Raw genomic sequence first — 55991 nt, forward strand, 5'->3', positions numbered from 1 at the left:
CCCGCACAACCAGGAGGCCATCGGATGGCTGTCGACCGGCTGCTGCCCACCCGGGACGCCGAAGACCTGATCGCGTTGACCCGCGACGTCGCCGACAAGGTGCTCGACCCGATCGTCGACGACCACGAGAAGGCGGAGCGCTATCCCGAAGGGGTGATGGCGCGACTGGGTGCGACCGGATTGTTGAGCCTGCCTCAACCCGAGGAGTGGGGCGGCGGCGGACAGCCGTACGAGGTCTATCTGCAGGTGCTCGAGGAGTTGGCCGCGCGGTGGGCGGCCGTCGCGGTGGCCGTCAGCGTGCACAGCCTGTCGTCGCATCCGCTGCTGACGTTCGGCACCGACGAGCAGAAGCATCGCTGGCTGCCGGGGATGTTGTCGGGTGAGCAGATCGGTGCTTACAGCCTGTCGGAGCCACAGGCCGGTTCGGACGCCGCGGCGCTGCGCTGCGCGGCTGCCAAGACCGACGGCGGGTACGTCCTCAACGGATCCAAGTCGTGGATCACCCACGGCGGCCGGGCCGACTTCTACACGCTGTTCGCGCGCACGGGCGACGGGTCGCGCGCGATCTCGTGCTTTCTGGTGCCCGGCGACCTGCCCGGGCTGAGCTTCGGCAAGCCCGAGGAGAAGATGGGCCTGCACGCGATCCCGACGACGTCGGCGTTCTACGAGGACGCCGCCATCGATGCGGACCGGTTGATCGGCGCCGAGGGCCAGGGCCTGCAGATCGCCTTCTCCGCACTGGATTCCGGGCGGTTGGGCATCGCCGCGGTGGCCACCGGCTTGGCCCAGGCCGCGCTCGACGAGGCCGTAGCGTACGCCAACGAACGAACCACGTTCGGGCGCAAGATCATCGACCATCAAGGCCTCGGGTTCCTGCTGGCCGACATGGCGGCCGCGGTGGCTACGGCCCGGGCGACATATCTGGACGCGGCCCGCCGTCGCGATCAGGGCCGCCCGTACGCACAGCAGGCCAGCGTCGCCAAGCTGATCGCAACCGACGCCGCGATGCGGGTGACGACCGACGCGGTGCAGGTGTTCGGTGGCGCCGGCTACACCCGCGACTACCGCGTCGAGCGCTACATGCGCGAAGCCAAGATCATGCAGATCTTCGAGGGCACCAACCAGATTCAGCGACTGGTCATCGCCCGCGGGCTGGTCACCTAACCGGGTGACGGTTCCGGTGGCGAGGTGACGGTGACCCGCGTGCCGTAGCCTTCCACGGAGTTCACCGTCATCGAGCCGCCCATGGCTCCGAACCGCGCCAGCAGCGAGCCGAGCCCGATATGGCCGTCGGCGACGTACTTTTCGACGATCGCCGGGTCGAACCCCTTGCCGTCGTCGGAGACCGTCAACACGACCCGGTCTCCGTGTCGCGTGAGCCTGACCCGCACGGTCGTCGCGTCGGCGTGCTTGTGGATGTTGGCGAGCAGTTCCCGGGCCGCGCGATAGAGCAACTGCTGCGATTCGGGCTTTCCGACATCGTCGAGATCGGCTTGCACTTCATATGTGCCGCGGGATTCGAACTGCCGCACCAACTCTCGCACCGCCGGTGTGAGGCCGAGCTGGGCGAGCACCTGCGGGTGCAGTTCGGTCACCGTCGACCGCAGCGCGGCAGCGGTCTGCTGCAGCGCGGCGCGGACCGACTCCAGCGCGGAATCGTCGTCGGTCTCCTGCAACTCGTCGAGGTCGAGGCGCGCCGCGAGCAGCGTCTGCAGCGGTCCGTCGTGCAGCGTCTCGGCGACCTCGCGGTTGTGCCGTTCGTCGGCCTGCATGGCCTCGGACACCAGTTGGCGCCGCACCGCCTGCAGCTTCGCGACGCGGGCCTGGCGGCGGACCAGCACGACGCACAGCGCGGTCATCGCCAGCGCACCCCACAGCAGAAAGCCGAAGTGGGTGTAGACGACGTTCGGCAACCCCACCGAGTCGTCCCGTTTCGAGTAGCCGATCCACGCCCCGAGATAGGCGCTCGCCGTACCGATTCCGAGCAGCGCCGTCAGCATCGGCCGGTCCTGGAAAGCGACCGCGATGGGCAACAGGAAGAAGACCGGGAGCAGCGCCGCGGTGGCGCCGCCCGACACCAGGCACAGCACCAGGATCATCACGACGTCGACGCCGGTCGACGCCCAGCCTCCCCACTGGGGCACCGGACCGCGCAACACCGCGACGAGCCAGACCACGGCCGCCACCGCCCATGTCCCGAGCACCACCGCGTAGAGAACCGGCAACCAGTGGTCGACGTCCCAGATCAGCACGAGCACCGCGATCAGCACGAGCAACGGCACCCGCAGCACCGCGCTCACGCGCACGGGCTCCGTGGCGAAGAAGTTCGCGAGCCGGTCTATCACGGCGACGTCAGTCCAGCAGCTTGCGGCGCATCGCCTCGGCAACCGCGGCCCCGCGGTCGTTGACCCCGAGTTTCTCGTAAAGCCTCTGCACGTGGGTCTTCACGGTCGAGGGCGCGAGGTAGAGCTGTTTGGCCATCGCCGGGATGCTGGTGCCGGACGCGATGAGCTTGAGCACCTCGCGCTCCCGCGGGCTGAGGGTCGGGCCGTCGGGCTCGGCGCGCTTACGGATCTCTCCGGCCAACCCGGCGGCCAGGCTCGGGGCGACGATGTCTCGCCCTCTGGCGCAGTCGAGCACGGCGTTGACGAGTTCGGAGCGGGTGGATTCCTTGGGCAGAAAGCCCGCCGCCCCGTTCTGCAGCGCCTGGTAGACGATCGCGGATTCGTCGTGCGCCGAGATCAGCAACACCCTGGTGGACAGCTCGTCGCGCACCACCGCGGCGGCCACTTCGGAGCCGTCCATACCCGGCATCCGGTAGTCCAGCAGCGCCACCTGCGGAGTGTGCTCGCGGATGGCTGCGAGCGCGGTGACCCCGTCGTCGGCCTCGGCAACCACGTCGATCTGCCCGCTGGAAACCAACGCTCGGACCACCCCGTCGCGAAACATCGGGTGGTCGTCGCCCACCACCACGCGGACCTTCTCACCGGTTGTGCTGCTCGCCACCCGATCAGCCTGGCACAGCGGCGCGTTCGCTTCCCCCATTTGGCGGACACGCGATTCACCCGGTTCGACCGCCATTCGCCCGACATACACCGGGCTTGCGTTGCAGCACTCTTGAGTCATCGCCGGAACAACCCAGCGGACAAACCAAAAAGCAAAGACCAACGGAGGATTCGACATGAACACCAACACCACTCACCGCTTCGCCCGCTTCGTCGCGCTCCCGGTCCTCGCGGCCGGAATCCTCGGCGGGGCACTGGGTTTCGCCGGGGCCGCCAGCGCCGGCACCTACTCCCCCGACAACACGCCGCGCCCGGGCATCGTCGCGACGCCCAACGTCCACGCTCCGGGAGTCCAGTCAGGAACGCACGGACACCGCATCGATCACATCGAGTACGAACAGCCGACCTGGCACCGCTGAGGCGCGACACGAAGAGCGGGGGCACCGATCCGGTGCCCCCGCTTTCACGTGTTCCGTCAGACCGCGGTCAATACTTCGGCGGTCTGGAGAGCCTGGGCTACGCCCGAGACGATCGAGGCCAACCGGATCACCTCGAAGACGACCGTCCGCGACACCGGGTTCTCGCTGCCGTCGCGCAGTGTCTTCTCGTGCGCCGCGACGCAGTGGCCGCATCCGTTGATCGCCGACACCGCCAGCGACCACAGCTCGAAATCCTCCTTGGCCACACCGGGATTGCCGATGATGTTCATCCGCAGCCCCGCCCGCAGGTCGTCATAGGCGCCGTCGAGCTGGCCCCTGGTGCGATAGAAGACGTTGTTCATCCCCATGATCGCGGCCGCGCCGAGGGCGGCGTTGTATGCCTCCTGGCTGAGGATGTCCAGAGCGTCCTCGGCGATCTCGCGCAGCAGCCGCTCGTTCTTGGTCGCCGCGGCGGTCGCCACCAGTGCGCCCCAGAGCTGCTCCTCGGACAGCTCGGTGGTCTTGACGATGCTGCCGAAGTTCAGCTTCAGATCCTTGGCGTATTCGGGAAGCGCTTCCTTGATGTTGTCGATGCTCATGGTCACACCGCCTCTGCCAGCAGCTCGGCCGGCTTGATCGTCGGATCGCCCTTCTTCCAGTTGCAGGCGCACAGCTCGTCGGACTGCAGCGCGTCGAGCACCCGCAGCACCTCGTCGACGTTGCGGCCCACCGAGCCCGCGGTGACCGACACGAACTGGATCTCGTTGTTCGGGTCGACGATGAACGTCGCCCGGTCGGCCACGCCGTCGGCGTTGAGGACGCCGGTGGCCAGCGACAGCTCGCGCTTGAGGTCCGAAGCCATCGGGAACGGCAGCGTCTTGAGGTCCTCGTGCTGGGCGCGCCACTGGAAGTGGACGAACTCGTTGTCGACGGACACGCCGATGACCTTGGCGTCGCGGTCCTCGAAGTCCTCGTTGAGCTTGCCGAAGGCGGCGATCTCCGTCGGGCACACGAAGGTGAAATCCTTCGGCCAGAAGAAGACGATCCGCCACTTGCCCTCGTGGTCCTCGCTGGTCACGCGGGTGAAGTAGTCGTCGGGCTGCTTGGCATCGACCTCGGTGAGGTCACCGCCGACCACCGCCGCCATGTCGTACCGGGGGAACTGGTCACCGATTGTCAACAATGCCATCGCAAGCACCATCCTTATCGCTCTAGTTTGGATTCAGTCCAGATTACGTATTCGATCATCGGCCTTCGGCGGTGCGAAGGCAAGCTAAACGAGCGTGATTGTGGACACATCGGCGTGGTGAAATGGGTTCGCTGTCAGCATATTTCGGCAGCCAGCACAGCGCCCCGCCGCATCGGCCGGCGGACGGCACCGTGATTCCAGCGGCGTTGCTACCGTCGAAGGAATGTCGAACATCTCCGAAAACGACCGCATCGAGGACGTCACCCCCGGCGACATCGTCCTCGTCGACCGGGGCGCCGAACCCGTCCCGTGCAAGGTGGTGCACAAGGACGTCAACGACGGCACGTCCGTCATCACCTACGAAATCGACGACGGTACGACGTTCCAGGTCGAATACGCGGCGGGCACCAGGGTGACCCGCAGCCTCGAGGCCAAGTGGGAGTCCGGGCAAAGCCCGACGCAGCACAAGCCCGTCTGACCGGGTGACTATCGTGGCGGGCATGGATTTCGCGATGTCGGCCAAGGCTCAGGACTACCACCAACGCCTGACCGAGTTCATGACGGAGTTCGTCTTCCCCGCCGAAGCCGAATACCACCGCTACCGCGAAGAGGCGGGCCCCAAGGACCACACGGTCCCGCCGATCATCGAGGACCTCAAAAAGCTCGCCAAGGAGCGCGGGCTATGGAATCTGTTCCTGCCGGCCGAATCCGGCCTGACCAACCTCGAATACGCGCAGCTCGCCGAGTTGACCGGCTGGAGCATGGAGATCGCGCCGGAGGTCACCAACTGCGCGGCCCCGGACACCGGCAACATGGAGACGCTGCACCTCTTCGCCAACGAGCAGCAGCGCAAGCAGTGGCTCGAACCCCTGCTCGCCGGCGAGATCCGCAGCGCCTTCGCGATGACCGAACCGGCGGTCGCCTCCAGCGATGCGCGCAACATCGAGACCACGATGCTGCGCGACGGCGACGACTACGTCATCAACGGTCGCAAATGGTGGATCACCGGCGCGGCCGACCCGCGCTGCAAGATCCTGATCGTGATGGGCCGCACCAATCCGGATGCCGCCAGCCACCAGCAGCAGTCGATGATCCTGGTGCCCGTCGACACGCCGGGCGTCGACATCCAGCGGTCGCTTCCGGTGTTCGGCTGGCAGGATCAGCACGGGCACTGCGAGATCGTGTTCGACAACGCACGGGTGCCCGCCGAGAACCTGCTTCACGAAGAGGGCAGCGGGTTCGCGATCGCCCAGGCCCGCCTCGGTCCCGGCCGTATCCACCACTGCATGCGCGCGATCGGCGCCGCCGAGCGGGCGCTGGCGCTGATGATCGACCGGGTGCAGAAGCGCGTGGCGTTCGGCAAGCCGCTGTCCGAGCAGGGCGTCGTGCGTGAGTCGATCGCCAAGTCGCGCAACCAGATCGACCAGGCTCGCCTGCTGTGTCACAAGGCGGCATGGACCATCGACCAGCAGGGAAACAAGAGCAAGGACGCACAGGTGCTGGTCGCTCAGATCAAGGCCGTGGCCCCGCAGATGGCCTGCGACGTCATCGACCGCGCCATCCAGGTGCACGGCGGTATGGGCGTCAGCGACGACGTGCCCCTGGCCCGGTTGTATGCCTGGCACCGCGCGATGCGGCTGTTCGACGGACCCGACGAGGTGCACATGCGGACCATCGCCCGCGCCGAACTCGGCAGGGAGAAAAGCGCTTTCGCGACGGCGGCGAGCCGCCAATCAGCTGCAGCGGCGAGCCGCCAATCGAGTGACGCGGCGGTGACTGGCGGGAATCGATAGGTGGCGGGCGACCACGAAGCCCTGTCAGGGGCGTGGAACTTCCGCGACATCGCCGAGCAGACCGGTATCCGACCCGGGCAGTTCTTCCGGTCCAGCGAGCTGAGCGGGCTGGACGATTCGGGCCGGGACCTGTTGCGCCGCTTGCACATCACCGATGTCGCCGACTTGCGCTCCGAACGAGAAGTCGAGCGGCGCGGGCCGGGTCGGGTACCGGACGGCGTCGCGATACACCGACTGCCGTTTCACGAGCTGGCCAAGCCCGGCGCGGAGGCCCCGCATGAGCAGAGCTTCCAGCGCATGATGACCGAGAAGCCCGACGACGAGGACGTCACGGTGGCGGCGGCCCGGTTCATGACCGACGAGTACCAGAAGTTCCCGACGCTGCCTGGCGCGCACCTCGCTGTGCGGCAGGTCATTTCGATGCTCGCCGAGCAGCGACCGGTCATCGCGCACTGCTTTGCGGGCAAGGACCGCACGGGCTTCACGGTAGCGACGGTGCTCGAAGCTGTGGGCGTGAATCGCGACGCCATCGTGGCCGACTTCCTGCGGAGCAATGAGGCGGTGCCGCAGTTGCGCGAAAGCATCCTGGAGTCGATCCGCAACCGGTCAGAGGAGAGCACCGACGAGATCGTCACCTTCGCCGAGGCGCGGCTCACCGAGGAGGTGCTCGGAGTGCGCGAGGACTACCTCGATACCGCGCGACGTTCGATCGTCGACAACTACGGCTCGGTGCGGGGCTACCTCGAGGCCGCCGGCGTCACCGACGACGAGGTCGTGCGCCTGCGCGCGGTCCTGCTCGGCTGAATCCGCCTCAGCCGCCGCCCTTTTCGGCCTCGTACTTCTGATTCATGTGCTCGATCGCGGACAGCTGCGTCTGGGCCAGGTCCGCGCGCACATCGCGGGCGCGCGCCGCGGCGTCGAGTGTCGGCTGGGCCTGGCCCTGGAAGTGCGGCATGACCTCGGCGGCGAACAGTTCCGCCGAGCGCCTGGTCGCGGCGGGATTGGCCCATTCGTGGCCCATCTGGAGCATGCACCCGAAGCCGCCGGACTGATCCCACAACCGCTGCACCTGCGCGCGAGCCTGGTCGGGCGTACCGATCACACCCGCACCGGCGTTGTTGATGATGTCGACGACCTCGTCGATGTTCTCGCCGGGCACCTCCATCTGCGGGAACGCCGCGACCTTCTGGAAGTAGCGGTACCAGTGTTCGATACCGAAGCGGACGTCGGCGCGAGCCTGCTCCTCGGTTTCGGCGATGTGCATGGGGCACACCAACGACCAGTTGCGGCGGTCGACCGTGGTGCCGAACGCGGCCGCACGTTCCTCGGCGATCCCCCAGTGGTGGGCCAGCGCATCGAATCCCTCGACCACGAGCGTCGCACCGATCGACAGCAGGCCGATTCCGTGCTTGCCGGCCAGCCGCGCGCCGGTCGGCGACGCCACCGCGGCGACCGCGAGCGGAATGCCGTCCTCGGTATAGGGCGCCAATTGCAGTCTGGCGTCGTGAAGTTCATGGGTGGCGGTCTTCGCTGACACCGTCTCGCCCTTGAGTAACCGCACGACGATGTCGAGGTTGGTCTCCAGCAGTTCGCGGGTGTCGGTGGGCGTCAGGCCGATCATCGCCGAATCGGTGGGCAGCGAGCCGGGCCCCATGCCGCCGATGATCCGGCCGTGGGTCAGGTGGTCCAGCAGCATCAGCCGGTCGGCCACCCACAGCGGGTTGTGATACGCCAGGGAGATGACGCCGGTGCCGAACCGTATCCGCTTGGCACGCTGTGATGCCGCCGCGATGAACACCTCCGGTGAGCTGATGATCTCGCTTCCGGCAGAATGGTGTTCGCCGATCCAGGCCTCGTCGAAGCCCAGCGCGTCGAGGTGCTCGACGAGCTCCAGATCGCGCTGCAGTGCGAGCGTCGGGTTGGTGCCGGCACGGTGGAACGGTGCGATGAAGTATCCGAAACGCAGCTTGGCCATCTGTGCAAGCTACTGCGTCAGGTACACCCCGATGACCCAAACGACCGTAGCGAGCAGCGCACCGGTCATTTCCACGCCGACCGACAGGGCGACACCCTTGAGCGCGTGCTTCGTCGAAGTCCACGCCGCGCGCCGATCGTGCCGGTTGGTCAGTTCGGTGAGGTAGACACCCAATACGAAGCCGATAGCCAGCCCGAGAACGGGGATCACGAAGAAGCCGATCACGCCGAGCGCCCCGCCCGCGACAAGGCTCGAGGTGCGCACGTCGGCCTCACGCATCCGCCGGACGGGCCACGTGTACTTGATCAGCGCCGCGGCGCCGAGCAGCACCGTCACCACGGCCAGCGTCACCCACGCGGTCGGGTTCCCCTCCACGACGGCCCACACCGCGATCGCCCCGAAGACCAACAAGGTGCCCGGAAGGACCGGCACCACGATGCCGACGACGCCGACCGCGATCACCAACGCGACAAGCACGATCCCGCCGGTGCTCATGTCGTCGAATCTACGGGTGCTGGGCCCGCACCCACTGAATGTTGCCGATGGACTTGGTGCGCACGCTGACGAATCCGCGTTGCTCGAACATGTCGCCCAGTTCGTCGTCGGCGAAGAACCGCGCCCCGCCGCTGGACAACCATCGCAGCGGCGGCGGCATCTTGCCGACCGTGGGCACCATGATCGCGATCCGCCCGCCGGGACGCAGCACGCGGTGCATCTCGGCCACCGCCGAGGACGGCTCCGGGATCAGCTGCAGCACAGCCAGCGACGTCACCACGTCGAAGGCCGCGTCCCGGAACGGCAACCGCTGGGCGTCCGCTCGCAGGAACCCGACGTTGGGACCGGCCTGAGCGCTGACCGCCCGCGCCAGCATCGGTCGGGAGACGTCGATGCCCAGCGCAAGCCCTTCCGGTCCGGCCGCACGGGCCAGCGAAGCGGTGACGTTGCCCGGCCCGCTTCCGACGTCGAGCGCGACACCGCCCTTCGGGATGTCGAGCCAGTCGATCGGCAATTGCCACGCGCCCACGAATCTGCGGGCCAAGCCCTGCGCGTAGTCGTAGAACGTCGAACCAGGCCCGGATGCCCACACCGCCTGGATCAGACCCCGGTTGGCCGGCGGAGCCTGGTTGCGCGACGCCGCGTCGTCGAGCAGGTCCAGGTAGCCCTGGCTGACGTCGAGGCGCGTCGGCGGATCGGCGAACAACTCGACCGCCCGACGCAACGCCGGCGGAAGTGAAGACGTATCGGTCACTCCTCGACGCTACCCGTGCGATTTGTGAGTGATTTCGTTCGCTCTCACCGAACGTTTTCACGCACGAATCACCATGCCGGGAGAGCTCAGCCCAGGCTGAACGTGGCCCGCTGCGCCGCCGACAGGTCGGTGATCTCGCCCCACTTCGCGGCGATGTCGTCGACAGAGGGCACCTCGGTGAAGGTGATGCCCTCGTTCTGGAACAGCGCGGTGCGCTGGACTTTGCCGCCGCCGACGATGAACACCGAAGCGGTGTCGGGCAGTTCCTCGGTCATCAGGTAGGCCACCACCGGCGCAACGTATTCCGGCGTCAGCTTCTCGAAGACCTCCGGCGGCAGGATGTCCTGTGTCATTCGGGTCGCCGCGATCGGGGCGACCGCGTTGGCCTTGATGTTGTACTTCGCGCCTTCCTGGGCCAGCGTGTTGATCAGGCCGACGAGGCCGAGTTTGGCCGCGCCGTAGTTGGCCTGGCCGAAGTTGCCGAACAGGCCGCTGGTCGAGGTGGCCACGACGACGCGTCCGAAGCTGTTCTCACGGAAGTGCGGCCAGGCGGCGCGGATCACGTTGTAGCCGCCGTACAGGTGCACCTTGAGCACGGCGTCCCAGTTGGCGAACTCCATCTTGTGGAAGGTGCCGTCGCGCAGGATGCCCGCGTTGGAGACCACGCCGTCGACCTTGCCGAACTCGTCGAGCGCGGTCTTGATGATGTTCTCGGCGCCTTCCGGTTCGGCGACGGAGTCGTAGTTGGCTACCGCCCGGCCACCGGCGTCCTTGATCTCCTGGACGACCTGGTCGGCCATCGCCGAACCGGCGCCGGTGCCGTCACGCGCACCACCGAGGTCGTTGACGACGACGCTGGCGCCCTCCTTGGCGAGCGTCAGCGCGTATTCGCGCCCGAGTCCACCTCCGGCCCCGGTGACGACGATGACGCGATCCTGCACTCCTGGCATGGGGTTCCTTTCTAGAAGAGCCTCTTGGCGAGCTTCAGCGCCTTCTCTGTATACGGGGGATAGATGAATGCGCCGACGTCGGGTCGGGTCGGCTTGGTCATCACGGACTTCTTGTGGCTGAACTGCTCGAAGCCATACCTGCCGTGGTAGGCGCCCATGCCCGACGGGCCGACGCCGCCGAACGGCAGCTTGTTCGTGGCGAAGTGGAACAGCAGGTGGTTGACCACCATGCCGCCGGCGGGCACCTCCTTGATCACCCGCTCGCGGATGCTCTTGGTCTTGGTGAACAGGTAGGCCGCCAGCGGCTTGGGCCGCGAGTTGACGAAACTGATTGCGTCGTCGAGTGATTGGACCGTCACGACGGGCAGGATCGGACCGAAGATCTCGTCGGTCATCAACGGCTCCGCCGGGTCGGGGTCGACGACGACGGTGGGCTGGATGCTGATCTTCGACGCGTCGGAACCGCCGCCGATAACCACCTGACCCTTGGTGGCGGCCAGCGCGTCGGTCAGCCGGCCGAAGTGGCGTTCGTTGACGATGCGCTTGCCGTCGGGGTTCTCCGACTCGAAGGTCTCGACCGCGGCCTTGATCTTGTCGACGAGCTGGTCGCGGATCTTCGCGTCGGCCAGCACATAGTCGGGTGCGATGCAGATCTGGCCCGAGTTGATCAGCTTGGTCCACGCGATGCGCTTGGCGGCGACGTCGACGTCGGCATCGGCCGATACGATCACCGGGCTCTTGCCGCCGAGCTCGAGCGTCACCGGCGTCAGGTGCGGCGCCGCCCCTTCGTACACCTTGCGGCCGATCTCGGTGCCGCCGGTGAAGCAGATGTGGTCGAAGCCTTGGGCGATGAGCTCCTGGCTGACCGAGCCGTCGCCCTCGATCACCGCGATCGCGTCGGTGTCGAGGTAGCGCGGCACCAGCTCGGCCATCAACGCCGACGACGCCGGGCAGACCTCCGACGGCTTGAGGACCACGGTGTTACCGGCCGCGATCGCCCCGATCGCCGGGCCCAGCGTCAGCACGAACGGGAAGTTCCACGCGCCGATGACCAGCACCGTGCCGAAGGGCTCGTACTCGACCCAACCCCGGCCGGGCAGCTGCGACATCTCCAGCAGCCGATAGCGGCGCCGGGTCCACTTGCGGAGGTTCTTCGCGGCATCCTTGGCCTCGCCGGCGGTGCTCGCGATGTCGGCCAGCCACGCCTCGAAGCGGTTGCGGCCCAGATCCTGTTCGAGCGCGGCCGCGATGGCCTCCTCGTTCTCGACGGCGAGGCGCTCGATCGCCTTGAGCTGCTTTCTGCGCCACTCGATGTCCCTGGTTCGTCCGGTCTTGAACGTCTCGCGCAGACGGCGGACGACGCTGGGAATGTCTTCGGTGGCTTGTGCCGGCGTGGCGATATCAGTGGTCATGGGGAGTCCTTCCTGACCCGAGGAATGCCCCGATCCTAACCAACCGGTTGGGCCGCCCAGAAGGGCGCTCTTCAGTCCCTGTACGCGACGACGAAATTGGAAAACCCGTCGTCAGGACTGCAGGCGCCAGAGGTTGTTGGACATCAGCAGCTCGAACTGGCGCACCACCGCTTTGAGCTCGTCGTGGCTTCCGACGAAGCCGGCGTAGAAGCCCATGCCCCACATGACGGCGACCAGCATCTCGACGAGCGAGTCGACCTCGGTGTCGGTGGTGAGCTCGCCGCGTGCGATCGCATCGTTGACCGCCCATGCCACGAACTCGCGGGAGTGCTTGAGCGAGTCGTGTTCGTCGTCGCTGAGCTCCGGATGGCGCTGGGCCTCGAGCACCGATGTCACCAGAAATGCTGCCGCCGAACGATCTTCGGAGTCGGCCTGCATCGCTGCCGTGAAGTACGCCGACAACCTGGCGAGCAGATTGGTTTCGTCTTGCGCGCGCGCCTTTCCGGCGCTAACTATCGCGGCGTTGGTCTGCTGCACGACTTCGCGCCATAGAACCTGCTTGTTGGCGAAATAGTGGTTGATCGCGGGACGCGTCAGATCCGAGCGAACGGCGATCGCCTGGAAGGTCGCGGCATCGTATCCGAGTTCGCTAAAAACCTCGCGCGCGGCTCCTATGATGCGCTCACGCGTCTCGGCAGCCTTCGCTGCGGGGGGACGACCCGGACCTCTACTCGCCGTATACGGCACGGTCAAATTGTGCCACACGTCACTTCCGTGGTGAGACATCAGCTTCGTCAGACGCCCCCACCTGCCCATTGTCAGCAAATTGCAAGTGCTCGCGGCCGGGAAATTCGACGTAGGAATCGGCCGGACTTGGAACTAATGTCCAGGCAATGGGCAGCGTCGTATCGCGGACCGGTTACTTCGACGTGGGTATCGAGATTCTGTCCGATCTGGGATACGGCGGTCTGAAGCTGGCGGAGGTCTGTCAACGGCTCGGCGTGACGACCGGGTCGTTCTATCACTACTTCCCGAACTGGCCCGCCTACACCAGGGAGCTGCTCGCGCACTGGACGCAGGAGCGCACCGTGCGGGTGATCGAAGCGGTGCGCAACGAGCCAGACCCGCGCCGCCGCATCGAGGCCCTCTTCCAGACCGGTCTGGATCTCCCTCATAGTGCCGAGGCCGCCATCCGGGTGTGGAGCAGGCTGGACCCGCACGTGCACGAGGTGCAGGTGGCGGTCGATCAGCAGCGCTTCGACATCTTGTACGAGTCGGCGTTCGAGATCCTGCACCACAAGCGGCAGGCGCAGCTGTTCGCCGAATGCGCGGTCTATGTCTTCGTCGGTTATGAACAGACGACGTTGCCCCGCGACCCCGAGGGGTTGCGCTGGATCTCCGGGCAATTGCGTGAAGCCCTCCACGACGGTCGGTTCGCGTCGGTCCTCGACGGTGAATAGCGCGGGCGCCGGGGTTGTCGCTCACTGAAGTCGTCACCCCGGTGTGGCGCCGAGCGGAGAACCGCCTGCGCCGGCGCGATCCGGAACTCGACGCGCTGCGCCGCGCGATCCGGGCGGCCATCGTGCTGCCGATCGCGGCCGCGGTGAGCTTTGCGGTCGGCGGTGGAACCCAGACGCCGATGATCACGATCTTCGGTTCGGTCGCGCTGCTGATCCTGGTCGACTTTCCGGGAAACCGGCCGGCTCGCGCGCTGGCGTATTTGGGGCTCGCCTTCAACGGCGCCGTCTTGATCACGCTCGGCACGCTGGTGGCTCCACATCCGTGGCTCAGCGTCGCGGCGATGTTCGTCCTCGGGGTGGTGGTCACGTTCGCCGGGGTGCTCAGCGAGATCATCGCCGCCGGACAGCGCGCCACGCTGATGACGTTCGTGTTGCCCGCGTGTACTCCGGTGGGCCCGATACCCGATCGGCTGCTCGGCTGGTTGATAGCGCTCGCATGCTGTGTGCCCGCCGCCCTGTTCCTCCTGCCGCCGCGCCACCACGACGAGTTGCGCGGCGGTGCCGCTCGCGTGTGCGACCGACTGGCCGACTGTCTACAGGGCACTACCCCGGCCAAGAACGTCAACCGGGCGATGAACCAGCTGTGGGAAACGTTCTTGGGCGCCGACTACCGTCCGGTCGCACTGACCGCCGGCAGCCGCGCCCTGGTCCGGGTGGTCGACGATCTCGGTTGGCTCTCGGACCGGATCACCGACGGCACTGGGCGGCTCCTCGGGGATATGAAGTACCCGCTGATTCGGGTGCTGCGGGATTCGGCGGCCGTCCTGCAGATCTCCGACGTCTCGACCCGCGCCGCCCGCACCGCCGACCTCGAGGAGGCGCTCACCGAACTTCGCGAGATCGCCCAAGGCCGCTACCGCGAGGACATCGTCGAGATCCTCGCCTCGTCGGACGACGCGGACGCGATTGCCGTCGGCCGGAAATTACTTGGGCGACGGACCTTTTCGGCGACGGTCGGGGTCACCGGCCGCATCATCCGCAACGCCGCGGCCGCCGATGCCCGCCCGGTCTGGGCGCGGGTACTGGGCCGTGGTCTTCCCAAGACCGGGACCGCGGACTGGGTGATGCCCGAGACGACGGCCGTCGCCGCCATCACACGCGGATTCCTCGCCACCCGGGCGGTGGTCCTGCGCAACAGCATTCGGACCGGTCTCGGCTTGGCGCTGGCGGTCGCCGTCACCCACCTGTTTCCCCTCGAGCACGGATTCTGGGTCGTGCTGGGAGCGATGTCGGTGCTGCGCAGCAGCGCGCTGACCACGGGCACGCGGATGTTGCGCGCCGTCGCCGGTACCGCGATCGGATTCCTGTTGGGCGTCGGGCTCATCGAACTGGTCGGCGTCGATCCCGTCGTCATGTGGATGCTTCTGCCGGTGGTGGCCTTCGGATCCGCCTTCGTGCCCGAGGTCGCCTCCTTTATCGCCGGGCAGGCCGCGTTCACGATGATGGTGCTGATCATCTTCAACCTGATCGCGCCGACCGGGTGGAGCGTCGGGCTGATCCGCGTGGAGGACGTTGTGGTCGGCGCGCTCGTCGGGGTGGTGGTGTCGGTCCTGTTGTGGCCACGGGGTGTCGGTAATCGGTTGGGTCGGGCCATCGACGACGCCTTCGCCGTAGGCGCGACGTTCCTTCGGGCGGCGGTGTTGAAGGTGACCCGCGGTGCGTCGGAGGAGGCCGCCGACCGGGTGATGACGCTGAGCCAGCAGGCGCTGCGCGCGTCGCGGACCGCGGATGACGCCGTGCGGCAATTCCTTTCGGAGAGCAGCGGACCGACCGATATCCGCGCGCCCGCCGTGCGATCGGCAAACCGGGCCGTCAGGCTGCGCGCCGCCGCCGAACTGATCGCCGACGTCGTTCCTCCGCCGCACGGGATCTATCCGAGGACCCGAGAGGTGCTCGAAACGCACGCCGAAGCGATCTGCGCGAGGGTGACCGGCGGCGCGGTCGATCCGCCGCCGCCGCTCAGCGACGACTTCGTGACGGCGCTGCGCGCCGAGGCCACCGACGACGAGCTCGCCGTACCCGCGGCGCTGCCGTTGGTGACCGTCGCCGCCCATCTCGGGGCGCTGAACCTGCTGTATCCCAAGCCCGCACCCGCACGGTCGACTAAAGGCGGTGAGGCATGAGGGCGTTCGGAGGGATTCGGCCGAACTTGCCGGCCTGATAATCCTCGAGCGCCTGGATCAGTTCGGATTTGCTGTTCATCACGAACGGGCCGTACTGGAACACGGGTTCGCGAATCGGAAGGCCGCCGAGAACCAGCACCTCGAGGGCGGGACGGTGAGCGTCTTGGCTCTGCTGTGCTTGCACCCTGATCCGATCGCCGGGCCCGAGTACCGCGAGCTGCCCCTGCTGGACCGGATGTGCGACGGGGCCGACCGTCCCGCGTCCGGACAACACGTAGACCAGCGCGTTGAAGTCACGTCTCCACGGCAGGTCCAGTCGCGCACCCGGCTGAATCGTCGCATGGGCCAACGTGATCGGAGTATGTGTCGCGCCGGGGCCGACGTGACCGTCGATGTCGCCGGCGATGATCCGAACCAAAGCGCCACCGTCGTCGGACGACAACAGCTTGACCTGGTCGCCCTCGATCGCCTGGTATTTCGGCGTCGCGAACTTGTCCTTGCGGGGCAGGTTGACCCACAACTGGATTCCGTGGAACGCGCCGCCGCTCTCGACGAGTTCGGCCGGTGGCGTCTCGATGTGCAGGATGCCCGAGCCGGCGGTCATCCACTGAGTGGCGCCGTCGGTGATCAACCCGCCGCCCCCGTGAGAGTCCTGATGCGCGAACCGGCCGTCGATCATGTAGGTGACGGTTTCGAACCCGCGGTGCGGATGCCAGTCGGTGCCCCGTGGTTCTCCCGGTTCGTACTCCACCTCGCCCATCTGATCCATGTGGACGAACGGATCGAGTTCGGCCGCGGGGACACCGGCGAAGGCGCGGACTACGGGAAAGCCCTCGCCCTCGAACCCGCGGGGTCCCGTGGTGATCGACCGGACGGGCCGGTCGGTGTCCGACGGTCCGGCTGCGGCGAGGCGGGGAAGGGTGAGCGTATCGACGGTAACAGCAGGCATACTCCATTTAACCGGACCGTGGTCCAATTCATTCCGGCCCGGGTGCCGGGCCTGTGGATGACTTCGCGCGGCTGCCGGACCCTGGCGCTAGTCTTTCGTACATGCGTTCGAATCGAATCTCCGATGTGCTCACCGAATTGGAGGCGCTCTATCGAGAGCTCGCGACAATGCGGCTTGACGGGCTGACACGTACCGAGCTCTACGCGCTGATCGAACAGCTCGACAGGCTCGACAATCAGGCGGCAGCTCTCGAGCAACGGCTCTTCGGTCGTCTGCTTCTCGACCACGGCGCGGCGCCCCGGGATGTGGCCCGGCGTCTACGGATCTCACCGGGAGAGGCGCGGCGGCGTCTCGGGCAGGCCGCTTCGTAGCCATGAGCGGGCGCGGAGTCATCGATCGCGCGACGGTCGTGAAGGCCCTTGATGCGTTGGATGCCGCCCTCGATGAGGTGTTGTCGCGTCGAATGGCTACCCCCGGCCGACCTCGTAATCGGCCGGCGCCGTGATCGCCGGTGCGTTGCATGCGCTACTCCGCCTTGGGCTTGAGCGTCCAGGCGGGGATCCAATGCGTGACGGGTTTGCGGCGCGCGCCGTAGGCGATGTCGTAGGTCACCAGGCCCCACCAGTAGCCCTGCTCGCACAACCCCCAGCACGTCAGCCGCCCGTCGACCACCGCGTGCATCTGCAGACCCGCGGGGTTGTAACCGCCGACCGCATGCGGCTCACGGGGAAAGACGGCGGCCAGGTCGACGAGCACAGTGATCGGCGGATCGACGCGACGGAAGGCTTGCTGCACGGGCTGGCCGTTGTACCCGATGCCCTTCAGCTCGCCCATTGCTCGATCATACGTTCGAATGGGCGAGGCCGAAACGAACGGTCGTCGGGCCTTCGAGACGCGGCCAGGCGCGCAGCTCCATGGCCCCGACAGTTGGGGCGAGCTCGGACTTCGAACGTAAGCGATCGGCTGCCGCGGAGCATGATTCCTGCCATCCGCCAACCAATTTCTGCCAACGGAATTAAACCGTTGACCACGCGGTTTCCAAGATCAGCTGCAGCTACGAACCGCGACACATGCCACGGCTCGGATACGAAACGGGACAACAGAAGAAGGCTCCGAAATGAAGAAGTTTGGTATCTCTACCGTCGCCGCCAGCGCCTTGGCCGCCGCACTGATCGGACTGGCCGCACCCGTGCAGGCCGCACCGTCGGGACCCGGAAATGCGCAGCAGACCATCAGCGAGCTGGAATCGCAAGGCTTCCGCGTGATCGTGAACCGCATCGGAAATGCCCCACTGGACAAGGCGTCGGTGGTGGCGATACGCCCCGGTCAGACCTACACCCAGACCGACAGCCTGGGCGTCGGCGGTGACCTCAACACCCGGGTGATCAACAAGACCGTCTATGTAGACGTCAAGTAACTCACCGACCGACAAGCCCCTGGATGAACCCCTAGCCATCCGGGGGTTTGTCCTTTTCAGCGAACAAGTGTTTCGGAACGCCGCCGCGCGGCTAACTCCCTTTTGTGGCCTTCGACTTGACGCCCACCGAGGCACAACATGACCTGGCGCGACGGACCCATGAATTCGCCGAGCAGTGCGTCCGTCCAGTGGCGCTCGAGTACGACCAGCGCCAGGAGTTCCCTTGGCCGGTCCTCGAGGAAGCCGCCGCCCGGGGCTTCTACAGTCCGCTGTTCTACCGCGACCTCATCGGCGACCCGACCGGGCTTTCCCTGCCGATGTTCATGGAGGAGCTGTTCTGGGGGTGCGCAGGCATCGGTCTCGCCGTCGTGATGCCGGCGCTCGCGCTGTCGGCGATCGGTCAGGCCGCCTCACCCGAACAGATGCTCCAGTGGGCACCCGAATGCTTCGGCACCCCAGGCGATCTCAAGCTTGCGGCGCTGGCGATCTCGGAGCCCGAAGGCGGCAGCGACGTCCGCAACCTGCGCACCCGCGCCCACCGCGACGGCGACGACTGGATCATCCACGGCCACAAGATGTGGATCGGCAACGGCGGCATCGCCAACGTGCACGTGGTCAACGCCGTCGTCGACGAGGAACTCGGCCACAAGGGGCAGGCACTGTTCATCGTGCCCGGCGGCACACCGGGCCTGGAAATGGTCCGCAAGCTCGATAAGCTCGGCTGCCGCGCATCGCACACCGCCGAGCTGAAGTTCAACGGCGTCCGCGTCCCCGCAGAGAACCTGCTCGGCGGACAAGAGAAGCTCGAGTACAAACTGGCCAAGGCCCGTGAGGCGATCGAGGGCGGTAAGCACTCCGGCTCGGCGACGCTCGGGACCTTCGAGCAGACGCGCCCGATGGTCGCCGCTCAGGCGCTTGGAATAGCCAGGGCCGCCCTGGAATACGCGACGGAGTACGCCAACCGGCGCGAGGCGTTCGGCGCGCCGATCATCGACAACCAGGGCATCGCGTTCCCGCTCGCCGAACTCGCGACCTCGCTCGACGGTGCCCGTCTGCTCACCTGGCGCGCGTCCTGGATGGCCGCCAACGGCATTTCGTTCGAACGCGGCGAGGGCTCGATGTCGAAGTTCGCCGCCAGCGAGGTCGCGGTCCGCGCCACCGAACGCGCCATCCAGACGATGGGCGGCTGGGGTTACATCAAGGACCATCCCGTCGAGAAGTGGTATCGGGATGCCAAGCTGTACACCATCTTCGAGGGCACCAGCGAGATCCAGCGGGTCGTCATCGCCAATGCACTCGGCGCCGCCGACGGTAAGCCTCCGCTGCACTTCGACCTCGAACCCTCGGGCGGTCCGTTCAACAAGATGTTCGGCCGCGGCACTCCGCTACGGGGTCGCGCCGCCGATGCCGCGCTCTCGGCCAAGGACCGGGTGCCCGCACCGGTGATGCGGATGGCGATGAAGGTCTTGCGCCCGCCACGCAAATGACTCACCGATGACTCGCCGATAGGGGGTGCCCGATGGCCCTTCGGATGGCCGACCTCCTGCGCGGAAGCCTCGATGCCCTCCGGTACGAACCGACACCCAAACGGATCCGCGTGGCCCTGGCCGGTGAACCGCTCGTCGACACCTGTGACGCCGTGCTGGTGTGGGAACCCCGCCGGATCCTGCCGACGTATGCGGTTCCGGTCGCCGACCTCGTCGGGCAGTTGGTGCCGGCGGGCGCCGAGTCCGGCGACGACGACATGGACCGTCCCGGTGCCGACCGTTCGGTGCTGGATCCGACGGTCTCGTTCGGCACCCATTCGTGTCCCGGCGCCGAATTCGACGTCGTCGCGGGCGAGGAAACGGCACCCGCAGCCGCCTTCCAACCCGAGGACCCCGACCTGGCCGGCTACGCGGTCCTGGACTTCGGCGCGTTCGAATGGCGCGAAGAGGACGAACCGATCGTCAGCCATCCGCACGACCCGTATCACCGCATCGACATACTGGCCGGCAGCCGCCATGTCCGCATCGAATCGGACGGCCGCCTGCTCGCGGAGTCGACGCGCCCGCTGTTGCTGTTCGAGACTCATCTGCCGGTGCGGTACTACCTGCCGCGCGACGACGTCGTCGCCGATCTCGTCGACAGCGACACCGTCTCCTACTGCGCGTACAAGGGGCGGGCGTCGTACTTCTCGGTGCCCGACGGGAAGCGCGACGTTGCATGGACCTATCACGATCCCCTGCCCGACGGTGAACGCGTCCGCGACCGCATCTGCTTCTTCGACGAGCGAGTGGACGTCACCGTCGACGGGGTGCGCCGGGACCGCCCGTTGACGCAGTGGAGTTAGAACCGCAAGTTGCGCAGCAGGTCGTAGACGCCGGCGATCCACAGCAGCATCGGGATCACCGCGGCGATCGCGGCGCCGTCAAGCAATTCGAGGATCCGTTTCGTCACCGGCGAGATCCGGCGCACGTTCGCGGTGGCGCCGACGACGGTCAATGCAACGATCCCCGTGAGCACGTAGATCGCCAGGACAAGCCAGGACCTGTCCGGATACCACAGGCACAGCCGAACCATCACACCCGTCGCGATAGCGACGGTCGCCGTCAACAACGCCCAGGCACACCATCTTTCGGCATACAGCCGGGACCGAAAGCCGCAGATCATCGCCGTCAGACCCGCGACGATCATGCTGTGGACGAAGAAATGGCCCTGCTTCACAACGGCGATCGCGCCGACCGACAGCACCAGTGCTCCCGCGGTGACGAACCCGATCAGCAGCCGCCTGGCCAACTGGCTGCGCTCGTGCAGGCGCGCCGCCGACTCCGGTACGGAATCGATGATGGCCTGCCAGGTCGGCGACTCCTCATCGCTTCCCGATGTCGCGACGGGATCGAGCAGTTCGTCGTTGGACACCGTCTCGCCCGGTGCGGGGATCGGCGGCAACGCGATGCGGGCGACGGCGACCGTCAGTTTGGCCGCGTTGGTGACCACGATCAGGCCGAAAGCGATTGCCCCCGCGGGAACCCAGTGCTGCCATCCGTAGCCGAACGCGATCGCCGCCCCGAATGCCGCGATCGACGTGACGGCTAGGAACGACGCCAACTCCGCTCTTCGGCGGGGTCCGCCGCGGGTCGCCAACGTCAGCAACAACACCACGGCGGCGGCACCCGCGATCTGCGGTGCGCCCAGCGATTCGACGCCCCGAGGAAGGGGGACCGCCAGGGCCACCGCACCGGCGATCGCCGGCAGCGCCGCCGTCAGCAGGCTCTCGGCGAGGTCGATGTTCTGGTAGCGGTTCTTCGCCAACGCGCTGCCCCCGAGCAGACCGAACCCCAGCACCCCGAGAGCCGCCGCCCACCACCAATCGTGCCCGGCCCGCGACCAGGCCAGCACCGCCATCGCCGTCACCACCATCGACACCAGCGGAATCGCTACTCCGACAAAGCGGTTGAGCGCCGAGCGGTCGAACTCGGGCGACTCGTCCAGCACGGCGATCGCGTCGATGACGTCCTCGACGAGCGGCCGATAGCGTTCGGTGCGGCTGACCGTCACCAATGTCAGAAGCGCTCCGTCGACGATCCCCGCGTCGTCCAGCGACTCGTTGAACCTCAGCGGCGGTGCACCGGGTCTGGCGAACGCCCACACGCCTTGCGCCTTGAAGTCGAACCCCGCCAGTACATCCTTGGGTGTGTCTTCGAGAAGCTCGGCCAACACCGAAACGGTCTCGTCGATGTAGGTCTCGATCGGCGCGGCCGCCGGCAACACCAGATCGGTCATGCGGCGGCCGGTGAGGATCGTGACCCGGGTGGTCGACGGCCGCCCGGGCGTGACGCTCGAGGCGGATGTCGCTGCGGCGGTTGCTGTCACCGACGTTCGAGCCTGTCGAAGTCATCGGACAGGGCGGCGGCCAACTCCACGATCCGGCGACGGAACGTCTTGCCGAGCAGTTCCAACTGGATCTCGGTGCCCCCCGCGATGTGCTTGTCGTAGGGCAGCACGATGACCCGGCCCGGCGGTACGTGACGCTCGAACTGCGCGACCAGATCGTCGACATCGATGTTCGGCCTGCCGGACACGATATGGTTGATCACCACGCACGAGCGGCTCAGCAGATCCTGGTATCCGTTCTGCCGCAACCAGTCCATGGTCATCGCGGCTTGCCGGGCGCCGTCGATCGACGCGCTCGCCACGATCACCAGACCCGAGACCGTCGACAGCACGCCGCGGGCAGCCGGCTGGAACAACCCTGCACCGCAGTCCGCGAGTACGAGGTTGTAGTAGCGCGACACGATGTTCGTCACGCCCTTCCAGTCCCCGTCGTTGAACTCGCGTCGCGCTCCGCTGTACTCCTCGCTCGAGAGCACCTCGAGGTTCGCGCCGTTCATGCTTGTGTACGCGCGAATGTCGTTGTAGCGCTGCAGTTCCTTGTCGGCGAGTAGATCGGCGATGGTGCTCGCGGACTGGCGGCCCGCGCGGTCGGCGAGGTTGCCCCCGTCAGGGTCCGCGTCGACGGCCAGGATTCGGTCACCGCGCACTTTGCTCATGGCGGACCCGAGCGCCACGGTGACAGCGGTCTTGCCGGCACCGCCCTTGAGCCCGAACACACCGATCTGGTACGAATCCCGGGCATTTCGGCGGATCCGGGTGTGCAGTTCCATCTCGTAGAGCTCGTCCGGCGACAAGCCCAGGTTGATTCGCGTCAGCACGTAGAGCACGTGGCGCCAACCCCGCTGAGGCGGCATCTTCACCGCCGACTTCACCCCGACATGCGCTAGCGCGTCGATCGCGCGGTGATTACCGATGGTGGCCGCCGACGTCTGCGCGGGCGCGGCGTCGGCGAAGGCACCGGTCTGGTCCGGTTCGGCGAAGTGCCGGCTCGGCGCGGGGGCGGGAGCCTGCCGCGGCGCCGGTGTGGGAACGGGCCGAGCCTGCTCGAACCGTGCGCCCGCCGCCGTACCGCCCATCGGCACGCGCATCATCGAATTCGGCTGCGGCGGAGGCGTTGTCGACCGCGCGGGCGGCATCTGCGTGGTGATCTCGTTCTGCTGCGGCGGCGGCGCCTGACCCACCCTGGTCTGCCCGGCTGGAACCGTCTGCCCCGTCATCTCCTCGGGAACGTACCCACTGGGCATCGGTGCGGGCGGACGGGAGGCCGTACCGGTGGCGTCGCGGTCCACTGCGTCGTCGGCTGTTTGGACAGCGTCTCCCGCGGAGTGGAAAAGCTGCCGTAGAGTTCACCGCCGACCCTCCGGGGTATCGACACGATCCGTCCGTGCTTCGAGTCCAGCACGCCCGCGGCGACGCCGGCCTGAGTGAACGTGCCGCCCGGATGCCGCTCGATCGCGGTGATCTCCGCCCAGCTCTGCGGGTCGGCGATGATGTCGGCGTAGGCGCGCGCCGAGGAGGGCCCGATTCCGTAGGCGGCGATCTGGTTTGCCTCGCGGCATGCGGCGAGTTTGCTCGCCACGCCCGTCAGCGGTTCGACGTCGGCGGGTGTCGCGGTGCCCAGCACCGTCGTCACCATGCCCGCCAGACCAACCTGGGGGGCGACCCGCTGCAACACGAGCATGTCGCCATCGCGAGCCGCGACGACGTGGCGGTCACCCTTGCGGCAGACCACGAACCGGATCAGCTTTCCGCCGACGTCGCGTCGCCACCAGCGGGCTTCCAATGTGCGGTCCGCCCGGCTCAACGTGTCGACCATCGCCGCCACCTCGGGGTGCGGATGCCCGAACGCGTCGAGTACGCCCTGTGCGGTCAGATCGCGGGCCACTTGGTCCCATACGCGGTCACGCAGATCGGGCTGGGGGATGTTCAGCCGGATGCCTAGGGCGGTGGGGAATTCCATCGATCCGAGCCGATCGGCGATGACCAACATTCCGTCGATGGTGACCTCGGCGCCCACCACGTCGTCGATGGGCGTGGCGTCGGTGCTCACGGCCGACCCGTCTGCATCTGGGTGTTCAATGCCGAGGCCGCCGCCTCATCGGTCCTGTCGTAACGCGCGGCGGCCTCGATCAGCATGTCAGACAGCGCGGCCGACGAGTCCGACGCCGCGACGCCCGCGTGGTCTCGCGACGTGAGGACGGCATCGAGCGCATCGGAAGTCGACGCCGCGATCGTGCCGTGGGTGTTGGTGACCGCTGCCTGGATTCCGTCGGCAGCACGACTCATCGCCCGCGTATCGGCGGCCGTGCGGGCATGCCGGGCGGCCAGATCGCCGAGGTGAGCGGCGGAGGCGCGCACGTCGTCGCCGGACATGCCCGTTCACCCCTTCCCTTCGTCGTGCGCGGTGACAAGCCGATGTGGGCACCTCCGGTTTGCGCACAGACCTCTGGTCTTTTGCCGCGGATGACCTCAACACTGGCGGAACCGACTACCCAGGCCCCGTCGCCGCGAGCTAGCGTACCAGCGGTTGGACACCCCTGATCACACCGATATTCGGCGCCCCGGTTCCGCTCGTCGTCGCGCACGAACGACTTTCAGTTAATGCTTCGTGGTCTATCCCAGCGGCATAAGCGCGCCTATGTCTGTTTCAGCAAACCCCGTTGATGAGCTTGGCCACCGCGGCCGCGTGCTGAAGCCGCGCGCTGTCGCCTGCACCGGCAAGCATCCGCGCCGACAGTTGCCGCGCGCCGAGCGTCGGCTCAATGCCGCCCCCAACGTCCCCGAAAATCGGCGGCCTGTGTTAGCTGGCGGTGCGGTCGACGGGCAGCCGCAAGCGTGGTTGATACTGATGCCTGGGGGCCGACAGACAAAGATCCGGAGGAAATCGCATTGACCGACCGCGATGACGCGTTGCGGAGAGAACTCGGCTGGGCGAGCCCCGAAGAATCCGGCCAAGACCCCCCACCACCCTCCGACCCCGAGCCGGCGCAATCGCCGCCACCGGGGTTCCCGGATGCGGAGGCGCCGCGCACCAGTTTCCGCGAGCAGCCCTCCCGCTTCGGCCCGCCACCTGACCCTCTTCGCGACACCGGACCGGTACCGGCCGCGCCCCGTCCCGACCCGCGGATGTGGGGCCGCCCGACCAGGCAGCAGCCGCCTTCGCGTTCTCCGCAGCAGTCCAGTCAGCCGACGAGCGGACCCTGGCCGGTTTCCGGCCCGCAGGGTGGGCTAGGTCCGGGCCCGCAGGGTGGGCTGGTTCCGAACCCGCAGGGCCAGGGCGCACCCCCGCAACCGACGGGCTCCTACGCCGAACGGATCAGGCCCGACGAGTTGGTGCCCCCGCGCAAGGCGGCCCCGACCCGGGGTTGGCGGTTCGCCCTCTACCGGGCCACCTTCGGATATGTGAACCTCGGACCGGGACCGGACGAGGTCCGGCAGACCGAGTTGGAAGCCAAGATCCGCGGCGCGCTGCGTGGTCACTACAAGATCGGGGTGATGGGCAAGGGCGGGGTCGGTAAGACGACCGTCTCGGCGAGCATCGGCTCCGTGTTCGCCGAACTACGCCAGGACGACCGGGTCGTCGCGGTCGACGCGGACACCGCGTTCGGGAAGCTGGGCAGCCGGGTCGATCCGAAGGCCCCGGGCTCGTACTGGGAACTGGCCTCCGACCAGCACCTGGAAACCTTCGCAGACATCCGCGGCCGGGTCGGAAACAACGCCGCCGGGCTCTTCGTGCTCGCCGGTGAAGGCACTCCAGCGCGCCGGCGCGTGCTCGACCCGGCGATCTACCGTGAGGCCACATCTCGGCTGGACCGCTACTTCACGATCTCGATCGTCGACTGCAGTTCGACGATGGACTCCCCCGTCACCCAGGAAGTGCTTCGGGACCTGGACGCACTGATCGTGGTGTCCTCACCGTGGGTCGATGGCGCGGCCGTGGCCGGCCAGACACTGGACTGGTTGGCTGCGCGGGGGCTGACCGGGCTGCTGCAACGCACGGTCATCGTGCTCAACGACTCCGACGGGCACGCCGATAAGCGCACGCGTTCGGTTCTGGCTCAACAGTTTTCGGGTCACGGTCAGAGGGTCATCGAGGTGCCGTTCGACGGGCATCTGCGGCCCGGCGGGGTGATCAACGGGACATCGGAGATGTCCGCGAAGACCCGCCGGCGGTTCCTCGAGATCGCCGCCGCGCTGGCCGAGCACTTCCCCACCACCGACGACCGCAGCCGTGAGCGCTAGCGGTTCTCCGGCTCAGCTGAGTTCGTCGACGAGTGCGGCGATTGCCTCGGCGGCCTCCGCCGGCACCCGCTCTTCCGCCTCGACGTGCGCGATGTCGTCGTCGGAAACCCCTGCCGCCTGGGCGGTTTCGGCGATGGTGAGGTTCGCCCTGCGACGGGCCGCGTAGAGGCGCTGACCCAACGTCGCGCCGGCAGACCGCGCCGCGCGCAACATCAGCTCGTCGTACCGCGTCCGCACCGCGCTCAACGCCTTGATGAGCGGGGGGGTCACCCGGCTGATCCGCGCTGCCCGCGCTGCCACGGCTTCCAGCTGACGGAGGTCGGCCAAGATCTTCGCCGCCTTCGCTCTGAACTCCGGATCCTCGGATGCCGGTAGCGCCGCGATGGCCGCGTCGAACGTCCGTGCGGCGGTGATCACCGCCTCGGCGATCAACGGCACCTCGTCGCTGCGGGGCGCCGCCGCGGAGCGATGATCCTGACCGAGCGGTTCGCCTCGCCGGAGCCCTTCGATCGTGCCCGGCGGCCACCGCAGCACCTCCTCGAGCTTTGCTCGCGTCCGCTCCCGCGGCCAGCTTCTGCCCTTCTCGAACGCGATCAAGGCCCCGGCGTTGATGATGCCGCTCGCGGCGAGGCTGCGTTGGCTGATGTTGAGTTCGCGGCGTCGAGCGGCCGCGACCGCTCCCGCTCGAACCATGCCGGGATCGAGCGCCTCGGTCGATCCGTCGATCGACTCCGGATTGGTCATGGGCGCGGCGGGTCCTCGAGGGCGGGGAGAGACGGTGCCGTAATCGTATCCGCCCTTATGTTGCGCGCTACGGCTTGGGGCGGCGTGGCGGGTGTGAAATCGTGTCGATGCTCCAGTTCATACCCGTGCGCGACTGTTGGTGCTACGCGTATGGGGAGTCCCGATGGCCCCTTATTGCCTGTTCAAGACCGGTATAGCCGAACTCGGACAGCAGAACTCATAATAAACCGTTGCAGCGCTACGGTTTATGCGCTACGTTTTCGGCATCGCAGCCGACGGGCCGCACCCAGCACAGAGGAGCATCGCAGATGAACATGAGTGAGTGGGACGAGACGCCCGTCGGTGCCTGCACCCGGGATCCGGAGCGGTGGACGACCTCGGCCGACGAGCAGGCGAAGGCCATCTGCCGGGCGTGCCCTCGCCGCTGGCTCTGCGCACGGGAGGCGTGCGAGCTACCGCGCGCCGAAGGCCTGTGGGCGGGGATCTTCGTGCCCGAGGCGGGACGCGGCCGCACGTTTGCTCTGCGGCAGCTGAGGTCGCTCGCGGAACGCCACGGCCACCCGGTGCGCGACCGTCGGCTCTACGCCGAACCCGCCTGACCACCGGTGGCCCGCCGCCGGATCGGGGGGTCGGCGGCGGGCGGCCGGCTTGACCGTTGACCTTCGTCCAATCGACGGGAATACCTCTCGGGACCGCCCAGTTGACTGATGCGACGGTGCCGGGCATGCCCCGGGCCCCAATCACAATCGTCGCTTCGGGCGACCACTCGCCGAGAGGCGCAGGCGGCACCGTCCCCGTCTTTTCCTCGCTACCAGGTGTCGACGAACCGTCGGCTCTGGCTACGGCGCGCGTGCGCCGTCGCCGCGGTCAACGTGTTGATCACGACGTCCCGCGTCTCCGCCGGGTCGATCACGTCGTCGATCTCGAACAGCGCGGCGGCGTTGAGCGCCTTGGCGTTCTCCTGTGCGGCCGCCGTCGCCTGCCGCACCCGTTCTTCGCGCTCGTCCTCGTCGGCGATCGCCTCCAGTTCCTTGCGCATCCCCAACCGGACCGCGCCCTCGAGCCCCATCGGTCCCAGGTGTGCACCCGACCATGCCAACGTCAGCGCCGGCTCACGCAGGCTGCCGCCGGTCATCGCCTGTGCGCCCAGTCCATACCCGCGCCGCAGGATCACCGCGATCAGCGGCACCTCCAGTGCCGCGCCCGCCACCAGCATCCGCGACCCCCGCCGCACCAACGCCTCGGCTTCGGCGGCCGGACCCACCATGTAGCCCGGGCAGTCGACCAGCGAGAGCACGGGTAAGCCGAACGCGTCGCACAGCTGTAGGAAGCGTGCCGCCTTGTCGGCGGCGGCGGCGGTGATCGCACCCGCCATCACCATCGTGTTGTTGGCGATGATCCCGACCGGTCGACCGTCGATGCGCGCCAGCGCCGTCACCATCTCCGGCGCGAACTTCGTCCGCAGAAACGTCACCGTTCCCTCGTCGGCCAACGTCTCGATGATCGGCGCGACCTGATACGCCCGGCGGGCACGCTCGGGAACGATTGTGCGCAAACGGGTTTGGTCCGCGACCGGTCCCGGCTCGGTCGTGCCCTGGAAGTATCCGAGCAGCCGTTTCGTCACCGCGACCGCCTCGGCCTCGTCGGCCACGACGACGTCGACCACCCCGTTGGGCGCCTGGACACTGATCGGACCCACCTCGTCCGGTGGCACGTCGCCGAGTCCGCCGCCGGCGATCATCGCGGGTCCGCCCATACCGATCGACGTGTTCTCCGTTGCCACGATCAGGTCCGAGCATCCGGCGATGACGGCGTTGCCCGCGAAGCAGCGGCCATGGACGACGGCGATCCGCGGCACGACCCCCGACAGCGCCGCCCACAGCTTGAAGGCGCGGGCGTCGAGCGCCGAGACCACCGGGATATCGGTGTCGCCCGGCCGTCCGCCGCCGCCCTCGGCGAAGAACACCGTCGGCAGGCGCATCCGCTCGATCAGCTCGAACAGCCGGTCCTTCTTGCGGTGGCCCAGCGCGCCCTGCGTCCCGGCGAGCACGGTGTAGTCGTAGGACAGCACCGCGCACGCGCTGCGCTCGGCACCGAACAGCGCGCCGTTGATCCGCGCCGTTCCGGCGACCAGGCCGTCGGCGGGCGTTCGGGCGATCAGGTCGTCGAGGTCGCGGCGGTGCCGCTGTGCCGCGATGGCGAATCGTCCGTATTCGACGAACGAGCCCTCGTCGACGAGGTCCGCGATGTTCTCCCGGGCGGTCCTGGCGTTCGCCGCGTGCCGCCGGGCCACGGCGTCCGGACGGGCCGCGTCCTCGGTGAGTTCGCGACGTCGCAACAGCTCGGCGTGGTCGTCGTGCGACTCGTCACTCACGGCGTCCGATGCTAATCACGCGCCGCCCATCGAAGTTATCCACAGGCCGGTCTCGCAACGCCGGGAACTGTCGGCCGCCGTGCTTAGCGTGCCGGTATGACGAACTGGATCAACACAGTGAGCCGCGACCACGTCGAACTCGGCGTTCGCGGCCGCTTCACACAGGCGAACCACTCAAGCCCACGATGCTGCGCAGGATGGCGCGCGGCGACTGGATCGTCTTCTACTCCCCGCGCACGGTCTACCCCGACGGCCCGCCGCTTCAGGCGTTCACCGCGATCGGACGCATCGCCGACGACGAGCCCTACCTCGACGCGCCGTCGCCGGACGTCGAACGGTGGCGGCGCAACGTCGACTTCCTCGACTGCTCGGAAACGCCCATCCGTCCCCTCATCGAGCACCTGGACTTCATCGAGGACAAGGCGCGGTGGGGATTCAAGTTCCGCTTCGGGGTGTTCAAGATCGGGGACGCCGATATGGAGGTGATCCGTTCGGCGATGACGGGTGCCGGATAGACCTACTGTGGGTTGATGAGCAACACCGACCCGGCGCCCGCCGAAGTCACCTGTGCGGCAGTCCCGTTCGCGGGTGTCCTGCATCCGCGGGAGGTGCCGCTGGGCGGGCCGCGGGCGATCCGGGTGCGACGGACGCTGCCGCAGCGCGAGCGATCGTTGATCGGGGCGTGGTGCTTCGCCGACCACTACGGCCCCCACGACGTGCGCGGCGGCACGGGAATGGATGTGCCGCCGCATCCGCACACCGGGCTGCAGACCGTCAGTTGGCTGTTCAGCGGTGAGGTCGAACACCGAGACAGCGGAGGCGTTCACGCGATGGTGCGGCCCGGCGAGCTCAATCTGATGACGGCCGGTGCGGGCATCTGCCACTCGGAGGTGTCGACGAGCGCCACCACGATCCTGCACGGCGTGCAGCTGTGGGTGGCACTGCCGGACGCGGCGCGCGACACCGCTCGCGGCTTCGAGCACTTCGCCCCGGCGCCAACGGCGCTCGGCGGTGCGACGCTGCGGGTGTTCATCGGTGAGCTCGAAGGCCTCCGCTCCCCCGTGCGGACGTCCACGCCTCTGCTCGGCGCCCAGGTCGACCTCGACCCCGGAGCGGACCTGACGCTCGAGGTCGATCCGAGCTTCGAGCACGGGGTCCTGCTCGACCACGGCGACGTCGCCGTCGGCGGCACTCCGCTCGAGGTCGCCGACCTGGCGTTCCAGGCCACCGGGGCCGACCGGCTGCACCTGGCGAACCGGGGCGGCCAGCCGGCCCGGCTGGTGCTGCTCGGCGGGCCGCCGTTTCCCGAAGAACTGGTCATGTGGTGGAACTTCGTCGGCCGCAGCCATGACGACATCGCGACGTATCGCAGGCAGTGGGAGGACGGCGACGACCGGTTCGGTGCCGTGCAGGGGTACCGCGGCGCGGTGTCGCGGTTGCCCGCTCCCCCACTACCCAACGTGACGTTGCGTCCCCGGCCCAACCCGGGGGTATAGGGAAACCATGACGACCGACAAGACCGGCGCGCCCACCGAGGTCACCGCCGAAGCCGACCGCTACACCATCGCCGTTGAGGGTAAGAACGTCGGACTCGCCGAGTTCGCCGACCGTGACGGTCAGCGAGTGTTCACCCACACCGAGGTGGACAGCGACTTCGAGGGCCGCGGCCTGGCGACCATCCTGATCAGCGAGGCGCTGCAGAAGACGCGAGAGGCCGGGCTGCGCATCGTGCCCGTCTGCGAGATGGTGGCGTCCTATGTCGAGAAACACGACGAGTTCGCCGACGTCGTCGACCCGGTGTCCGACGACGTCGAACAGTGGCTGGCGAATCGTTAGTTCAGCTAGCCCGCTATCGTCTTGGCGATGGCGGCCGCGTTCTTCACCCAGGACGGTGGCGCCTTCGTGCCCACGCCGATGGCGCGAGGCCCGTGGGGACAGACGATCAGTGGCAACTATGTCGGCGGTCTGCTCGGGCACGTGCTCGAACGCGACGCCGGTGAGCCGGATTTTCAGCCCACCCGCCTGACCGTCGACCTGTTCCGCCCAGCGGCGCTGGCCGCAGTCCGGGTCGAGACCGCCGTCGTCCGGCAGGGCCGCCGCCTCAAACTGGTCGATGCGCTGATGACGCAGGGCGACACGACCGTCGCGCGCGCCGGCGCACTGTTCCTGCGCCGCGGCGATCAGCCCGCCGACGACATCTGGACCTCGCCGCTCACCATGCCTCCGCCGCCGCCCACCCCGGACCCCATCCCGCGCGAGCTGTCGACGTTGGTGTGGACGTACGGCAGGAACTCGCGTGAGCCCGGTCCCGGTGAGGGCTTGGTCAACTGGCAGCACTCGGGCCCGAAACACATCTGGGTCCGCGACTTTCGGCCGCTGGTCGCGGGCGTGGACCTCACGCCGTTCACCCGCGCCGCGATGGCAGGCGACATGGTCAGCTCGTTGACGCACTTCGGGCCCAGCGGCCTGCAGTGGATCAACGCCGATTACACCCTGACGCTGTCGCGGTTGCCGAAGGGTCCCTATCTCGGGCTAACCGCTCTGACACACTTCAGCGACGCGGGAGTGGCCACCGGCACCGCGACCATCGTCGACGAGTACGGCGCGATCGGCAGCGGCGTGGCCAATGCGCTGGCCAACCCCGGCTTCTCCCCGCCCCGTATGTAGTGCGGCGAAGGCGCGACGTGTAGTGCGGCGCGGGTGCCGACGCGAAAGCACCCCGCGGTTTCCCGCGGGGTGCTTCCGGTGCCATTCGAAAGGTCAGCTGATGCCCACGACCTCCTGGGCGATGTCGGCCAGGCGCGTCTGCGCTGCCGACACCAACCGCTGGCGGTTCTTGTGCATCTCCTCGTAGGCGATGATCGTGCGGATGTCGGACGGATCGTCGAGATCCTTCACCGCGGCGACCGCGTCGCTGAGGTTGAGCTCGTCATACCCGGCGATCGGCAGCTCGTCGGCGTCGACGACACCGCTCTCGGCGCGCGCCTTGTGCAGCGCGTCGGCCGCGTCGTCGGCGCCCTCACGGCGGACAACCTTCTCCGCGCTGCGCAGCGCACCGTCACGCGACGCGCTGAGCGCCTTGAGCGTGATCTCGCTGGCACGCTGGGCACGCTCGCGCAGGTCATCGACGGCCGGGCCGGCCGACCGCAGCAGCTCCGCGAGCCGCTCGACCGATTGCGCCGACCACTGCCCCGGCAGGTTCACCAACTTCACCGCGGTGCCCGCGGCGGCCTGCAGCGGGGTGCGCTGCAGCGCGGCCGGACCGCCGAGCGCGTCCTCGGCCAGCACCGTGGTCAGCCAGCTCACCGTCGCCGAGTGCGCGGTGATCAGGCGATCGGCGAGGTCCTGCACAGCCGGCTCCTTGGCGGCGACCGCAAGCGCCTTGACGTAGCGGGCGCGGTCGAGCAGCTGGTCCTCCAGCGCCAAGTCGCCCAGCAGCGCCTCGTCGAACGGCTGTGCCTGTTCGGTGAGCGCCTTGACAGCGGCGGCGGCGCGGCCCAGGAACGGGCCGATCGTGTCGGGGAAGCCGCCCAGGTCGCGGATCGCCTTCTCGATCGCCTCGGCGCGGATACGGCCGTTCTCAGCGTTCTGAGTCAGCTCGCGGCGAACCGCCTCGGTCCGGGCCTGCGCGATCCGAGTCTCGGCGACCTGGATCTCGGTATGGGTCAGGTCGAGGATCGTGCGTAACTGCGTGATCAGAGTGGTCTTGGTGTTGGTCATGGATTTTCGCCCCTTAAGCGTTGACGGTTTTGGTCGGCGCTGGGGTGCACCTGTCCTGTTGGCTACCCGGCTTACGGGGGAAGTCGAACGCTTCAGAGGTGTGAGATGGATCGCAGTCGGCGTGGCGTCAGCGGGGCTGCAGGATGACGACCGGAATCTCGCGGTCCGCCCACGCGCGATAGGTGTCGAAGTCGGCATACGCCTCGACCAGCTTCGGCCACAGCCGGGCGCGTTGCTCGGCCGTCGCGGTCACCGCGCGCACCGGTCGGCGGTCCGAACCGATCTCGATGTGGGCGTCCGGGTTGGCGACCAGATTGCGATACCACTGCGGATCGGTGTCGCGCCCGCCCTGCGAGGCCACGACGATCACGTCGTCGCCGTCGTGGATGTAGACCAGCGGCGACACCAACCGCCTGCCGGACTTGCGCCCGATGTGCTCGAGTAACAGCGTCGGAACGGGTTTCTTGAACCCCGCGCCCACCCGCCAGGTCGCGCCGATCTTTCCGCCGGATCGGCGGTACACCCACACGTGCGCCTTGCCGGCGTGCTTCATGATCTTGGATACGACCGGCGAGTTCAGCTGCTTGGGCTTGTTGTTCGGGTCCATGCGATCAACCTAGATACTGCGCGGTGCTACCACCGAGAGGCATCGCCGGCATCCCGAGCTTGCGGTGGTCCCAGCTGCGGGTGCGCAGCGGCACCACGCGCACGCAGATGCGGTTGTTCATCATCTGGTCGACGAACGGGCGCATGTCCTCGGAATAGGGTCCCGTATAGCGTTCCCACACACTGATTCCCACCCGCAGAACGGTTTCCGGGTCGTCGACGATCTCGGCCCTGCCGTCGATCGAAACTCCGCGCAGCGTGTCGTAGGTGTGGCCGTCCTCGATCATCACGGTAACCGTCGGGTTGCGGCGCAGGTTGACCGCCTTCTGCGATTTGGCCTTGGTCTCGAACCAGATCTCACCGTCGAGCACGGCGTACCACATCGCGACCAGGTGCGGCCGCCCGTCGGGCAGCACGGTCGCCATCGTGGCGGTGCGGCTGCGTTCGATGAATTCGGCGATCTCGTCGTCGGACATGACGATCTTCGCGCGTTCGTTCTTGCCCACGATCCGATCTTGTCAGGTCGTGGCGGCGGCGCCCGCCACCGGATGCCGTTCAGCGCGCCGTCAGCTCATCAGCATGATGTACTGCGCGGCCGTCATCTGTTGCGCCGCAAGCAGGGTCGGGGCGCTGGTCTCGATGGCGTATTCGTCGGCGGTGGCCAGGCAGTAGAAGCTGCCCTCGTCCATGCGCAGGCAGCGGCTGCCGGGCATGTCCGGAACCGAGTTGGCCGGTTTGGCCGTCGCCGACACCTCCTCGGCGAACTCCGAGACCACTTTGTCGGCCCCCGCGCCGTCCTCGGCCTCGTAAACGGTCGACCCCGCCATCGCGACGAGCTCGACGCCGGCACCCGAGAAGAGCTTCGACGACCGCACCGGATCGGACTGGAAGTGAAGCGCGCCCCGTCGTTCGTAGGTCCCACCTTTGGTGAACGTCGGGTCGCGCCCGTCGAGCGGGAGCGTGCGGGCCAGCAGACCGGTCGGGTCGATCGAGATGTCTGCCAGCTCGCTTGCGTCGGTGGCGCGGAACTTGTCGATCTCCGGCGCCTGCAGGTCGAGGGTCTCGGTCACCACCCGGGCGGCGGCCTCCACACCGGCGGTCGCCTGCGCCAGTTGCATCAGCACGTAGGGCCCGTGCGCGGTGAAAGCCCGCACCGCGCCGAATTCCCCGATGTTGCGATCGGTTCCGGTGTGGCTACTGGCCCGCGTCTCCGGGTGGCCGGGGATCTCCACTTCGGGCGATGGTCCGTCGGTGCCCTGCGGCTGCGATATCGCGTCCCCCATGTCGCCGGCCGCGGCCTGCGCAGCGCGGTCGTCGGCGAAGCGCAGCACCGCGTTGAGCAGGATCTGCTTGTTCTTCTCGGTCCGCGTCGTGGCGAAGCCGGTGACGAAGTCGTGCCGGGCGGCCGCCGCCGCGACGTTCATCGGGCCGATCATCGCGAGCGCCTCGGCGCGCGGCAACACCATCGCGCCCACGCCGAACCATTCCGTCAGCGCCTCATCGACCTCCCACGGCCCGATGACATGGTTGGCCAGTCGCTGGCCCTCGAGAACCGTGCCCAGCATCGGGTCGCCGGCGACGCCCAGCGGATCCCTCGGTGCTGTGGGAAAGCGGCCGGGATCCAGCCGATCGAAATCCAGGGCGGGCCCGCCGACGGCCCCGACCGCGGATCCCTCGACGGTCGATGTGCACGCCGTAGCGAGCAGCGCGACGACAGATACGAGCGCAAGGATCGCGTTCCGCATACCCCGGAAATTACCGCGTGGGTGAGGCCCGAGATTCAGGCGTGCCGGGACGTCACGCAAATGAGACGAGCCACCGAAATCCGGTGGCTCGTCTCATTACTTGCCTGTGGGCGAAGGGGGACTTGAACCCCCACGTCCCGAAGGACACTGGCACCTGAAGCCAGCGCGTCTGCCATTCCGCCACTCGCCCCGACAACCGGGGGAGCCTATCACGCACAACACCCGGCACCTCAACCGTACCGCCGGCCCCTGGAGCAGGCACGGCGGTGTTCGGCCGATCGTGATCCCGGGTGCTGAACTGCGACGACTCGATTCTCAGAGTTCTGTTGGTCCCGCTGTCCGGCGCTCGGCCGATACCATGCACATGAACAATGGGGCCAGGCGACACGCTGGCTCCCGTCGCGATGAGCAGCGCCGACGGACGACGACGAGTGAGGCGGGCGGTGACATGGGTCTAGTCGACCGGATCGAGCGCAAGCTCGAGTCGACGGTCGGCGATGCGTTCGCCCGGATCTTCGGCGGTTCGATCGTCCCGCAGGAGGTCGAGGCGATGCTTCGGCGGGAGGCCGACACCGGCGCGCGCGAAGTGCTCGGCGGTCAGGTTTTGGCACCGAACGACTACGTCATTACCCTCAGTGTGCCTGACTATCAGAAGGTGAGCGCCGACCCAGACCTCACGTCAGCGGCTTTTGCCAAGCACTTGGAGGGATACATCCGTGAGCAGGGGTGGCAAACGTATGGTGATGTGGTCGTCAGGTTCGAACAATCATCCACCCTGCACACCGGACAGTTTCGCGCGCGTGGAGCGGTCAATCCCGACACGACCACTGGCGAACCCGCCCCACCACCCCATGTACGTGCGTCCCGCGCAGAATCAGGAGTACCACCGATGAGCGACAACCCGAGCTACCGCGGCGGCCAGGGGCCGGGGAGGCCCGCCGACGAGTACTACGACCGTCCCCAAGACCGTCCCCAAGACCGTCCCCAAGACGATCGCTACGGCCGCCCGGACGACCGCGGGCCGTATCCCCCGCACGAACAGGGCGGCTACCCGCCGCAGGGCGATCCCTACGCTCCCCGCCAGGGCGGCTACCCCGAGCAGGGCGGCTACCCGGACCAGGGTGGCTACCCGGACCAGGGTGGCTACCCGCCGCCGTCGTACGAGCAGCGGCCCCCGGCCGGTTACGGCCCGCCGCAGCACGGCGGCTACCCCGACCAGGGATACCGCCAGGGCCCGGGTGGCTACGGTCCCCCGCCGGGCGCCCAGCCCGGTTACGGCGGCGCCCCCGCGGCTGACTACGACTACGGGCGTCCCCCAGCCCCTGGCCGCCACGAGGAGGGCGGTTATGGCCGTCCCGAGGGCCGTCCCGAGCCTCGACCGTCGTACCCGGATCAGGGCGGCTATCCCGACCAGGGCGGCTACCCCGATCAGGGCGGCTACGGCGGCCAGTCGTACGGACGCCAGGACCAGGGCTACGGCGCCCCGCCGGACTACGGCCGCTACGGTGACGCGCCCGCAGGCGGATACGCCGAACCGGGCTACGCCGAGCCCGCAGGCGGCGGCTACGACTACGGTCAGCCGGCCGGCTACGACTACGGCCAACCGGCCGGCTACGGCCAGGGCGACTACGGTCAGGGCGACTACGGCACGGCTGGCGCGACCGTCACGCTGCAGCTCGACGACGGCAGCGGCCGCACCTATCAGCTGCGCGAGGGCACCAACGTCATCGGCCGTGGCCAGGACGCGCAGTTCCGGCTGCCGGACACCGGGGTGTCGCGGCGCCATCTGGAGATTCGTTGGGACGGTCAGGTCGCGTTGCTGACCGACCTGAACTCCACCAACGGAACGACCGTCAACAACGCGCCCGTCCAAGAGTGGCAACTCGCGGACGGCGACGTGATCCGGCTGGGCCACTCCGAGATCATCGTTCGCGTGCACTGAGCCGCCGGCCGGGGCGGAGAAGCTGTCGCTTCCTCCTCCTGTCGGTAACCGTCCAAGTATCGTGACGGTGCCGAGGCGGCTGCGTGCCGAGGTGACCGAACGGGATGGAGACGGAGAGGACGTCGGATGCAGGGGTTGGTTCTGCAGCTGACGCGCGTCGGATTCCTTCTGCTGCTATGGCTGTTCATCTGGTCGGTGCTGCGGATCCTGCGGACGGATCTCTACGCCCCGACGGGTGCCGTCATGGTGCGCCGCGGGTTGCCGCTGCGCGCGTCGCTGCTACCGAACCGCGCCCGTCGTAACGTGGCCCGGCACCTGGTGGTCGTCGAGGGGGCGCTGGCCGGTACGCGCATCACGCTGGGCAGCCAGCCGGTGCTGATCGGGCGGGCCGACGACTCGACGTTGGTCCTCACCGACGACTACGCGTCGACGCGCCACGCGAGGCTGTCACCTCGAGGTTCGGAATGGTACGTCGAGGACCTAGGATCGACCAACGGCACATACCTCGACAGGGCGAAGGTGACGACGGCGGTACGCGTTCCGATAGGCACGCCGGTTCGGATCGGCAAGACGGTAATCGAGCTGCGCCCGTGACGCTGGTGCTTCGTTACGCCGCGCGCAGCGACCGCGGCCTGGTCCGGGCGAACAACGAGGACTCGGTGTACGCCGGCGCCCGGCTGCTCGCGCTGGCCGACGGGATGGGCGGCCACGCGGCGGGCGAGGTGGCCTCCCAACTGGTGATCGCCGCCCTGGCCCACCTCGACGACGACGAGCCCGGCGGCGACCTGCTGAGCAAGCTCGACGCCGCGGTGCGCGAGGGCAACTCCGCGATCGCCGCGCACGTGGAGGCCGATCCCGAGCTCGAGGGCATGGGCACCACACTGACCGCAATCCTGTTCGCGGGCAATCGACTTGGCTTGGTGCACATCGGCGACTCGCGGGGCTATCTGCTACGCGACGGCGAGCTGACCCAGATCACCAAGGACGACACCTTCGTTCAGACCCTCGTCGACGAGGGCCGCATCACCGCCGAGGAGGCCCACAGCCATCCGCAGCGGTCGTTGATCATGCGCGCGCTGACCGGCCACGAGGTCGAGCCCACGCTCATCATGCGGGAGGCGCGCGCCGGCGACCGTTATCTCCTGTGCTCCGACGGTCTGTCCGACCCGGTCAGCCAGGAGACGATCCTGGAGGCGTTGCAGATCTCCGATGTGGCCGAAAGTGCCGACCGGCTCATCGAATTGGCGCTTCGCGGCGGCGGTCCCGACAACGTCACCGTCGTGGTGGCCGACGTCGTCGACAACAATTCCTACGACTACGGACAGACCCAGCCGATCATCGCCGGTGCGGTGTCGGGTGATGCTGACCAGCCGCCCCCCAACACCGCGGCCGGTCGCGCGTCGGCGTTCAACCCGCGACGCAACGAAGCCAAGCGCGCGCTACCGGAACCGGAGGAACCGCCGCGACCGCCCAAGTCGCGGCGGCGAATGTTCATCGCCGCCGCCCTTGTCCTACTGGTCGTCCTGGCCGGATTGGCCGTCGGCCGCGAGATCATCCGCAGCAACTTCTACGTCACCGCCGATGACGACATCGTCTCGATCATGCGAGGCGTGCCCGGATCGATCCTCGGCTACCCACTGCAGGAGCCGTACCGGCAGGGCTGCCTGACCGAACGGAACGGGCTGACTCTCATCAGTCCCGACCAGGAGCCGCGCGATTGTCAGCCGCTTCGTGTGTCCGACCTCAAGCCGTCCGAACAGCGACAGGTCATCTCCGGTCTGCCGACGGGGTCGGAGGATGAGGCGATCACCCAGATCAATCAGCTCGCGCGGGACTCGCTGCTGCCGGTTTGCGCGCCGCCACCCCCACCGCCGCCGCGCACGACTGCACCGCATAGTCCGGCGCCGTCGAATTCGCCTGGCGTGCCGAACAATCCGCCCACGCGCGGTGAGACCGGGAGGCCGGCCCCTGAGACCCCGCGAACCGTGACGCCGCCGGCGCCGAAGCCACCCCCGCCGCAATCTCCGCGGGCGGAACCGGGCACGCCGCCGCTTCCAGAGCCCGAGGAGTCGCCGACGCCTCAACCGCCGCCCCCGCCGACCGTCACCGCGCTGCCTCCCCCGCCGCCCGAGCCGGGAGTCAACTGCCGGGAAGTGTCATGACGACCCAACCGCAGTCCGCCATTTCCGTCGCGCCGCCACTTCCCAACCGGCGCAACGCCGAACTGCTCCTGCTCGGTCTCGCCTCCGTCATCACCACCCTTGCGCTCCTGCTCGTCGAAGCGAACCAGGAGCAGGGCCTGCACTGGGATCTGGCGCGGTACGCCGTCGCATACATGGCGCTCTTCAGCGGGGCGCACCTCGCGATACGGCGCTTCGCCCCCTACGCCGACCCACTGCTGCTGCCGGTCGTCGCGCTGCTGAACGGCCTGGGGCTGGTGATGATTCACCGCCTCGACCTCGCCGCCGGTGAGCTGTCCCAAGACGGCCTCGGCGGCACGGCGAACCAGCAGATGCTGTGGACCCTGCTCGGCGTCGTCGGGTTCTCGCTCATCGTGATCTTTCTTCGTGACCATCGGCTCCTGGCGCGCTACGGCTACGTCTGCGGGCTCACCGGCCTCGTTCTGCTCGCGATCCCCGCGGTGCTGCCCAGCGCGTTGTCCGAACAGAACGGCGCCAAGATCTGGATCCGTCTGCCGGGCTTCTCGATTCAGCCCGCCGAGTTCTCCAAGATCCTGCTGTTGATCTTCTTCGCCGCGGTCCTGGTGTCCAAACGAAACGTTTTCACCAGCGCCGGAAAACACGTTCTGGGCATGGATCTGCCCCGCCCCCGCGACCTGGCGCCACTGCTGGCCGCGTGGATCGCCTCGGTCGGCGTGATGATCTTCGAGAAGGACCTCGGCACCTCGCTGCTGTTGTACGCGTCGTTTCTGGTGTTGGTCTACGCGGCCACCGACCGGCTCAGCTGGGTCGTCATCGGGCTGGCCTTGTTCGCCGCGGGAAGTGTTGCCGCATATCACCTTTTCGGCCACGTGCGGGTGCGGGTGCAGACGTGGCTGGATCCGTTCGCCGATCCCGACGGCGCGGGCTACCAGATGGTGCAGTCGTTGTTCAGCTTCGCGACCGGAGGCATCTTCGGCACAGGACTCGGTAACGGCCAACCCGGCACGGTGCCCGCCGCCTCGACCGACTTCATCATCGCGGCCGTCGGTGAGGAACTCGGTCTGGTGGGGCTGGCCGCGGTGCTCATGCTCTACACGATCGTGATCATCCGCGGCCTGCGCACCGCGATCGCCGTGCGCGACAGCTTCGGGAAGCTTCTGGCCGCGGGCTTGGCGTCGACGCTGGCGCTGCAGCTGTTCATCGTCGTCGGCGGGGTCACCAAACTCATCCCGCTGACGGGACTGACCACGCCGTGGATGTCCTATGGCGGCTCGTCGCTGCTGGCGAACTATGCGCTCCTGGCGATCCTGGTGCGGATCTCGCATGCCGCCCGCCGTCCGATCATCGCCGGACCCCAGACACCCACGCCGATAGCGGCTGCCGGTACCGAGGTGATCGAGAAAGTATGAACACCTCGCTGCGCCGCATCGCCCTCACCGTCATGGCCCTGATCGTGCTGTTGTTGGGCAACGCCACACTGACGCAGGTCTTGACGGCCGACGGGCTGCGCTCGGATCCTCGCAACCAGCGGGTACTGCTCGACGAGTACTCCCGCCAGCGAGGACAGATCTCCGCAGGCGGTCAGCTGCTGGCGTATTCGGTGTCCACCAACGGCCGGTTCCGCTTCCTGCGCGTGTATCCCAATCCGCTGGCCTACGCCCCGGTCACCGGCTTCTACTCGCTGCAGTACTCGAGCAGCGGCCTGGAACGCGCCGAGGACTCCATCCTCAACGGCTCCGACGAGCGGTTGTTCGGCCGTCGGCTCGCCGACTTCTTCACCGGTCGCGACCCGCGCGGCGGCAACGTCGACACCACGATCAAGCCACAGGTTCAGCAGGCGGCGTGGGACGCGATGGAAAAGGGCTGCGACGGTCCGTGCAAGGGTTCGGTGGTGGCCATCGAGCCGTCGACGGGCAAGATCCTGGCAATGGTGTCGTCGCCGTCCTACGACCCGAACCTGTTGGCCACCCACGACATGGCCGCTCAGACCCAGTCTTGGCAGCGGCTGCGCGACGATCCCGAATCGCCGCTGCTGAACCGGGCCATCTCCGAAACCTATCCGCCGGGATCGACCTTCAAGGTGATCACCACCGCGGCGGCGCTGCAGCGCGGCGCGACGGTGAACACCCAACTGACCGCACAACCGCGAATTCCGTTGCCGGACAGCACCGCAACGCTGGAGAACTTCGGCGGCTCGCCCTGCGGCGGCGGTCCGACCGCGTCGCTGCGGGAGGCGTTCGCCCGCTCCTGCAACACCGCGTTCGTCGAGCTGGGTATCGACACGGGTGCCGACGCGCTGCGTTCGACGGCGCACGGGTTCGGGCTCGACGCACCGGCGCCGGCGATCCCGCTTCAGGTGGTCGAGTCCGGTGTCGGTCCCATCCCCGACGCCGCCGCGCTGGGCATGTCGAGTATCGGGCAGAAGGACGTCGCGCTGACCCCGCTGCAGAACGCCCAGATCGCCGCGGCGATCGCCAACAAAGGGGTGGCGATGCAGCCGTATCTGGTCGATAACCTGAAGGGACCCGATCTGGCGAACATCGCCACGACGGCGCCGCAGGAAGAGCGCCGGGCGGTGTCGGAGCAGGTCGCCGATACACTTACGGACTTGATGGTCGCCGCCGAGCAGGTGACTCAGCAGAAGGGAGCCATCGCCGGCGTGCAGATCGCATCCAAGACCGGCACAGCGGAGCACGGTACCGATCCACGCAACACCCCTCCGCATGCCTGGTACATCGCCTTCGCCCCGGCCCAAGCCCCCAAGGTGGCGGTCGCGGTGCTGGTCGAGAACGGCGGTGACCGGCTGTCGGCGACCGGCGGCGAGCTGGCCGCTCCGATCGGCCGCGCCACCATCGCAGCGGCCCTGCGGGAGGGCTCATGAGAGCTCGGACGTGGGTGTTCCGCGCGGCATGTGATCAGGGGGCCGTATGACGGCTCGCGTGGGAGTGACGCTGTCCGGTCGCTACCGGTTGCAGCGGTTGATCGCCACCGGCGGAATGGGACAGGTCTGGGAGGCCGTGGACTCGCGGCTGGGGCGCCGGGTCGCGGTCAAGGTGCTCAAGGCGGAGTACTCGACCGACCCCGAGTTCGTCGAGCGGTTCCGGGCCGAGGCCCGCACCGTCGCCATGCTCAACCATCCCGGCATCGCCAGCGTGTACGACTACGGCGAGACCGATATGGACGGCGAGGGGCGCACCGCATACCTGGTGATGGAGCTCGTCAACGGTGAACCGCTGAACTCGGTGCTCAAACGGACCGGCCGGCTGTCGCTGCGACATGCCCTCGACATGCTCGAGCAGACGGGCCGTGCCCTGCAGGTCGCCCACAGCGCGGGTCTGGTGCATCGCGACGTGAAACCGGGCAACATCCTGATCACCCCGACGGGCCAGGTCAAGCTCACCGACTTCGGCATCGCCAAAGCCGTCGACGCCGCGCCGGTGACACAGACCGGCATGGTGATGGGCACCGCCCAGTACATCGCGCCCGAGCAGGCCCTCGGACACGACGCCACCGCGGCCAGCGACGTCTATGCGCTGGGAGTCGTTGGCTACGAATCGGTTTCGGGTAAGCGGCCGTTCACCGGTGACGGTGCGCTGACGGTGGCGATGAAGCACATCAAGGAGACGCCCCCGCCGCTTCCCGCCGACCTGCCGCCCAACGTGCGCGAGCTGATCGAGATCACGCTCGTCAAGAACCCCGGTATGCGATACCGCTCCGGCGGGGCGTTCGCCGACGCGGTGGCCGCGGTGCGTTCTGGACGGCGCCCCCCGCGGCCGAACGCCGCGCCCTCGATCGGTCGCGCCGCTCCGACCGCGGTGCCGTCGGCCACGCAGGCGCGCGCCGCCGCGGACGTGACCGGCCGCGCCCCGGTCACCGCCGCCCGCGCGCGTCCGGCCACCGGCAGCCATCGGCCTCCCCCGCCGCGGCGGACGTTCTCCTCAGGCCAGCGCGCGCTGTTGTGGGCCGCCGGCGTGCTCGGAGCGCTGGCAATCATCATCGCGATCCTGATCGTGCTCAACGCTCAGGACCGCCAGGACAGGCAGACCCCACCGCCGACGATCACCAACACGATCACCGAGACAACCCCGTTCGAGACACCTGCGGCGCTCCCCGACCGGACCGTCCGGGAGCACGACGGCGGTGGTGAGCGACAATCAGGGGTAACCACACCGCAGGCGATGGCGTCACCGGCAATGCCGCTGGTATTGCCGTCGCCCTCCGCACAGGAGCCGTACCCGTGGCGTTCGGTTCCAGAACAGACATCGCAATGACGACCCCGCAACACCTGTCCGACCGCTATGAGCTCGGCGAGATCCTGGGCTTCGGCGGCATGTCCGAGGTGCACCTCGCGCGCGACGTCCGGCTGCACCGCGACGTCGCGATCAAGGTGCTGCGCGCCGACCTCGCCCGCGACCCGAGCTTCTACCTGAGATTCCGCCGCGAGGCACAGAACGCCGCGGCCCTCAACCACCCGGCGATCGTCGCGGTCTACGACACCGGCGAGGCCGAGACGCCTCAAGGCCCGCTGCCCTACATCGTGATGGAGTACGTCGACGGCGTGACGCTGCGCGACATCGTCCACAACGACGGCCCGATGGAACCGCGGCGGGCAATCGAGGTGATCGCCGACGCCTGCCAGGCTTTGAACTTCAGCCACCAGCACGGCATCATCCACCGCGACGTCAAACCGGCCAACATCATGATCAGCAAGACCGGCGCCGTGAAGGTGATGGACTTCGGCATCGCCCGCGCGTTGGCCGACGCCAACAGCGTCACCCAGACCGCGGCGGTGATCGGCACCGCTCAGTACCTGTCGCCGGAACAGGCCCGCGGCGAGAAGGTCGACGCCCGTTCCGACGTCTATTCGCTGGGATGCGTTCTGTACGAAATCCTCAGCGGTGAGCCGCCTTTCGTCGGTGACTCGCCAGTGGCGGTGGCCTATCAGCATGTCCGCGAGGATCCGGTGCCGCCGTCGCAGCGCAACCCCGCGATCGGCCCCGAACTGGACGCGGTGGTGCTCAAGTCGTTGGCAAAGAACCCCGACAACCGGTATCAGACCGCCGCCGAGATGCGCGCCGATCTGGTCCGGGTGCACAGCGGTGAACAACCGGAGGCGCCGAAGGTGTTCACCGACGCCGAACGCAGCTCGCTGCTGTCGGCGCCGCCGGGCCACGAGCGCACCGAGCCGATCGACCCGATGCCTCCGGTGCCGGCGCCCGATGACGCGGACCGCGACCGCCGCGGGTCGGTTGCCCGGTGGCTGGCAGCCGTCGCGGTGTTGGCCATCCTGACGGTGGTGGTCACCGTCGCGATCAACATGTTCGGCGGAACCACCCGCAGCGTGGAGGTGCCCAACGTCAGCGGTCAGCCGTCGGCTGACGCGATCGCCGAGCTGCAGAACCGCGGATTCAGGACCAGGACCCAGCAGCGGCCGGACTCGGTGGTACCCCCGGACCACGTGATCAGCACCGATCCCCGCGCCGAGACGTCGGTCGAGGCGGGTGAGGAGATCACCCTCAACGTCTCCACCGGCCCAGAGCAGCGCGAGATCCCCGACGTCAGGAACCTGACCTATTCCGACGCGACGCAGAGGTTGGAAGAGGCCGGTTTCGAGAAGTTCAAGTCGTCGTCGTCGCCGTCGACACCGGAGCTGAAGGACAAGGTCCTCGGCACCAGTCCCCCGGCCAATCAGACGTCGGCGATCACCAACGAGATCACCATCATCGTCGGGTCGGGTCCTCAGACCCGTTCCGTCCCGAACGTCGAGAATCAGCCGGAGGCGTCGGCGCGACAGATCCTGACCGCCGCCGGGTTCACCAATGTGGTGTCGGTTCAGGTCGATAGCCCCGAACCCTGCGGACAGGTGATGGGCACGCTGCCGACGGCCGGCCAGGAATCCGTGGTCGACTCCCCGATCCAGCTACAGCTGTCGGCTTGCAACCAGTTCCTGATGCCCGACCTGCGCGGCATGTTCTGGGTGGACGCCGAGCCACGGCTACGCGCGCTGGGATGGACGGGTTTCCTGGACAAGGGCGCCGACGTGCCGAACAGCGGGCAGCGCACCAACGCGGTGGTGACTCAGAACCCGGCCCCGGGCAGCGCGGTCAACTTCGGGTCGACGGTCACGCTGAATTTCGCGTCGTAGCAGCTTCCCGACCGGCGGCGATGGCGCTGGTGACCTCGTCCTCCAGCTGCCGAACCACGGACTCGGCGGGCGCGGCGCCGCAGCAGCCGAGCCAGTTCGCCAGCACCCGGTGCCCACCCTCGGTCAGGATCGACTCGGGGTGGAATTGCACGCCGTGGATCGGCAACTCGACGTGACGCACACCCATGATGACACCGCCGTCGGTGCGCGCGATCACCTCGAGCTCGTCGGGCACCGTATCGGGCAGGATGGTCAGCGAGTGGTACCTGGTCGCGGTGAACGGGTTCGGAAGTCCTTGCAGCACACCAGAATCGGTGTGGTGCACGACGCTGGTCTTACCGTGCAGCAATTCGGGCGCACGGTCGACGGTGCCGCCGAAGGCGACCCCGATCGCCTGGTGTCCGAGGCATACGCCCAGCAGGGGCGTCCCGGCCGCGGCGCACGCCTCGACGAGGGGGATGGAGGCACCCGCCCGCTCGGGCGTACCCGGGCCGGGCGACAACAGCACACCGTCGAATTCAGCGGCGGCTTCGGCGATATCGGCGGCGGTCGCCAGTCGGTCGTCGTCGTTGCGCCATACCTGAGCCTGCACACCGAGCTGGCCGAGGTACTGCACCAGGTTGAACACAAAGCTGTCGTAGTTGTCGACGACCAGGACCTGCATCAGCCCAGGTTACTGGTCGCGCATTCGGCGTCCCCGGTGCGCCGGTGCGACGTAGGACACCGAGGCTGCGTCCCGCCGGCATCAATACCCGATCGGTCCCGCCGGCTTGGCGAACCGCATCCGCAGCGGCTCCTTGTGCCCGACCAGGTCCACCGACGCCTGCGGTTCCTCTGAATAACCCAGGCCGAACCGCACCACGTACTGACGGTAGAGGGTGACCAGGGGAGCGGCCGCCAACGCCGCCTGCATCGCGGATGCGTCGCCGATCGCGGTGATGACGTAGGGCGGGCTGTACGTGCGCCCGTTGAGCAGCAGGGTGTTGCCGACGCATTTGGGCGCCGAGGTGCCGATGATGCGCTGGTCCTGCATCTGGATGCCCTCGGCTCCGGCGCTCCACAGCGCGTTGAGTACGGCGTCGATGTCCTGCTGGTGCACGACGAGGTCGTCGGGGGTGGCGTCGCGGGGGAAGCGGCCCTCGGCGTCGCGTTGCGCGTCGGTGAGCGTGACCACCAGGCCTGGGCCCCGCAGCGGTTCCAGGTCCGCCTCGGAGGCCAATTGCGCTGCGCGTGCGGTGATCGCGGTCAGGGCCGCATCCGTGCCCGGGCTGCCCCCGTGGTGGGTGTCGACGGCCGACACCAGCGCATCGCGTTCCGCGCTGAGCCGGTCCACGGACTGCTGGGATTCGCGCACCAGGTCGACCAGCCGCGGGGCGTCGCTGCGCCGGATCTCGTCACCTCCGGACACGCCGTGGGTGGCGGCGAGCAACAGGCCGGCGAGCAGACAGACCACCGGCACCCCGTATCGCCACGCCGACCAGCGCCGGCCGACCGCGCGCGGCGTCGGCTTGCGACTATGCGACCGCTGCAATGGCTTCCCTGACTCTGAAGTGCCGACCTACGTTAGGCTCGCACGTACATCGTCGTACTCCTACATCGTCGCACTCAGCTGTCCCGAAGGTACCCATGCCCAAGTCCAAGGTCCGCAAGAAGAACGACTTCACCGTCAACCCGGTGAGCCGGACGCCCGTCAAGGTCAAAGCCGGGCCGTCGAGCACCTGGTTCGTCGTGCTGTTCGTCAGCCTGATGCTGATCGGCTTGGTCTGGCTGCTGGTGTTCCAGTTGGCGTCGTCGGCCATCCCGTTCCTCGCAGAGCTCGGCCCGTGGAACTACGCGATCGCCTTTGCTTTCATGATCGCCGGGCTGTTGCTCACCATGCGGTGGCGCTGAGATTGCCGCCGCTGGAATGAATTCAATCTTGTCACCCAGCGTTAGCCCGCCAGCAACCGTTCGGTAATCGGATTACACGGATGTGATTCATCCCCATTGGGGATAGCACTTGTGGATAACCGCATACATCCCGGTGGAAGGGTGTGCATAGCCCGTGCAGCAAACTCATTGGAGCCCTCCCGCGGCCGGCATCGCGGCGTGCGGCATAGGCGGGATAATCCTGGCCGCCATCGCTGTGACCCTGATCACAGACCCGCCGGGGCGCCTTCTCGGGGGGGTCGCCGGGGTGGGTTTGCTCGTGTTTGCAATCTTCTCGTGGCGCGCGCGCCCGAAGCTGGCAATCAAGAACGACACCCTCGTCAGCCGCGGTTGGTTTGGCACCAGAGTGTTGCCGCGCAGCGAGATCGACGTGATCCGGATCACCGAGTTCCGCCGGTTGGCCCGCAAAGTCCGGTTACTTGAGATCGACACCACCGAGGGGGACCTGATCGTGTTCACCCGTTGGGATTTGGGGACCGACCCGCTGCACGTCCTCGACGCACTCACCGAAGCCGGCTACGCCGGCTCGGCCTCCTGACGACTCGGCTCAGGCGATCGTGATCGAATCGACGACCACCGGGTCCGTCGGCCGATCGCTGCGATCGGTTTCGGTGGTGGCGATGGCGTCGACGACCTTCTGCGACTCCGCGTCGACCACCTCGCCGAAGATCGTGTGCTTGCGATTCAGGTGCGGGGTCTTGGTGACGGTGATGAAGAACTGCGACCCGTTGGTGCCCGGGCCGGCGTTGGCCATCGCCAGCAGGTAGGGCCGGTCGAACTGCAACTCGGGGTGGAACTCGTCTTCGAACTTGTATCCCGGTCCGCCGCGACCGGTGCCGGTCGGGTCGCCGCCCTGGATCATGAAGCCGTCGATGACGCGGTGGAAGACCACGCCGTCGTAGAAGGGTCCGGACGTGCCGCCCGATGCGTTCTCACCGCTGTAGTCCTTGGTTCCCTGCGCCAGGCCGACGAAGTTGGCCACGGTCTTGGGCGCGTGGTTGCCGAAGAGTGCGATCTTGATATCGCCGCGGTTGGTGTGCAGGGTCGCGGTCGCTGTCTGAATGGGGCTCGTCACGGGGTGTCAGTGTGCCACGCCGCGTTCGGCGCCCTTCCGGCACCGTGGCGTTCGGGTAGATGGCAGGCTGTTGTGGTCGCACCCCGGCCGCGAGAAAGGCACGCCCATGAGCACCACGACCCCCCGGTATCGCCGCGGCCGTATGAGAGCTCAGCTGAGCGAAAATCTGGCCACCGCGCAGGAGGTGATCGCGCAGGAGCTCGCCGCCGCACAGCAGGTCGTCTCACAGTTGTTGCAGGGGGAGACTCCGGCTGCCGCGAGGGCCAGGCAACGTCGGCGTCGGCTGCTGATCGCCACGGCCGGTGTGGTGGCGCTGGCCGGGGGAGCGGTGGCGTTCTCGATCGTGCGGCGGTCGACGCAGCCCGAGCCGTCGCCGTTGCCGCCCAGTGTGGAGGTCACGCCCAAGCCGTGAATCACTGCACTTTCTTCAACACGTCCTTCATCGCTTGCGTGTGGTTTCGCGACAGCTTGGCGGTGTCCTGCGTGGGCGGCGGCCCGGGCGTGCCGCTCGTGGTGTTCTCTGCGACGACGACGGTCGGGCCGACCGGTTGCTGAGGGTCGGCGCCGGCGGGCGCTGCACCGATGAAGGCTGCCGTGGTGATCGCGCCTGTGGCAAAGAGGAGGGCGGCGCCGGCGAAACGGGTGCGGCACTTGATTGCTGCGCCGGAAGTGCGGGTGACGGTCATGCGTGCTCCTTTGTTGTGATCGCCTGTGGCGCGATCGATCAGTAAGGAGAATGCTGCCGAACCAATAGGGTGCACGAAATCGCGCCGCCGGTAGTTTTTCGATCCTCGATCGAAGGTTTTCCTGTCGATCGGGTAAGGGCATCGCCGACGTACTCATCAGCCCGATGGGTGTGCAATCGACTCGATCAATGACTGAAGTGGAGCCTAGGAGAATCGAACTCCTGACATCTACCTTGCAAAGGTAGCGCTCTACCAACTGAGCTAAGGCCCCTGGTCCGCCGGCGGCGCATCGGGCACCGCATGCCACACCTCGATGCCGTGGCGCGAGCGCCAGACCGCGACGGTGACTGCGGCGGCGATCGCGGCGGCGATCAGCAGCACCCGCCTCATGGTGTGAACCTTTCCGTGGGGCTAGGAGGACTCGAACCTCCGACCTCTTCGTTATCAGCGAAGCGCTCTAACCGCCTGAGCTATAGCCCCGTATCGCCTTGATGGCCGAGCGACGAGATTACCGCAATCGTGGGTTCGCGCCCAAACCGCGGTGTGCGGCTCGGCGGGCGGACGATTAATCCCGGTCGGCGAGCCGACAATTAATCCCGGTCGGCGAGCGTGACTTCCACGCCGCCGACCAAGTCCGTCGTCAGGTTGTAGATGAACGCGCCGATGGTCGCCATCGCCGTCAGCAGCACGATGTTGACCAACCCGATCAGCGTCGCACCGCCGAAGATGGTTCCGCTGGACACCAGTTCACCGCCCGAACCACCGCCCGCGCTGGTGAGCAGGTCGCCGACGTTGGTGTTGAGCTTGCTCCACACGCCCATGCCGCCGAGCACGAGGTACAGGAACGCGACGGCGATCATCCACACGAAGAACAACGCGACCGACAACACCGCCGACACCTTGAGCGTGCTCCAGGGGTCGATCCGCCGGATCTGCATGCTCGCCCGCACCGGACCCTTGTGCCGGGTGCCGACCTGGACGCGGGCGGCGGTCGCGGGTCTGGCTCCCGGCTCGGAATGCGGACGGTCGGCGGGCTTACGCGGCTGCTGCTGCGGTGGACGCGGCATCGGACCGGACAGGTCCGGCAGTTCACTGGCGTAAGCCTCGGGGCGCGAAGTCTGGGTCCGCTCGCTGCTCGCCCGGACCTCCTCGGTGTGCGCCCCCGGGCCGACGAAGTACCGGTTCGGCCGGCCGCCGGCAGTGGGAGCGTTGTTCGGATGACCTCGGGTGTCGTCGCCGGGCCGCTCGGGCGGAGGACCGTCGTCGCCCGGTCCCTCGCCACGGGGACCGGCGACCGGCGCCCGTGTCGGCGCCTCCGGCGGCCGCTGGCCCAGGTGTGCCGCTCGCGCCGCCGGGCCTCGCTGCCATGGCGGCACCTCGGCGCGGTCGGGAACCTCAGACCGCGCGCCGGGGGCGTCCTGGTTGGCCGCGGAGCCGTTGGCGCCGCCTGGTCCGTCGCCCGCGTGCGGGCGTCCCGGCTCGTTCGGTGAACTCACCTACGGCTCCTCACTGGTCCCGTCGCTGGGTCAGGCACCGGGGTCGGTGTTGACCTCGTCGGTGCTGTCGCCTTCCTCCGCGTTGCGCGCGATGGCTATCAGTGTCGTGCCCTCACCCAGGTTCATCAACCGAACGCCCTTGGTTTGCCGCCCGGCCTTGCGAACCTGGCGAGCAGCGGTCCGGATGACGCCTCCACCGGAGGTGATGGCGTACAACTCTGTGTCGTCGTCGACGATCAACGCTCCCACAAGATTGCCACGGCGTTTGTCGAATTGGATCGTCAGGACCCCTTTACCGCCGCGGCCCTGCACCGGGTACTCGTCGATCGCGGTGCGCTTGGCGTACCCGCCGGACGTGGCGACCAGCAGGTATGTATCCGGTCGCACCACGTTGAGCGACAGCAGTTGGTCGTCGGTGTTGAACCGCATGCCCTGCACGCCGGAGGTCGCCCGGCCCATCGGGCGCAGTGCCTCGTCGGTTGCCGAGAACCGGATCGACTGGCCCTTGGCCGACACGAGCAGCAGGTCGTCGTCTGCCGAGCAGAGCACCGCGCCGACCAGTTCGTCACCGTCGCGCAGGTTGACCGCGACGATGCCGCCGGAGCGGTTGGAGTCGAAGTCGACCAGCCTGGACTTCTTCACGAGGCCGTTGCGGGTGGCCAGCACCAGGTACGGCGCGTCCTCGTAGGTCTTCAGCTGGATGACCTGCGCGATCCGTTCTTCCGGCTGGAATGCCAGCAGGTTGGCCACATGTTGGCCTCGCGCGGTGCGCGACGCCTCGGGCAGCTCGTATGCCTTGGCGCGGTAGACCCGACCCTGGGTGGTGAAGAACAGGATCCAGTCGTGCGTCGAGCAGACGAAGAAGTGGTTGACGATGTCGTCCTGCTTGAGCCCGGCGCCCTGCACGCCCTTGCCGCCGCGCTTCTGGCTGCGATACAGGTCGGTCTTGGTGCGCTTGGCGTAGCCGGTCTCGGTGATGGTGACCACGACGTCCTCGCGGGCGATCAGATCCTCGTCGGCGACGTCGCCGTCGGCAGGCACGATGCGCGTACGGCGGTCGTCGCCGTACTTGTCGACGATCTCTTTGAGCTCGTCGCGCACGATGCCACGCTGCCGTTCCGGCTTGGCCAGGATGTCCTCGAGGTCGGCGATCTCGGCCTCGATCTTGGCCAGGTCGTCGACGATGCGCTGCCGCTCCAGGGCGGCCAGGCGCCGCAACTGCATGTCCAGGATCGCCTGGGCCTGGATGTCGTCGATGTCGAGCAGTTCGATCAAGCCTTGGCGAGCGACGTCGACGGTCTCTGACGCCCGGATCAACGCGATCACCTCGTCGAGAGCGTCGAGCGCCTTGACCAGGCCGCGCAGGATGTGGGCCCGCTCGTTGGCCTTGCGCAACCGGTAGCGGGTGCGCCGCACGATCACGTCGAGTTGGTGGTTGACGTAATGGCGGATCAGCTGGTCGAGGCGCAACGTGCGGGGGACACCGTCGACGATCGACAACATGTTGGCGCCGAAGCTGGTCTGCAGCTGGGTGTGCTTGTAGAGGTTGTTGAGCACCACCTTGGCGACCGCATCGCGCTTGAGCTCCACCACGATTCGCAGGCCGACCCGGTCGCTGGACTGGTCCTCGATGTTGGAGATGCCGTTGAGCTTGCCGTCGCGGACCTGCTCGGCGATCGAGGTGATGAAGTTGTCGTGGTTGACCTGGTAGGGCAACTCGGTGATGACGATGCCGGTGCGGCCGCGGGTGTCCTCTTCGATCTCCACCACGCCGCGCATCCGGATGGACCCGCGTCCGGTGGTGTAGGTGTCCGAGATCCCTTGTGAGCCGACGATCAGACCGTGGGTCGGGAAGTCCGGGCCCTTGACGCGTTCGGTGACGGCGGCGAGCGTGGCCTCCTCGTCGGCGTCGAAGTTCTCCAGGCACCAGTACACCGCTTCGGCGAGTTCGCGAAGGTTGTGCGGCGGGATGTTGGTGGCCATGCCCACCGCGATGCCGCCCGAACCGTTGGCCAACAGGTTGGGGAACCGGCTCGGCAGAACCGTCGGCTCCTGCACCCGGCCGTCGTAGTTGGGAATGAAATCGACTGTCTCCTCGTCGATTTCGCGCAACATCTCCATGGCCAGGGGAGTGAGCCGCGCTTCGGTGTTGTGGCTGACGAAGCCGTTGGTGATGAACGCGTGGTCGTCGGTGTCCACGCGTAGGCTGTAGACGGGCTGCACGCCCGCATCGCTCACTGACGCCACTCGCGCGTACGAATACTCGCCGAGACTGCCGTTGCTGACGGAATTCGGCCGATATTCGTCATCTTCTGCAGTTTCGCGAAGCATGGCAACGCAGTCGCCCGGCCGGATCTGCTCGATCAGCTTCCAGTCGAGTCGAGGACGGCTTCCGTTCTTCAGCAGACAGAGGAGCGGGTGATTGGCCGTGCCCGTCAGCGACCGACCGTCGACGGTCGTCACCGTGTACGTGTCATGGTCCCCGGAGTGGAACAGTCGATCGGCGACCACTGGTTCACCGTGACGGCCGAGAACTTTGAGCTCGATCACGTTGTCGGAGTTCGGCTTCGCACCTGGCACTACATCCCGGATCGCGATGGATTTGCCCTCCGGCAAGCCGACCAACGCATCTCCGGTCACGCAGTACCTCATGGCGGCCGGTGGATCGTTGCCCGGTGAGCCGAAGTTGCCCTGCCCGTCGACCAATGGGTAGCGCAACGACCAGGGTTGGGCCATCCGGACCAAGGTGTCGTAGATCGACGCGTCGCCGTGCGGGTGGTAGTTACCCATCGTCTCGGCAACCGAGCGCGCGGATTTCGCGTGGCTGCGGTCCGGCCGGAACCCGGAGTCGAACATCGCATACAGCACGCGCCGGTGCACGGGCTTGAGGCCGTCGCGCACCTCGGGCAACGCACGCCCGACGATCACGCTCATCGCGTAGTCGATGTAGCTGCGCTGCATCTCCTGCTGGATGTCGACCGGTTCGATGCGGTCGCCTGCTTCGTCGCCGGGCGGCAACGTGGTGTCGGTCATATCTGCCTTCGGCTCTAGGTGAATTTCGCCTTAAACATCAAGGAAGCGAACGTCTTTGGCGTTGCGGGTGATGAAGCTGCGGCGCGCTTCGACGTCTTCGCCCATCAGGATGGAGAACAGCTCGTCGGCGGCCGCGGCGTCGTCGAGGGTGACCTGGCGCAACACCCGTACCGACGGGTCCATCGTGGTCTCCCACAATTCTTTGGCGTCCATCTCGCCAAGACCCTTGTAACGCTGGATACCGTCGTCGGGGTTGATCTTCTTGCCCGCCTTGCGGCCGGCCTCGAGCAGCCCGTCGCGCTCACGGTCGGAATAGGCGAACTCCGGCTCGCTGCGCTGCCACTTGAGCTTGTACAGCGGCGGCTGGGCCAGAAAGACGTGGCCGTTCTCGATGAGCGGCTTCATGAACCGGAACAACAGCGTCAGCAGCAGCGTGGAGATGTGCTGGCCGTCGACGTCGGCGTCGGCCATCAACACGATCTTGTGGTAGCGCAGTTTGGAGATGTCGAACTCGTCGTGAATGCCGGTGCCCAGCGCGGTGATGATCGCCTGGACCTCCGTGTTCTTCAGCACCCGGTCGATGCGCGCCTTCTCGACGTTGATGATCTTGCCGCGCAACGGCAGGATCGCCTGGAACATCGAGTCGCGACCGCTCTTGGCCGAGCCGCCGGCCGAATCACCCTCCACCACATAGAGTTCGGACTTGCGCGGATCGGTGGAGCGGCAGTCGGCCAGCTTCCCGGGCAGCCCGCCGATGTCGGTGGCGCTCTTGCGGCGCACCAGCTCCCGCGCCTTGCGTGCCGCGATGCGAGCCTGTGCCGACGAGACAGCTTTGTTCACAACGGTTTTGGCCTCAGCCGGATTGGCGTCGAACCAGTGGGTGAGTTCCTCGTTGCAGATCTTCTGCACGAACGACTTCACTTCGGTGTTGCCGAGCTTGGTCTTGGTCTGACCCTCGAACTGTGGCTCGGACACCTTCACCGAGATCACCGCGGCCAGACCCTCGCGGATGTCGTCGCCGGTGAGGTTCGGGTCCTTGTCCTTGAGTAGCTTCTTGTCTTTGGCGTACTTGTTCACCACGCTCGTGAGCGCAGCCCGGAACCCCTCCTCGTGGGTGCCGCCCTCGTGGGTGTTGATCGTGTTGGCGAACGTGTGCACCGATTCGGAGTAACCGGCGTTCCACTGCATCGCGATCTCGACCTCGTGACGGTCGGCCTTGCCGTCGAAATCGATGATGCTCTGCTGGATCGGGGTCTTGGTGCGGTTAATGTGCTTGACGAAGTCGACCAGCCCGCCGGGGTAGTGGAAGACGCGGTGCTTGACCTTGTGACCGCCCGAGGACTCGGCCGCCTTTTCGTCGGCGCTCTTCGGTGCCTCGGCGGTGTCGCTGACCACCTCGTCGACGACCTCTTCGGCGCTCACCCGCTCGTCGGTCAACTCGATGGTCAGGCCCTTGTTCAGAAACGCCTGCTCCTGCAGGCGGCGCGCGACGGTCTCGAAGTCGTATTCGGTGGTCTCGAAGATGTCCGGATCGGCCCAGAAGCGGACCGTCGTCCCGGTCTTCTTGGTCTTGCCGCCCTGCTTGAGCTCGCCGGGCACCGAGCGGTCGTAGTACTGGAACCACTCGTAGCCGTCCCGCAGGATGGTCACCTCGACCCGCGTGGACAGCGCGTTGACCACCGAGACGCCGACGCCGTGCAGACCACCGCTGACCGCATAACCGCTGTTCTCGCCGCCGAACTTGCCGCCGGCGTGCAGTTGCGTCATGACCACGTCGACAGTGGGGATGCCCGCCTGCTTGTGCTTCTCGACCGGGATGCCGCGGCCGTCGTCGGTCACCTCGACGCTGCCATCGCTCAGGATGCGCACGTCCACGCGGGTGGCGTAGCCGGCCATGGCCTCGTCGATTGCGTTGTCGACGACCTCCCAGATCAGATGGTGCAGGCCACGCTCGCCGGTGGAGCCGATGTACATGCCCGGACGCTTGCGGACCGCCTCCAGACCCTCCAGGATGGTGATGGCATCGGCGCCGTACTCCTTGGGAGCACTCTTCTTCTGGGCAGCCACGTTGGACGGGTCTCCTTGGTCTCTTGCCGGGGAAGGCTGGCTAGGCGGCCGTACTACCGCCTGCGATCTGCTCCCATCTTACCGGCAGAGCCGGACAGGACCGACTCTGAGGGGGCGTTTCTGCACACCTATTTGCGCCGTCTGGGGA

General features: G+C 67.7%; 56 protein-coding genes, 3 tRNA genes and 1 pseudogene. 27 read left to right on the forward strand and 33 right to left on the reverse strand.

All coding sequences use genetic code 11. The features are described from left to right. Positions 1 to 24: 24 nt before the first annotated feature. On the forward strand, positions 25 to 1164 hold the full coding sequence (locus AU193_RS07245) for an acyl-CoA dehydrogenase family protein (protein ID WP_064421691.1): 1140 nt from the start codon (positions 25 to 27) through the stop codon (positions 1162 to 1164). Here AU193_RS07245 and AU193_RS07250 read toward each other — a convergent pair. Continuing rightward, the gene (locus tag AU193_RS07250; RefSeq protein WP_064421692.1) at positions 1161 to 2345 is read right to left on the reverse strand and encodes a sensor histidine kinase; all 1185 of its coding nucleotides are present in this window, start codon (positions 2343 to 2345) and stop codon (positions 1161 to 1163) included. The genes AU193_RS07245 and AU193_RS07250 overlap by 4 nt on opposite strands. Before the next feature lie 7 nt (positions 2346 to 2352). Next, complete coding sequence (locus tag AU193_RS07255; RefSeq protein WP_256364331.1) at positions 2353 to 3006, reverse strand: response regulator transcription factor; 654 nt, start codon at positions 3004 to 3006, stop codon at positions 2353 to 2355. 175 nt (positions 3007 to 3181) lie between these two features. Between AU193_RS07255 and AU193_RS07260 the strand changes: the two genes are divergently transcribed. Then, positions 3182 to 3424 carry a hypothetical protein gene (locus AU193_RS07260; RefSeq protein WP_064421693.1) on the forward strand — a complete coding sequence of 81 codons (243 nt, stop codon included), beginning with the start codon at positions 3182 to 3184 and terminating at the stop codon, positions 3422 to 3424. A gap of 56 nt (positions 3425 to 3480) precedes the next feature. Here AU193_RS07260 and ahpD read toward each other — a convergent pair whose 3' ends face one another. Both ahpD and AU193_RS07270 read right to left on the reverse strand, forming a co-directional pair. Next, on the reverse strand, positions 3481 to 4023 hold the full coding sequence (gene ahpD, locus AU193_RS07265; RefSeq protein WP_064421764.1) for an alkyl hydroperoxide reductase AhpD: 543 nt from the start codon (positions 4021 to 4023) through the stop codon (positions 3481 to 3483). A gap of 2 nt (positions 4024 to 4025) precedes the next feature. Further along, positions 4026 to 4613, reverse strand: a complete 588-nt coding sequence (locus AU193_RS07270; protein ID WP_064421765.1) for a peroxiredoxin — start codon at positions 4611 to 4613, stop codon at positions 4026 to 4028. A 223-nt stretch (positions 4614 to 4836) separates the two neighbouring features. On the opposite strand from AU193_RS07270, the gene AU193_RS07275 reads away from it, so the two are divergent. Genes AU193_RS07275 through AU193_RS07285 form a run of 3 tightly spaced genes read left to right on the forward strand, consistent with a single transcriptional unit; the run spans position 4837 to position 7210 of the window. Next, positions 4837 to 5091 (forward strand): hypothetical protein, encoded by a 255-nt coding sequence (locus AU193_RS07275; RefSeq protein WP_064421694.1) that lies wholly within the window; start codon positions 4837 to 4839, stop codon positions 5089 to 5091. 34 nt (positions 5092 to 5125) lie between these two features. After that, positions 5126 to 6406 carry an acyl-CoA dehydrogenase family protein gene (locus tag AU193_RS07280; protein WP_172798237.1) on the forward strand — a complete coding sequence of 427 codons (1281 nt, stop codon included), beginning with the start codon at positions 5126 to 5128 and terminating at the stop codon, positions 6404 to 6406. Beyond that, positions 6407 to 7210, forward strand: a complete 804-nt coding sequence (locus AU193_RS07285) for a tyrosine-protein phosphatase (RefSeq protein ID WP_064421696.1) — start codon at positions 6407 to 6409, stop codon at positions 7208 to 7210. Positions 7211 to 7217: 7 nt separating this feature from the next. Here the strand turns inward: AU193_RS07285 and AU193_RS07290 are convergent, their stop codons facing one another. The 6 genes from AU193_RS07290 to AU193_RS07315 form a co-directional block, all read right to left on the reverse strand. Then, positions 7218 to 8381 (reverse strand): LLM class flavin-dependent oxidoreductase, encoded by a 1164-nt coding sequence (locus AU193_RS07290; protein WP_064421697.1) that lies wholly within the window; start codon positions 8379 to 8381, stop codon positions 7218 to 7220. A 9-nt stretch (positions 8382 to 8390) separates the two neighbouring features. Beyond that, positions 8391 to 8876: a DUF456 domain-containing protein gene (locus AU193_RS07295; protein WP_064421698.1), complete on the reverse strand. Its 486-nt coding sequence runs from the start codon at positions 8874 to 8876 to the stop codon at positions 8391 to 8393. A 10-nt stretch (positions 8877 to 8886) separates the two neighbouring features. Then, entirely contained in the window at positions 8887 to 9630 is a 744-nt protein-coding gene (locus AU193_RS07300; RefSeq protein WP_064421699.1) for a methyltransferase domain-containing protein, read from the reverse strand. An 86-nt stretch (positions 9631 to 9716) separates the two neighbouring features. After that, positions 9717 to 10580: an SDR family oxidoreductase gene (locus AU193_RS07305; protein WP_064421700.1), complete on the reverse strand. Its 864-nt coding sequence runs from the start codon at positions 10578 to 10580 to the stop codon at positions 9717 to 9719. Between the two features lie 11 nt (positions 10581 to 10591). Next, positions 10592 to 11992: an aldehyde dehydrogenase family protein gene (locus tag AU193_RS07310; protein ID WP_064421701.1), complete on the reverse strand. Its 1401-nt coding sequence runs from the start codon at positions 11990 to 11992 to the stop codon at positions 10592 to 10594. Positions 11993 to 12103: 111 nt separating this feature from the next. After that, a complete protein-coding gene (locus tag AU193_RS07315; protein WP_064421766.1) occupies positions 12104 to 12739 on the reverse strand; it encodes a TetR/AcrR family transcriptional regulator in 636 nt (211 codons plus the stop codon). Positions 12740 to 12885: 146 nt separating this feature from the next. Here AU193_RS07315 and AU193_RS07320 point away from each other — a divergent pair, with 146 nt between their 5' ends. Both AU193_RS07320 and AU193_RS07325 read left to right on the forward strand, forming a co-directional pair. Then, on the forward strand, positions 12886 to 13452 hold the full coding sequence (locus AU193_RS07320) for a TetR/AcrR family transcriptional regulator (RefSeq protein WP_064421702.1): 567 nt from the start codon (positions 12886 to 12888) through the stop codon (positions 13450 to 13452). A 14-nt stretch (positions 13453 to 13466) separates the two neighbouring features. Beyond that, positions 13467 to 15635 (forward strand): FUSC family protein, encoded by a 2169-nt coding sequence (locus tag AU193_RS07325; protein WP_064421703.1) that lies wholly within the window; start codon positions 13467 to 13469, stop codon positions 15633 to 15635. Here AU193_RS07325 and AU193_RS07330 read toward each other — a convergent pair. After that, entirely contained in the window at positions 15616 to 16584 is a 969-nt protein-coding gene (locus tag AU193_RS07330) for a pirin family protein (protein ID WP_064421704.1), read from the reverse strand. The two genes, AU193_RS07325 and AU193_RS07330, sit on opposite strands and share 20 nt — an antisense overlap. A gap of 101 nt (positions 16585 to 16685) precedes the next feature. Here AU193_RS07330 and AU193_RS07335 point away from each other — a divergent pair, with 101 nt between their 5' ends. Beyond that, on the forward strand, positions 16686 to 16955 hold the full coding sequence (locus AU193_RS07335; RefSeq protein ID WP_064421705.1) for a hypothetical protein: 270 nt from the start codon (positions 16686 to 16688) through the stop codon (positions 16953 to 16955). 154 nt (positions 16956 to 17109) lie between these two features. On the opposite strand, the gene AU193_RS07340 is transcribed toward AU193_RS07335, so the two are convergent. Then, positions 17110 to 17418: a hypothetical protein gene (locus AU193_RS07340; protein WP_064421706.1), complete on the reverse strand. Its 309-nt coding sequence runs from the start codon at positions 17416 to 17418 to the stop codon at positions 17110 to 17112. Positions 17419 to 17701: 283 nt separating this feature from the next. On the opposite strand from AU193_RS07340, the gene AU193_RS07345 reads away from it, so the two are divergent. From AU193_RS07345 to AU193_RS07355, 3 genes are all read left to right on the forward strand, one after another. Beyond that, positions 17702 to 18001: a hypothetical protein gene (locus AU193_RS07345; RefSeq protein ID WP_064421707.1), complete on the forward strand. Its 300-nt coding sequence runs from the start codon at positions 17702 to 17704 to the stop codon at positions 17999 to 18001. Positions 18002 to 18105: 104 nt separating this feature from the next. Next, on the forward strand, positions 18106 to 19488 hold the full coding sequence (locus AU193_RS07350) for an acyl-CoA dehydrogenase family protein (RefSeq protein ID WP_064421708.1): 1383 nt from the start codon (positions 18106 to 18108) through the stop codon (positions 19486 to 19488). Positions 19489 to 19520: 32 nt separating this feature from the next. Then, entirely contained in the window at positions 19521 to 20333 is an 813-nt protein-coding gene (locus AU193_RS07355) for a DUF427 domain-containing protein (protein WP_064421709.1), read from the forward strand. Here AU193_RS07355 and eccD read toward each other — a convergent pair. Genes eccD through AU193_RS07375 form a run of 4 tightly spaced genes read right to left on the reverse strand, consistent with a single transcriptional unit; the run spans position 20330 to position 24250 of the window. Beyond that, a complete protein-coding gene (gene eccD / locus AU193_RS07360; protein ID WP_064421710.1) occupies positions 20330 to 21856 on the reverse strand; it encodes a type VII secretion integral membrane protein EccD in 1527 nt (508 codons plus the stop codon). The genes AU193_RS07355 and eccD overlap by 4 nt on opposite strands. After that, the gene (locus AU193_RS07365; RefSeq protein WP_082682870.1) at positions 21853 to 23166 is read right to left on the reverse strand and encodes a MinD/ParA family protein; all 1314 of its coding nucleotides are present in this window, start codon (positions 23164 to 23166) and stop codon (positions 21853 to 21855) included. The genes eccD and AU193_RS07365 overlap by 4 nt, the downstream gene beginning before the upstream one ends. Then, positions 23091 to 23867, reverse strand: coding sequence for an ESX secretion-associated protein EspG (locus tag AU193_RS07370; RefSeq protein WP_156425147.1), 777 nt, complete (start codon positions 23865 to 23867; stop codon positions 23091 to 23093). The genes AU193_RS07365 and AU193_RS07370 overlap by 76 nt, the downstream gene beginning before the upstream one ends. Positions 23868 to 23923: 56 nt before the next feature. After that, entirely contained in the window at positions 23924 to 24250 is a 327-nt protein-coding gene (locus AU193_RS07375) for a type VII secretion target (RefSeq protein ID WP_064421712.1), read from the reverse strand. 516 nt (positions 24251 to 24766) lie between these two features. Here AU193_RS07375 and AU193_RS07380 point away from each other — a divergent pair. Continuing rightward, a complete protein-coding gene (locus AU193_RS07380) occupies positions 24767 to 26119 on the forward strand; it encodes a MinD/ParA family protein (RefSeq protein WP_082682878.1) in 1353 nt (450 codons plus the stop codon). 12 nt (positions 26120 to 26131) lie between these two features. Here the strand turns inward: AU193_RS07380 and AU193_RS07385 are convergent, their stop codons facing one another. Next, positions 26132 to 26863: a helix-turn-helix domain-containing protein gene (locus AU193_RS07385; RefSeq protein WP_064421713.1), complete on the reverse strand. Its 732-nt coding sequence runs from the start codon at positions 26861 to 26863 to the stop codon at positions 26132 to 26134. Positions 26864 to 27171: 308 nt separating this feature from the next. Between AU193_RS07385 and AU193_RS07390 the strand changes: the two genes are divergently transcribed. Next, positions 27172 to 27462 carry a WhiB family transcriptional regulator gene (locus AU193_RS07390; RefSeq protein WP_064421714.1) on the forward strand — a complete coding sequence of 97 codons (291 nt, stop codon included), beginning with the start codon at positions 27172 to 27174 and terminating at the stop codon, positions 27460 to 27462. Positions 27463 to 27671: 209 nt separating this feature from the next. Here AU193_RS07390 and AU193_RS07395 read toward each other — a convergent pair whose 3' ends face one another. Beyond that, positions 27672 to 29237, reverse strand: coding sequence for an acyl-CoA carboxylase subunit beta (locus AU193_RS07395; RefSeq protein WP_064421715.1), 1566 nt, complete (start codon positions 29235 to 29237; stop codon positions 27672 to 27674). A gap of 96 nt (positions 29238 to 29333) precedes the next feature. Between AU193_RS07395 and AU193_RS07400 the strand changes: the two are divergent. The 4 genes and pseudogenes from AU193_RS07400 to AU193_RS07415 all read left to right on the forward strand — a co-directional run bounded on the left by AU193_RS07400 (position 29334) and on the right by AU193_RS07415 (position 31904). Further along, a pseudogene (locus AU193_RS07400) lies at positions 29334 to 29752 on the forward strand (EVE domain-containing protein). Positions 29753 to 29767: 15 nt separating this feature from the next. After that, complete coding sequence (locus AU193_RS07405) at positions 29768 to 30733, forward strand: pirin family protein (RefSeq protein WP_064421716.1); 966 nt, start codon at positions 29768 to 29770, stop codon at positions 30731 to 30733. A 7-nt stretch (positions 30734 to 30740) separates the two neighbouring features. Continuing rightward, the gene (locus AU193_RS07410; RefSeq protein WP_064421717.1) at positions 30741 to 31073 is read left to right on the forward strand and encodes a GNAT family N-acetyltransferase; all 333 of its coding nucleotides are present in this window, start codon (positions 30741 to 30743) and stop codon (positions 31071 to 31073) included. A gap of 27 nt (positions 31074 to 31100) precedes the next feature. Further along, entirely contained in the window at positions 31101 to 31904 is an 804-nt protein-coding gene (locus tag AU193_RS07415; RefSeq protein ID WP_064421718.1) for an acyl-CoA thioesterase domain-containing protein, read from the forward strand. 93 nt (positions 31905 to 31997) lie between these two features. Here the strand turns inward: AU193_RS07415 and AU193_RS07420 are convergent, their stop codons facing one another. From AU193_RS07420 to AU193_RS07440, 5 genes are all read right to left on the reverse strand, one after another. Next, positions 31998 to 32957 carry a hypothetical protein gene (locus AU193_RS07420; RefSeq protein WP_064421719.1) on the reverse strand — a complete coding sequence of 320 codons (960 nt, stop codon included), beginning with the start codon at positions 32955 to 32957 and terminating at the stop codon, positions 31998 to 32000. Positions 32958 to 33084: 127 nt separating this feature from the next. Further along, positions 33085 to 33564 (reverse strand): nitroreductase family deazaflavin-dependent oxidoreductase, encoded by a 480-nt coding sequence (locus AU193_RS07425; protein WP_064421720.1) that lies wholly within the window; start codon positions 33562 to 33564, stop codon positions 33085 to 33087. A 4-nt stretch (positions 33565 to 33568) separates the two neighbouring features. Further along, positions 33569 to 34069: a pyridoxamine 5'-phosphate oxidase family protein gene (locus AU193_RS07430; RefSeq protein WP_064421721.1), complete on the reverse strand. Its 501-nt coding sequence runs from the start codon at positions 34067 to 34069 to the stop codon at positions 33569 to 33571. A 60-nt stretch (positions 34070 to 34129) separates the two neighbouring features. Continuing rightward, positions 34130 to 35308, reverse strand: a complete 1179-nt coding sequence (locus tag AU193_RS07435; RefSeq protein WP_064421722.1) for a hypothetical protein — start codon at positions 35306 to 35308, stop codon at positions 34130 to 34132. Positions 35309 to 35415: 107 nt separating this feature from the next. Further along, a tRNA-Leu gene (locus AU193_RS07440) sits at positions 35416 to 35498 on the reverse strand. A 258-nt stretch (positions 35499 to 35756) separates the two neighbouring features. Here AU193_RS07440 and AU193_RS07445 point away from each other — a divergent pair. From AU193_RS07445 to pknB, 7 genes are all read left to right on the forward strand, one after another. Then, entirely contained in the window at positions 35757 to 37250 is a 1494-nt protein-coding gene (locus AU193_RS07445) for an FhaA domain-containing protein (protein ID WP_064421723.1), read from the forward strand. Between the two features lie 126 nt (positions 37251 to 37376). After that, positions 37377 to 37844 carry an FHA domain-containing protein gene (locus AU193_RS07450; RefSeq protein WP_064421724.1) on the forward strand — a complete coding sequence of 156 codons (468 nt, stop codon included), beginning with the start codon at positions 37377 to 37379 and terminating at the stop codon, positions 37842 to 37844. Continuing rightward, positions 37841 to 39412 carry a PP2C family serine/threonine-protein phosphatase gene (locus AU193_RS07455; RefSeq protein ID WP_064421725.1) on the forward strand — a complete coding sequence of 524 codons (1572 nt, stop codon included), beginning with the start codon at positions 37841 to 37843 and terminating at the stop codon, positions 39410 to 39412. Before AU193_RS07450 ends, AU193_RS07455 begins: the two co-directional genes overlap by 4 nt. Next, positions 39409 to 40821: an FtsW/RodA/SpoVE family cell cycle protein gene (locus tag AU193_RS07460; protein WP_064421726.1), complete on the forward strand. Its 1413-nt coding sequence runs from the start codon at positions 39409 to 39411 to the stop codon at positions 40819 to 40821. The genes AU193_RS07455 and AU193_RS07460 overlap by 4 nt, the downstream gene beginning before the upstream one ends. Further along, entirely contained in the window at positions 40818 to 42293 is a 1476-nt protein-coding gene (gene pbpA / locus AU193_RS07465) for a D,D-transpeptidase PbpA (RefSeq protein WP_064421727.1), read from the forward strand. Before AU193_RS07460 ends, pbpA begins: the two co-directional genes overlap by 4 nt. 46 nt (positions 42294 to 42339) lie before the next feature. After that, complete coding sequence (locus AU193_RS07470) at positions 42340 to 43683, forward strand: protein kinase (RefSeq protein WP_064421728.1); 1344 nt, start codon at positions 42340 to 42342, stop codon at positions 43681 to 43683. Then, entirely contained in the window at positions 43680 to 45557 is a 1878-nt protein-coding gene (pknB, locus tag AU193_RS07475; RefSeq protein WP_064421729.1) for a Stk1 family PASTA domain-containing Ser/Thr kinase, read from the forward strand. The genes AU193_RS07470 and pknB overlap by 4 nt, the downstream gene beginning before the upstream one ends. Here the strand turns inward: pknB and AU193_RS07480 are convergent. Beyond that, entirely contained in the window at positions 45535 to 46221 is a 687-nt protein-coding gene (locus AU193_RS07480) for an aminodeoxychorismate/anthranilate synthase component II (protein WP_064421730.1), read from the reverse strand. The two genes, pknB and AU193_RS07480, sit on opposite strands and share 23 nt — an antisense overlap. 81 nt (positions 46222 to 46302) lie before the next feature. After that, positions 46303 to 47088, reverse strand: coding sequence for a DUF881 domain-containing protein (locus AU193_RS07485; RefSeq protein WP_082682873.1), 786 nt, complete (start codon positions 47086 to 47088; stop codon positions 46303 to 46305). Between the two features lie 95 nt (positions 47089 to 47183). Here AU193_RS07485 and crgA point away from each other — a divergent pair, with 95 nt between their 5' ends. Both crgA and AU193_RS07495 read left to right on the forward strand, forming a co-directional pair. Continuing rightward, positions 47184 to 47447 carry a cell division protein CrgA gene (gene crgA / locus AU193_RS07490; RefSeq protein WP_064421732.1) on the forward strand — a complete coding sequence of 88 codons (264 nt, stop codon included), beginning with the start codon at positions 47184 to 47186 and terminating at the stop codon, positions 47445 to 47447. A 154-nt stretch (positions 47448 to 47601) separates the two neighbouring features. Continuing rightward, on the forward strand, positions 47602 to 48024 hold the full coding sequence (locus AU193_RS07495; RefSeq protein WP_064421733.1) for a PH domain-containing protein: 423 nt from the start codon (positions 47602 to 47604) through the stop codon (positions 48022 to 48024). A gap of 9 nt (positions 48025 to 48033) precedes the next feature. Here the strand turns inward: AU193_RS07495 and AU193_RS07500 are convergent, their stop codons facing one another. Further along, complete coding sequence (locus AU193_RS07500; protein WP_064421734.1) at positions 48034 to 48561, reverse strand: peptidylprolyl isomerase; 528 nt, start codon at positions 48559 to 48561, stop codon at positions 48034 to 48036. Between the two features lie 106 nt (positions 48562 to 48667). On the opposite strand from AU193_RS07500, the gene cwsA reads away from it, so the two are divergent. After that, the gene (gene cwsA / locus AU193_RS07505) at positions 48668 to 48973 is read left to right on the forward strand and encodes a cell wall synthesis protein CwsA (RefSeq protein ID WP_082682874.1); all 306 of its coding nucleotides are present in this window, start codon (positions 48668 to 48670) and stop codon (positions 48971 to 48973) included. A gap of 1 nt (position 48974) precedes the next feature. Here the strand turns inward: cwsA and AU193_RS07510 are convergent, their stop codons facing one another. The 7 genes from AU193_RS07510 to gyrB all read right to left on the reverse strand — a co-directional run bounded on the left by AU193_RS07510 (position 48975) and on the right by gyrB (position 55843). Further along, the gene (locus AU193_RS07510) at positions 48975 to 49247 is read right to left on the reverse strand and encodes a hypothetical protein (protein WP_064421736.1); all 273 of its coding nucleotides are present in this window, start codon (positions 49245 to 49247) and stop codon (positions 48975 to 48977) included. Positions 49248 to 49445: 198 nt separating this feature from the next. Then, a tRNA-Ala gene (locus tag AU193_RS07515) sits at positions 49446 to 49518 on the reverse strand. Continuing rightward, positions 49509 to 49637: a hypothetical protein gene (locus AU193_RS23725; RefSeq protein WP_256364332.1), complete on the reverse strand. Its 129-nt coding sequence runs from the start codon at positions 49635 to 49637 to the stop codon at positions 49509 to 49511. Before AU193_RS23725 ends, AU193_RS07515 begins: the two co-directional genes overlap by 10 nt. A 16-nt stretch (positions 49638 to 49653) precedes the next feature. Further along, positions 49654 to 49727 (reverse strand) — tRNA-Ile (locus tag AU193_RS07520). A gap of 110 nt (positions 49728 to 49837) precedes the next feature. Next, a complete protein-coding gene (locus AU193_RS07525) occupies positions 49838 to 50743 on the reverse strand; it encodes a DUF3566 domain-containing protein (protein WP_064421737.1) in 906 nt (301 codons plus the stop codon). 30 nt (positions 50744 to 50773) lie between these two features. Next, the gene (gene gyrA, locus AU193_RS07530; RefSeq protein WP_064421738.1) at positions 50774 to 53776 is read right to left on the reverse strand and encodes an intein-containing DNA gyrase subunit A; all 3003 of its coding nucleotides are present in this window, start codon (positions 53774 to 53776) and stop codon (positions 50774 to 50776) included. Between the two features lie 30 nt (positions 53777 to 53806). After that, positions 53807 to 55843, reverse strand: a complete 2037-nt coding sequence (gene gyrB, locus AU193_RS07535; protein WP_064421739.1) for a DNA topoisomerase (ATP-hydrolyzing) subunit B — start codon at positions 55841 to 55843, stop codon at positions 53807 to 53809. Between the last annotated feature and the right edge of the window lie 148 nt (positions 55844 to 55991).

Source organism: Mycobacterium sp. GA-1285 (assembly GCF_001499905.1).
Lineage (GTDB): Bacteria > Actinomycetota > Actinomycetes > Mycobacteriales > Mycobacteriaceae > Mycobacterium.

What these genes read in the sequence shown, in the direction of transcription:
- AU193_RS07245 (WP_064421691.1), top strand. Translation starts at nt 25, where the DNA reads ATGGCTGTCGACCGGCTGCTGCCCACCCGGGACGCCGAAGACCTGATC.
- AU193_RS07260 (WP_064421693.1), top strand. Translation starts at nt 3,182, where the DNA reads ATGAACACCAACACCACTCACCGCTTCGCCCGCTTCGTCGCGCTCCCG.
- ahpD (WP_064421764.1), bottom strand. Translation starts at nt 4,023, where the DNA reads ATGAGCATCGACAACATCAAGGAAGCGCTTCCCGAATACGCCAAGGAT.
- AU193_RS07270 (WP_064421765.1), bottom strand. Translation starts at nt 4,613, where the DNA reads ATGGCATTGTTGACAATCGGTGACCAGTTCCCCCGGTACGACATGGCG.
- AU193_RS07275 (WP_064421694.1), top strand. Translation starts at nt 4,837, where the DNA reads ATGTCGAACATCTCCGAAAACGACCGCATCGAGGACGTCACCCCCGGC.
- AU193_RS07280 (WP_172798237.1), top strand. Translation starts at nt 5,126, where the DNA reads ATGTCGGCCAAGGCTCAGGACTACCACCAACGCCTGACCGAGTTCATG.
- AU193_RS07290 (WP_064421697.1), bottom strand. Translation starts at nt 8,381, where the DNA reads ATGGCCAAGCTGCGTTTCGGATACTTCATCGCACCGTTCCACCGTGCC.
- AU193_RS07295 (WP_064421698.1), bottom strand. Translation starts at nt 8,876, where the DNA reads ATGAGCACCGGCGGGATCGTGCTTGTCGCGTTGGTGATCGCGGTCGGC.
- AU193_RS07305 (WP_064421700.1), bottom strand. Translation starts at nt 10,580, where the DNA reads ATGCCAGGAGTGCAGGATCGCGTCATCGTCGTCACCGGGGCCGGAGGT.
- AU193_RS07310 (WP_064421701.1), bottom strand. Translation starts at nt 11,992, where the DNA reads ATGACCACTGATATCGCCACGCCGGCACAAGCCACCGAAGACATTCCC.
- AU193_RS07320 (WP_064421702.1), top strand. Translation starts at nt 12,886, where the DNA reads ATGGGCAGCGTCGTATCGCGGACCGGTTACTTCGACGTGGGTATCGAG.
- AU193_RS07330 (WP_064421704.1), bottom strand. Translation starts at nt 16,584, where the DNA reads ATGCCTGCTGTTACCGTCGATACGCTCACCCTTCCCCGCCTCGCCGCA.
- AU193_RS07335 (WP_064421705.1), top strand. Translation starts at nt 16,686, where the DNA reads ATGCGTTCGAATCGAATCTCCGATGTGCTCACCGAATTGGAGGCGCTC.
- AU193_RS07340 (WP_064421706.1), bottom strand. Translation starts at nt 17,418, where the DNA reads ATGGGCGAGCTGAAGGGCATCGGGTACAACGGCCAGCCCGTGCAGCAA.
- AU193_RS07345 (WP_064421707.1), top strand. Translation starts at nt 17,702, where the DNA reads ATGAAGAAGTTTGGTATCTCTACCGTCGCCGCCAGCGCCTTGGCCGCC.
- AU193_RS07355 (WP_064421709.1), top strand. Translation starts at nt 19,521, where the DNA reads ATGGCCCTTCGGATGGCCGACCTCCTGCGCGGAAGCCTCGATGCCCTC.
- AU193_RS07370 (WP_156425147.1), bottom strand. Translation starts at nt 23,867, where the DNA reads ATGTTGGTCATCGCCGATCGGCTCGGATCGATGGAATTCCCCACCGCC.
- AU193_RS07375 (WP_064421712.1), bottom strand. Translation starts at nt 24,250, where the DNA reads ATGTCCGGCGACGACGTGCGCGCCTCCGCCGCTCACCTCGGCGATCTG.
- AU193_RS07385 (WP_064421713.1), bottom strand. Translation starts at nt 26,863, where the DNA reads ATGACCAATCCGGAGTCGATCGACGGATCGACCGAGGCGCTCGATCCC.
- AU193_RS07390 (WP_064421714.1), top strand. Translation starts at nt 27,172, where the DNA reads ATGAACATGAGTGAGTGGGACGAGACGCCCGTCGGTGCCTGCACCCGG.
- AU193_RS07405 (WP_064421716.1), top strand. Translation starts at nt 29,768, where the DNA reads ATGAGCAACACCGACCCGGCGCCCGCCGAAGTCACCTGTGCGGCAGTC.
- AU193_RS07410 (WP_064421717.1), top strand. Translation starts at nt 30,741, where the DNA reads ATGACGACCGACAAGACCGGCGCGCCCACCGAGGTCACCGCCGAAGCC.
- AU193_RS07415 (WP_064421718.1), top strand. Translation starts at nt 31,101, where the DNA reads ATGGCGGCCGCGTTCTTCACCCAGGACGGTGGCGCCTTCGTGCCCACG.
- AU193_RS07420 (WP_064421719.1), bottom strand. Translation starts at nt 32,957, where the DNA reads ATGACCAACACCAAGACCACTCTGATCACGCAGTTACGCACGATCCTC.
- AU193_RS07425 (WP_064421720.1), bottom strand. Translation starts at nt 33,564, where the DNA reads ATGGACCCGAACAACAAGCCCAAGCAGCTGAACTCGCCGGTCGTATCC.
- AU193_RS07435 (WP_064421722.1), bottom strand. Translation starts at nt 35,308, where the DNA reads ATGCGGAACGCGATCCTTGCGCTCGTATCTGTCGTCGCGCTGCTCGCT.
- AU193_RS07445 (WP_064421723.1), top strand. Translation starts at nt 35,757, where the DNA reads ATGGGTCTAGTCGACCGGATCGAGCGCAAGCTCGAGTCGACGGTCGGC.
- AU193_RS07450 (WP_064421724.1), top strand. Translation starts at nt 37,377, where the DNA reads ATGCAGGGGTTGGTTCTGCAGCTGACGCGCGTCGGATTCCTTCTGCTG.
- AU193_RS07460 (WP_064421726.1), top strand. Translation starts at nt 39,409, where the DNA reads ATGACGACCCAACCGCAGTCCGCCATTTCCGTCGCGCCGCCACTTCCC.
- pbpA (WP_064421727.1), top strand. Translation starts at nt 40,818, where the DNA reads ATGAACACCTCGCTGCGCCGCATCGCCCTCACCGTCATGGCCCTGATC.
- AU193_RS07470 (WP_064421728.1), top strand. Translation starts at nt 42,340, where the DNA reads ATGACGGCTCGCGTGGGAGTGACGCTGTCCGGTCGCTACCGGTTGCAG.
- pknB (WP_064421729.1), top strand. Translation starts at nt 43,680, where the DNA reads ATGACGACCCCGCAACACCTGTCCGACCGCTATGAGCTCGGCGAGATC.
- AU193_RS07480 (WP_064421730.1), bottom strand. Translation starts at nt 46,221, where the DNA reads ATGCAGGTCCTGGTCGTCGACAACTACGACAGCTTTGTGTTCAACCTG.
- crgA (WP_064421732.1), top strand. Translation starts at nt 47,184, where the DNA reads ATGCCCAAGTCCAAGGTCCGCAAGAAGAACGACTTCACCGTCAACCCG.
- cwsA (WP_082682874.1), top strand. Translation starts at nt 48,668, where the DNA reads ATGAGCACCACGACCCCCCGGTATCGCCGCGGCCGTATGAGAGCTCAG.
- AU193_RS07510 (WP_064421736.1), bottom strand. Translation starts at nt 49,247, where the DNA reads ATGACCGTCACCCGCACTTCCGGCGCAGCAATCAAGTGCCGCACCCGT.
- AU193_RS23725 (WP_256364332.1), bottom strand. Translation starts at nt 49,637, where the DNA reads ATGAGGCGGGTGCTGCTGATCGCCGCCGCGATCGCCGCCGCAGTCACC.
- gyrA (WP_064421738.1), bottom strand. Translation starts at nt 53,776, where the DNA reads ATGACCGACACCACGTTGCCGCCCGGCGACGAAGCAGGCGACCGCATC.